The sequence below is a fragment of the Rhodopseudomonas faecalis genome, assembly GCF_003217325.1.
Lineage (GTDB): Bacteria > Pseudomonadota > Alphaproteobacteria > Rhizobiales > Xanthobacteraceae > Rhodopseudomonas > Rhodopseudomonas faecalis.
Genome location: NZ_QJTI01000029.1, coordinates 1 through 41,398 on the forward strand (window position 1 = coordinate 1; position 41,398 = coordinate 41,398).

The window sequence follows — 41,398 nt, forward strand, 5'->3', positions numbered from 1 at the left end:
CTCCGCAAGGCTCAGTTGATCTCGCTCCGCCATCGCCGTCTCCGATCCAATGCCAAACCATTGAATCACCAATCGCCAATAACGCAACGATCCCCACAAGGGGGAGGGACCAGAGGCGATGTGCTGTCCGAACTAACTGCTCGCCACGCCGCGAGCGCGATCCGCCGCCAGCAGCGCTCAGCGCCCGAGCACCACCGGCCGGAACGCCTGCACCAGTTTCTGATCGAGCTTGTCGCCCATCGCCTCAAGGGCGGCAAAGGCCTGCTCGTGGTTGCGCGCCGGCTCGCCGGGGCGCCCCTCGACAAACGAGGCAAATCGATCGACCAAGGTGATGATGCGCACCAGGTCGCAGATCTGGTCGCCATGCATGCCGTTGGGGTAGCCGCTGCCATCGAGCATTTCGTGATGATGCAGCACCACTTCCAGCACTTCGCGCGGGAACCCGCCTTGCGCGGTCAGCGCCTCATAGCCGAGCTCCGGATGACGGCGGAACAGCACCATCTGCTCGGCGCTGAGCGCGGTGGTCTGGTTCAGGATCGCGGTCGGCACAAAGGCCTTGCCGACATCGTGCAGCAGCGCGGCGCGCGTCAGCCGGCGCTGGTCTTCTTCGCGAACGCCGAGATATTGCGCGAACGCCACCACAAAGCCGGTCGCCGCCAGACAGTGCCGGTAGCTGGCATTGTGGTGCGAGCCGACAGCCGACAGCCACTCGCGCAGCGAGGTGCGCTTGATAGCCTTCAGGATAGAGCTTTCCGCGGCCATCACGTCTTCAACGGTGAGCGGAATCCCCGCCGGCAGCTTTTCGAAAATCTTCACCATGACGAGATGAGCGGCCGCGACGCCTTTCGACAGTTCCTTGCCGCGGGCGCCCGCTTCATCGACGTCGTCATCGACGCTGGGCAGCGCCGCGCGGATGCGCTGCAAGATGTCATCAGGATCGAACGGCCGGGCAATGGTGTCGGTCGCGCCGAGCGCCCAGGCCTGCATCACGCCATGGTGCATCAGATCGGCGAGCACGAACAGCCGCGGCATCGGCTGATAGGCCGCGCCCAGCAGTTTTCGCCGCACGTGCTGCACGGTTTCCGCCGAACGCAGATTGATATCGACCACCACGCCGGCCAGGTCTTTGGCCGGGGAATCGGGCAGCCCGGAGGTCGGCACGGTCTCGACCTCGGCGACATTGGCCAGGATCCGCGCCAGTTCGCGGCTCTGATCGTGGCGATCCGACGCCAGTAGCAGGCGGCGTTTGGCAGTGGATTTCATGGCAGCAGCCGTCATGGTGCCTCAAGCCGAACAGAGGTCTGTGCTGTAACTGATAGCGGAAAAAAGGTTCTCGCAGATTAATCGTGTTCCTTAATGAATCGTCACGGCGTTGCGGCAAATGGTCGGCAATGGATTGCTCAGCACCGCAGCACGGGGCTAGCTTCGGCCATCACAGAGGAGCGTGCCACAACGCCATGCCGAACAATTATCGAGCCCACCCGGCGCTGAGCGCGGTTTGCTGCATCGCATTGGCCGCCGTGATCGGCGGCGCTGCCAACCCCGCGGCCGCGCAGCAGCCGGCGGCGTCGGCCCCAGTGCCGTTTACCATGACGCTGTCCAACAATGTGCCGCTGACCTTCGGCATGGACCCGAGCAGCGTTGCGGCCGCGCTCGGCACCCCGCTCTATCACGTCAGCGGCCGGCCCGGTGATGAGGTGCTGATGGCGATCCGCGACGGCGGCGGCTCCGGGCTGCTGCCGCGGCGCGACCGGCTCTATCTGCAATTCCGCAGCGGCCGGCTGACCGGCTGGAAGGGCGACTGGGGCCATAATTGGATGTGGCGCTGAGCACCTTATCGCCGCGCTGGTGTCGCGTTATCGCGCGATGTGGACGCCGTTGCGCGTCGAGCAAACGCATCGGCACAGCAAGCTAGAACCAGCGTTCGCCGACCAGCAGCGTATCGCCCGGGCGCACCGGCGTGCCGAGCGGCACCGGAATGCGCAAAATGCCGCGCGCATCGCTGCGGGTCAGCATCACCTCGTCACGCTTGGCGCGCGGCGAAAATCCGCCGGCGATCGCCACCGCGCTTTCGACGCTGAGATTGGGCACATAGGGATACTGACCGGGTGCCGCGACCTCGCCGAGAATGAAGAACGGCCGGTAGGATTCGATTTCGACCGCCACCGAGGGATCGCGAATAAAGCCCGCGCGCAGCCGCGCCGCGATTTCCGCCGCCAGCCCGGCCGGGGTGCGGCCACGGGCCGGCACCGCGCCGATCAGCGGCATGGTCACCGCGCCGCTGGCATCGATGGCGTAAGTATTGGTCAGTCCCTCCTGGCCATAGACCAGCACCCGCAGCCGATCGCCGGAATCGAGCAGATAGCTCGGATCGTGCATCACCGGGCCCGGCAGCGGGGTCGCGGCATAGGCGCTGCGCGGACCGGCGGCACTTGAGGCAAATCCAGAGGTGAACAGGCCACGCGGCGGCAACGGCGCCGGACGCACCGGGCCGTAGGCGATGGCGTCGAGACTGTCGGGCGCAGGCCGGCGCGCCAAGGAAGTGCCGTGTTGGGTGCAACCCGCAACACTCAGCACCAGCAGCGCCGTCACAACCGATACTCGAAACACGCGCGCGAGCCGCACCTGCCATCCCTCACACCAGGAGATGGTCCAGTTAATAGGAGGTTAGGGTTAACAAATGGTTCGGCAAGCGGCGCCGCCGCGCCGCACACTTGAGATACGGCGCGCAACTGATCGGTGCGCAACAGTCGCAGCGGCCGTGGTCGCATCACAGCCGCTGGGATTGTCTGACTGTGACCGTGAGCGCGGCGCGTTACGCCGCAGTCAGCCCGGTCGGGCAGCTGACGCCGGTGCCGCCGAGCCCGCAATAGCCGCCCGGATTTTTGGCGAGATATTGCTGATGATAATCCTCGGCGAAATAGAACTCGGTCGCCAGCAAGATCTCGGTGGTGATGGCGCCAAAGCCGCGCGCGCTCAAGGCGCGCTGATACGCATCGCGCGAGGCTTTGGCGGCCTCGAGCTGCTCGGCACTGCTGGTGTAGATTGCCGAGCGATATTGCGTGCCGACATCATTGCCCTGACGCATGCCCTGGGTCGGGTCGTGGCTTTCCCAAAAAGTCTGCAGCAGCCGCTCAAAGCTGATGCGGCCGGGATCGAACACCACCAGCACCACCTCGGTATGGCCGGTTCTGCCTGAGCACACTTCTTCATAGGTCGGATTGGGGGTGTGGCCGCCGGCATAGCCGACCGCGGTGACGTGAATGCCCTCGCCGAGCTGCCAGAATTTGCGCTCGGCGCCCCAGAAGCAGCCAAGCCCGAACTCCGCGCGCTGCAAGCCCTGCGGATAAGGCGGCGCGAGCGGCCGCCGCAGCACCGCATGGCTGGGCGCGATCGGCAGCGGCGTGCGGCGCCCCGGCAGCGCTTCATCGGCCGTGGGCAGCGTGGACTTCTTGCGCGAGAAAAACATCGGCGATCTCCAGGCACGGCCGGCGCCCGCTCGCGATCGGCACCAGCCGACAACCGAGGGAACAGCGGCGTTCAACGAAGATGCGATATAATGTCAGTTGCGGCGGGCGGCAGGGGCGCCCTCGCCCGCCGCCGTCACAAAATTGGCACCGCTCAGTCGCGGGCGTAGCCGATCAGCGGCTTGCGCGGCCGAAACAGCACCATCAAGGCCAGTCCGAGCACGCCCAGCACCGCAAAGGTCGGCTGGTTCAGCACAACCTGCACCACGCCATTCCACAACCAGGGCGCGATGTCCTCGACCTCGGCGCGGAAGCTCTGCTGGCTGAACTGATGGATGTCATTCCAGAACTCGCCCAGCCGGGTGATGCGCAGGCTGCTGTCGGCGACCGAGCGGGCGCCGTCATAGACCAGGAAGATGAACCCGCCGGCCAGCATCAGCAGCCCGATCAAACGGAAAAATCCGCGAAACATGCGCCACCTCGTCAGCCATTCGCCCCATAAAGCCCGCCCGGCAATAGCGGCCCACCCGGCAAAATTCAACCTCGCCAGCGACTTATCACCGGCGACGCAACCGCGCACCGCTGTAAACGCCCCCGCAAGCCGTTGACGGTGCTGTTTGCGACCACTATAAGGGCGTGCAGTTGGCGGTGGGGGCGATCCTGCCGCCGCTGTTCTTTGAGCGGCGCTGTGGTTTGAGCTTGCCGTTTGGGGATGGCATTTCACGAACACCCGGACACACATCAGCGTCGCTTGTGACGCCCGGTCACGCGCTGGCCGCTGAAGGATTGAAACACGATGGCCAATACCTCTTCCGCCAAGAAGGCGACCCGAAAGATCGCGCGCCGCACCATCATCAACAAGTCGCGTCGCAGTCAGATGCGCGGCACGGTCCGGAACGTTGAAGAAGCGATTGCCAAGGGCGATCGTGACGCCGCGCTGCAGGCGATGGCGAATTGCGAGCCGGCACTGATGCGCGCTGCTCAGCGCAACATCATTCACAAGAACACTGCCAGCCGTAAGGTCTCGCGCCTGACGCATCAGATCGCCAAGCTGGCGAAGTAAACTACACGCCTTCCAGCTACGCGCTGCATGAAGCCCGGCATTGGCCGGGCTTTTTTGTTGCGTAGTTGCCATCATCACGCGCTGACAGCGTCGCAGCGCGTGCATTCAACAAAGATGGCAGTGCGACTTCGTGAAGATACGAAGGTGTTTTCCAGCTTCTCAGGAAACCGTCGCAAAACTGTCGGGAAACGCTCGCAGCAACAGCCTTTTTTGGCTGTGGCGGCTGCCCGAGCTTGAACAAAAAAGCAAGCTCACGCCCCCTCCTGCAGCGCGTTTTCAACGGGGGTTACCCTGGTCAGACGCTCACAAAAAATCGCGACTCGATAATCACTTACCGGCATAGCGCGGAAAAGCACTTCAAAAAGCCGGACCGCGTCGCGGCAAAAGTTACTGATTGATGAATTTATTTTCGGCTTAACGCGCAGCCACAACGATCCGCTCACGATCTGAATCCGTGCGAAGATTCAAAACCTTGTGGAAAGGTCGTTAAAACTTGCCGCTTTTCCACGGTCCGCTAGCTGAATTCTGCGCCGCTCCCCCAAAATCAATCCCATTGCGACAGCGCGATCGTCGTGTATTTCTTAATCCGCTCGCGGCGCCCACGGTTCTTCGATCAGCGCGATCTAAGACCCTTGGGCAAGCACGCAAATCGGCGGCGATTAGCGTGTTAGCGACACTTTCCAAGCGATGGATGGTTTGCAACTCATAGCGATATGAGAACGGTCGACTTTGCTTCAACTCTATTCCGCCGCTCAGCAGAACAGCTGTGTGAAGGACAGAACGGACGAAGCCGATCGCAAGCCTCTAAGCTGGAACTCGCGACGCTCGGTTCACCGGGGGCTCTGCCAACGAACCGATGCATTGCGGGGGGTTTGATTGCTGGTGGGACGACAGTCCTGTCGCGCGGTTCGCGGCAGGAAGGGGGAGGTCTGATGAATATCCAATTGACCTGTTCGATCGAACGCAGCGCAATCTCGGCTCCCGTTTTGCTGATCGATGCGCTGAGCTTCACGAGCGATCCGCTCTGCGCTGGCCCTCCGCCGCGTGCGTCGCTGGGGGCCCCTGGTCCTCGCTGAACTAGTTAACCCTCATCGCTGATCCGACCTCGGCAATCGCCGATGGGCGGAGCTATGGCCGAAGATAGGCAAAGCACCCGGCAATTCGCCGCGGCGCTGCGACGACTGACGCCTCAGCTTGGAATTCGTTTTCTGAAGAAATCTGGAAAGCCATGACAAATACCGAACAGGATCGCTGGTCTCGAGTTAAGGGCCGTCTGCGCTCCAGCGTCGGCGAAGACGTGTACTCGAGTTGGTTCGCCCGCATGGATCTCGAAAGCCTGCAGCAGGAGAGCGTGCATCTGTCGGTGCCCACCCGGTTTTTGAAGAGCTGGATCCAGACCCACTATGCCGACCGCGTGCTGAGCTGCTGGCAGGCGGAAATGCCGGAAGTTCATCGCATCGATCTGACCGTGCGCTCGGCGGCGCGTTGTGCCGCGCCGGTACGTGATGCGCAGGCCGCGCCGACCGAACCGCGTCGTGATGATCACCATCATCCGCGTCCCGCTGCACAGGAAGTACGCAGCAGCGCGGCAACGCCGGTATCGACCAGCCATGATGCGCTCGGCGGCTCGCCGCTCGATCCGCGGCTGACTTTCGCCAGCTTCGTGATCGGCCGTTCCAACACGCTGGCGCATGCCGCTGCTAAGCAAGTCGCCGAAGGCCGTCATGGCGATCCGGTGATGTTCAACCCGCTGTACATCCACTCCGGCGTCGGCCTTGGCAAAACCCATCTGCTGCAGGCGGTGACCTGGGCCGGCAATTCCAACCCGGACCGCAAGGTGCTGTATCTCACCGCCGAGAAATTCATGTACGGCTTTGTCGCGGCGCTGAAGTCGCAGACCTCGCTGGCCTTCAAGGAAGCGCTGCGCGGCATCGACGTGCTGGTGATCGACGATCTGCAGTTCCTGCAGGGCAAGACCACCCAGGCCGAGTTCTGCCACACGCTCAATGCGCTGATCGATGCCGGCCGTCAGGTGGTGATCGCCGCCGACCGTCCGCCGTCCGATCTGGAAAGCCTTGATGAGCGCGTGCGCTCGCGGCTCGCCGGTGGTCTCGTGGTCGAGATGGGCCAGCTCAGCGAAGATTTGCGGCTTGGCATTCTGAAGTCGCGCGTCACCGCGGCGCGCGCCCATCACGCCAGCTTTGATGTGCCGCAGCCGGTGCTGGAATATCTGGCGCGTAGCATCACCCATAACGGCCGCGACCTGGAAGGCGCGATCAATCGGCTGCTGGCGCATTCCAAGCTCAATTCCCAGCCGGTGACCCTGGAAATGGCGGAGCGCGAAGTGCGCGATCTGATCCGCCCGCAAGAGCCGAAGCGCATCAAGATCGAGGACATCCAGCGCGTGGTGGCCCGGCAGTACAATGTCAGCCGCGCCGATCTGTTGTCGTCGAGGCGCACCGCCAATGTGGTGCGGCCGCGCCAGGTGGCGATGTATCTCGCCAAAACGCTGACGCTGCGGTCGTTGCCGGAAATCGGCCGCCGGTTCGGTGGCCGCGATCACACCACGGTATTGCATGCCGTGCGCAAGATCGAAGGGCTGGTGTCCAAGGACACCACCTTGTCCGATGAGGTCGAACTCTTGAAGCGCCAGCTTCAGGAGTAACCAGCTCGCGCACCGGGCGCCGCTCGGCGCCCGAAGCCTCCGGAATCACGGGGACATTTGGCATCGTCCGCCAAAGCGCCACTTGCGCCGCGGCGGCTTTGCCGTCACCTTGCGGTCCCCCGCGGTTCCGGCCGCGGCGGCGATCGCCCGGGAGAGATCCCCAGGGACTTGCTCCCAAGGGACTTGCTCCCCAGGGACTTGCTCCGCGGCTGATCGGTCATTTCGAAATGTGTGTGGGTTGGACCAGGCGGGTTTGCAATGAAGGTCACGGTGGAACGCGCGCAGCTCCTCAAGTCGCTTGGCCACGTCCATCGCGTGGTTGAACGGCGCAACACGATTCCGATCCTTGGAAACGTGCTGGTCCGCGCTGAGCAAGGCCGGTTGTCGCTCAAAGCCACCGACCTCGACCTGGAAGTCACCGAGACCCTGCCGGCCGAGGCCGCGCAGCCGGGCGCCACCACGGTGCCGGCGCATATGTTCTACGACATCGTGCGCAAGCTGCCGGATGGCTCGCAGATCGTGCTGGAAAGCGACGGTGAGCGCGCCGTGCTGGCGATCCGTGCCGGCCGTTCGCGCTTCACGCTGCAGACCTTGCCGGAAAGCGATTTCCCCGATCTTGCCGCCGGCGAGATGGGCCATGCGTTCGCGTTGCCGGCCGCCGACGTCAAGCGGTTGATCGATCGCACCCAGTTCGCGATCTCGACCGAAGAAACCCGCTACTATCTGAACGGTATCTATCTGCACAGCGCTGACAGCGCCGGCACCGCGACCCTGCGCGCGGTCGCGACCGACGGTCACCGCCTGGCTCAGGTCGAGCTGCCGCTGCCGTCCGGCGCCGCCGGCATGCCGGGCGTGATCGTGCCGCGCAAGACCGTTGGCGAAGTGCAGCGGCTGATCGAGGATTCTGAGATCGGCATCGGCATCGAGCTGTCGACCAACAAGGTGCGCTTCACCATCGGCAATGTGGTGCTGACCTCAAAACTGATCGACGGCACCTTCCCCGATTACGGCCGGGTGATCCCGCAGAACAACGACAAGGAACTGGTGGTCGACAAGCACGAATTCGAAGCGGCCGTCGACCGCGTGTCCACCATTTCCAGCGAGCGCGGCCGCGCCGTCAAACTGGCGCTGTCAGCCGGCAAGCTGGTGCTGACCGTGACCAATCCCGACTCCGGCAGCGCGACAGAAGAACTCGAGGTCGAATACGCTTCCGACGCGCTCGATATCGGTTTTAACTCGCGCTACCTCTTGGACATCGCCGCACAGATCGAGGGCGAAGCCGCCGTGCTGAAACTCGCCGATCCCGGCTCGCCGACCCTGATTCACGACCGCGACGCCAAGGGCGCGCTGTACGTGCTGATGCCGATGCGCGTGTGAGCTTTCTTCCCTTCTCCCCTTTTGGGAGAAGGTGCCTTCGCGAAGCGAAGGCGGATGAGGGGGGATGTCCTCGGATGCAGCCCCCTCACCCGGCGCCTCGCTTCGTTCGGCGTCCCCCTCTCCCCCAAGGGGAGAGGGTTCAATCAGCGCTTCCCACGAGCGATATGACCGCCGCCCGCATTCATCGCCTCTTGCTCAGCCAGTTCCGCAACTACACGGCGGCCAGTCTGCGCGTCGAGGCTGACCTGGTGGCGCTGGTCGGCGCCAATGGCGCTGGCAAGACCAATTGCCTGGAAGCGATCTCGCTGTTGTCGCCGGGCCGCGGGCTGCGCCGCGCCACGCTCGACGACATCGCCAATCGCCACGGTGACGGCTCATGGGCGGTGTCGGCCGAGGTCGAGGGCGCGCTTGGGCTTGCCACGCTCGGCACCGGCATCGAGCCACGGCGCGATGACGCCGCCGCCAGCAGCCGACGCTGCCGGATCGACCGCGAGAATGTCAGCTCGGCGGCGGCCTTTGGCGATCATCTGCGCATGGTGTGGCTGACGCCGGCCATGGACGGGCTGTTCACTGGCCCGGCCGCCGAACGGCGGCGGTTTTTCGACCGGCTGGTGCTGGCGATCGACAGCGAGCATTCCAGCCGGGTGGCGGCGCTGGAGCGCAGCCTGCGCTCGCGCAACCGGGTGCTGGAGGAACGCTGCCAGGATTCCCATTGGCTCGACGCCATCGAACGCGAGACCGCGGAATTGGCGGTCGCGGTGGCGGCGATGCGCGGCGAAACCGTGATGCGGCTCGGCGCGGCGCTGGCGGCGCGCGGTGCCGGCTCGGCGTTTCCCTCGGCTGACATCGCGCTCGATGGCTGGATGGAAAACGCGCTGCGCACGGAGCCCGCAACCGCCATTGAGGATCGCTACCGCGCGGTGCTGCGCGAGGCGCGGCCGCGCGACGCCGCCGCCGGCCGCACGCTCGACGGCCCACATCTCACCGATCTGCGCGTGGTCTATGCCGCCAAGGCGATGCCGGCGCGCGACGCCTCCACCGGCGAGCAGAAAGCGCTGCTGATCGGCCTGATCCTGGCCCATGCGCAGCTGGTGGCGGAGATGACCGGCATCACCCCGCTGCTGCTGCTCGACGAGGTGGTGGCGCATCTTGATCCCTCGCGCCGCCGCGCTTTGTTTGCGGAGCTGCAGCGGCTCGGCGCCCAGGTCTGGATGACCGGCGCTGATCCAGCGGCGTTCGCCGATCTTGCCGGCGGCGAGGTGTTTGACGTCGAGGACGGCCGGATAGCGGCGCGGGCCGACTAGGACTTTGCCGATCGCCCGCGCGAGCATCGATCATCGAACGCAACTTTAACGCGATCTTCACTCCATCCGAGCAAGGTTCGTCTGACGAACCGCGCGAAAGCTCATGCCGGGATTCAAGAAGGACAGATCCGATGCACGTCGCCTCCTCGAGCCTGCCCCTGGATCATACCGTCAGATCGTTCCGCCATCAGACCGCCGAGGCATCGGCGCAGCAACAGGGCAGCGGCGACATCCACGGTTTCCCCGTGTCCGCTTCAAACACGGCGATCAGGATCGAGATCTCCGACCGAGCCAAACTACTATTGGCCCGCGCCAATGCGGAGCAGCCCGTGGTGCAGCAACTGCAAGCGCAGATCAATGCGCTCCGCCACGCCGCATCGTCGATGGGCCTCGGCAGGCCGTTCGACATCCTCGACAATGTCACCATCACCACCGGCTCCGGCGACGACGTCATCACCGCTCTGAGCCACGCCACCATCAATGCCGGCGACGGCAATAACAGGGTCAGCACTTATAACCACTCCACCGTGACCACCGGCGCGGGTGACGACGTGGTCGACACCTATGGCTGGTCCACCGTCAACGCGGGCGACGGCAACAACAGGGTCAGCACCTATAACCACTCCAACGTGACCACCGGCGCGGGTGACGACGTGGTCGACACCTATGGCTGGTCCACCGTCAACGCGGGCGACGGCAACAACAGGGTCAGCACCTATAACCACTCCACCGTAACCACCGGCGCGGGTGACGACGTAGTCAGCACTTATGGCTGGTCCACCGTCAACGCGGGCGACGGCAACAACAGGGTCAGCACCTATAACCACTCCACCGTGACCACCGGCGCCGGCAACGACGTGATCAACACCGGCAACACCTCAACGATCTTCGCGGGCGGCGGCGATGACATCATCACCACTGCCGGATGGTCCACGGTTCAGGGAGGAGCCGGCAACGACACCATCCGGGTCGGAACGCTGTCCATGGTGATGTTTGGCAGGGGTGATGGTCGTGACGAAATTCACGTCAACGGCAGAGTGACATTGCAGATCAGCGGCTATTCGGCGTCCGACGTCACGGTGACCCGCGATGGCGACAACGCCGTGCTCAGCTTCAAAGGATCGGAGGATTCCATCATCCTCAAGCTCGACGCCGGCAGTTCTGCCACCCTGAAATTCACCGACCAGGCGGCGCTCGACATCAAGGTTTAGCGCCGCGCGCCGCCGGTATCGGGCTGGTTTGAGCAAGCCCTGCCGATCGGACCGATTCGGCCCTCGCACCGGCTTTTCAGCGGACGCCAGAACGGCCCGTTCCGGGCTTGAAAAATAGCCAAAATCCCCCATTTATTCAATGCCTTGAACCGCCCGACTTTGCGCTAGGCGCAGCCCCCCTTTCGTGGCACAAGAGACAGCATCAATCCGACTTGCGTGCGTCGATTCGGCGCCACCCGCGAAGGCCCCACATGACCGAACCTGCCCGGCAGACCCCTGCTGATTCCGAGCATTCCCCTGCGATCGAATATGGCGCGGAGTCGATCCGGGTATTGAAGGGCCTGGACGCGGTCCGCAAGCGCCCGGGCATGTATATCGGCGACACCGATGACGGCTCCGGCCTGCACCACATGGTCTATGAGGTGGTAGACAACGCCATCGACGAGGCGCTGGCCGGCCACGCCACCCGGGTCGAGGTGGTCCTGAACGCCGACGGCTCGGTGACGGTGCGCGACGACGGCCGCGGCATCCCGGTCGACCTCCACAAGGGCGAAGGCATTTCGGCGGCCGAGGTCATCATGACCCAGCTCCATGCCGGCGGCAAATTCGACCAGAATTCCTACAAGGTGTCGGGCGGTCTGCACGGCGTCGGCGTGTCGGTGGTGAACGCGCTGTCGAGCCGGCTGTTGCTGCGCGTGTGGCGCGACGACAAGGAACACTTCATCGAATTCGCCCATGGCGAAGCGCTGGCGCCGTTGGCGGTGGTCGGCGCCGCCGGCGGCAAGCGCGGCACCGAGGTGACGTTCTATGCGTCGCCCGAGACCTTCACCAATATCGAATATGATTTCGCCACGCTCGAGCACCGGCTGCGCGAACTGGCGTTCCTGAATTCCGGCGTCAACATCCTGTTGTCCGACCTGCGCCACGGCGTCGAGAAGCGCGAGGAGATGCGCTACGAGGGCGGCGTGGTCGAGTTCGTGAAATATCTCGACCGCAACAAGAAGGCGATCGTGCCGGCGCCGATCACCATCTTGGCGGAGATGAACGGCATCACCGTGGAATGCGCGCTGTGGTGGAATGACAGCTATCATGAGAATGTGCTGTGCTTCACTAACAACATTCCGCAGCGTGACGGCGGCACCCATCTCGCCGGCTTCCGCGGCGCGCTGACCCGCCAGGTCAACGGCTATGCCGACGTGATCGCCAAGAAGGAAAAGATCGCGCTGACTGGCGACGACTGCCGCGAAGGCCTGACCGCGGTACTGTCGGTGAAAGTGCCGGACCCGAAGTTTTCGTCGCAGACCAAGGACAAGCTGGTGTCGTCCGAGGTGCGGCCGGTGGTCGAAAACGTCATCAACGAGGCGCTGGCGAGCTGGTTCGAGGAACACCCCGCCGAAGCCAAGACCATCGTCGGCAAGGTGGTGGAAGCCGCCGCGGCGCGGGAAGCTGCCCGCAAGGCGCGCGAACTGACCCGCCGCAAAGGCGCGCTCGACATCGCCTCGCTGCCCGGCAAGCTCGCCGATTGTCAGGAACGCGATCCGGCCAAGTCCGAACTGTTCATCGTCGAGGGTGACTCGGCAGGCGGCAGCGCCAAGCAGGGCCGCAACCGTGAATTCCAGGCCGTCTTGCCCCTTCGGGGCAAGATCCTCAACGTCGAGCGCGCGCGCTTCGACAAGATGCTGTCCTCCGACCAGGTCGGCACGCTGATCACCGCGCTCGGCACCGGCATCGGCCGCGACGATTTCGACATCAGCAAGCTGCGTTATCACAAGATCATCCTGATGACCGACGCCGACGTCGACGGCGCGCACATCCGGACGCTGCTGCTGACCTTCTTCTTCCGGCAGATGCCGGCGCTGATCGAAGGCGGCTTCCTCTACATTGCGCAGCCGCCGCTCTACAAAGTGACGCGCGGCAAGTCCGAACAATATTTGAAGGACGAGCGCGCGCTGGAAGATTATCTGATCACCACCGGCCTGGAGGACTGCGTGCTGCGGCTCGCTTCCGGCGAGGAGCGCGGCGGCCGCGATCTGCTGGCGATGGTCGATGATGCGCGTGTGATCCGTCACACGCTGAGCAATCTGCACAACCGCTACAATCGCAGCGTGGTCGAACAGGCCGCGATCGCCGGCGTGCTCAATCCGCGCATCGGCCACGACCTCGCCACCGCCAATCAGGCCGCCGATTACATCGCCAAACGGCTCGACGTGCTCGCCGATGAAGTCGAGCGCGGCTGGAGCGGCACCTTTATCGAAGGCGAAGGCTTCCACTTCGAGCGCACGGTGCGCGGCGTCAAGGACGTCGCCACCATCGACGCGGCGCTGCTCAATTCGGCCGACGCCCGCAAGCTCGAGGAATACGCCGCCCGGCTGCAGGATTGCTATCCGCGCCCGGGGGTGCTGCGCCGCCGCGACACCGAGACCATGATTCACGGCCCGGTCGGGCTGTTTGAGGCCGTCACTGAAGCCGGCCGCAAGGGCGTGTCGCTGCAGCGCTACAAAGGTCTGGGCGAGATGAACCCCGGCCAGCTGTGGGAAACCACGCTCGACAGCAACGCCCGCTCGCTGCTGCAGGTGAAAGTCCGCGAAGTCGACGAAGCGGACGACATCTTCACCAAGCTGATGGGCGACGTGGTCGAACCGCGCCGCGAATTCATCCAGGACAATTCGCTGAGCGCCAACGTCGACGTCTGATCGGCGCCGCCCCTCCCCTCCGCCCGCCGCGGCATCGGTGCAATCCCGATTGCCGCGCTTGGCGCGCCGTGATCAGATCGCGGCATGGATTCCTCATCCGCTTTACCGCTCCCGAGCCTCTTTGGCTGCGCCCTCGCTCGGCGCCGCTGGCGCGACGGCATGGTGCGGGCTGCCGCTGCGCTGGCCGTGCTTTGGTTCACCGCGATTGCCGCCGCGCTGCCCGCGGCCGCGGCCAAGGATGACGATGATGATGACGACGACACGCCGGCCAAGCCAGCGGTGCCCAACATCTATCTCGATCTCAGCACCGCGGCGGTCACCATCCCGGCCAACAGCCTGGCGCTCGGCTTTGGCGGCGGGCAGTGGCTGTCGCGGCTGCAATTATCCTCGCCTGCTGCGATCGGCGTCGGCGTCAGCGCGCCGTTGACGGTCGACCTGACCGACCGGCTGTCGGTATATGCCGGCGTGTTTGGCAGCACGGCGCTGCCCGACAACGGCTCATGGACTAACTTTGAGATCAATAGCTGGATGGCCGGTTTCACCGCCGAGCTTTATCAGCAGAACGGCGGCACATTTCCGACCGTGACGCTGCAATCGACGCTGTCAGCGCCGACCATCGACTGGCGCATCAACGCCTCCAGCATCGATAACAATCTGGAGTTCGACTACGCGCTCGACGCGGACGAAACGCGCGGCCTGCTCGCCGGTGTGCGCTACATTCAGGTGCTGGTCGACAGCGCGGCGGTGACCGTGCGTTCGCCGATCATCGGCTATCTCGGCGGCTATTATCAGTGGCCGAATAATTGGAAGGCGTCGGTGCGGGCCGGACTGCAGCATTTCGGCGGCGCGCAGCTTGGCACGCTGACGCCGATCAAGTCGTTCACCCAGCCGATCCTGCGCATCGATCTCGATCAGATCGACGACAATGACAACCGGCTGTTTGGCGTCTCGGGGCAGATCGCCTGGACCCCGACGCCGTCCTACATGCTGACGCTGCGCACCCCGATCTATGCGGTGCGCAACTAGAACACTTCGGCACCCACCGCCCACCGATCACCCATCATGCCGCGCTTGTCGCTGGCATCCACGTCTTACTCAGTGATTCAGGAGCAAAGACGTGGATAGCCGGAACGCGCCCAGCCATGACTGGGCTGCGTGACTGGTATCAATCGCGATAAGTGCCGCGATTACGCCGCTTCCAGCGCCGGCACCGGCAACGCCGTCACCGACTTGATCTTTTCCATCGCAAAGCGCGAGGTGACGTTCTTGAGCGGCACGGCGCTGATCAGCTTCTTGTAGAAGATGTCGTAGCTGCGCATGTCGGCGACCACCACGCGCAGCATGTAATCGACATCGCCCGCCATGCGATAGAACTCGATCACTTCGGGCATCGCGCTGACCGCGTTGGCAAACGTCTTCAGCCAGGCGTCGGAATGATCGCCGCTCTCGATCGAGACGAACACCGTGAGCCCCAGGCCGATCTTGTTCTGATCGACCAGCGCGACCCGCTTGGTGATGACGCCATCGGCCTCGAGCCGCTGAATGCGCTTCCAGCACGGCGTCGACGACAGCCCGACCCGATCGCCGATCTCCGCCACCGACAGCGAGGCGTCATTTTGCAGCACGGTGAGGATTTTGCGGTCGATCGCGTCGAGCCGGCGGTTCGATTCAACCTGCGGGACAGACAATTCAGCCATGAGAGAAACTTTCTTCCAAATGACCACGACATCGCGGCCTCGTTTGGGATTTTATTTCACGCGATGGCTTAGCTTGTCAAGAACCCGAACCATCGGTCCGGCATCGCGCCGCGGGCGCGGCGCGATCATCCGGCGCAGCGGCTCAGGCCGCTTTGGCCACGACCGGACGCGAGCCGGCCTTGGACTTGTCGAGCGACGCTAGATGGCGCAGCGCCGCCTTGTGCGCCTCGCCGGGCGAGCGGAATTCGCGGCCGTCGAGCAGATTGAAATCGTGGCTGGCGGCGTGGAACCGATAGGCACGGCCATCGCGGACCACGATGCCGGCAGCGTGCGACTGAACTTCAATGATGAATGCAGTGGACATGACAAACCCGTCGCCCGGCTCGCTGGCCGGCGCCTTTTCTGGTTTGAAGAAATCGAATGGGGTGGGGTTGAAGGGGTTCTGCTTCAACAACAACAGGACGGCAGATGCATTCGACTGCACACGTCCACCACACGCGATACCACGCTCGACCACCGCTGACGCAAAGACATCATCAATCCCCGTTCGGTCAGCACCGCTGGATCCGCCCCCGCCGGCTCAGCCTGCTGGCCGAGGGGGGCGTCGCTCATGGGACCAATCACGGTCGGCATGCCCGCCGCCGTTTGATCCACAAGCGCCTTTTCCACCATAGGTGGCATCAAAGTCAATGGCTCGCGCAAAAAGAGTTGTTCGTTCTCCGCGAGCACCGCAGCGGGGAATGACCTGCTGTCAATATGGGGCTGCATCTCACTCCCCTTCTGCGGCACGGGCATCCTTTGATGGGGCGGGTCGCGCCAAAACGGCGGCGCACCCCATGGCCTCAGCGTTCGTGCTGCACCGGGGCCGGGGTCGGCGGCTGCTCGTCATCGGCGATCGCCCGCCAGGCGGCGCCGTCGAGGTCCTCGTATTGGCCGCTCTTCAGCGACCACAGGAAGCCGATCAGACCCAGCAATCCGAGCGCCAGAGCCAGCGGAACCAAGATCACCATCACTTCCATGACGCAGTCTCCTAATTCACCCGACGCGCACGCAGCGCATTCAGCATCACCAGCAGCGACGAGCCGGACATCGCCACCGCGGCGATCAGCGGCGTCGCGAAGCCGAAGATCGCGATCGGCACCGCGAGCACGTTGTAGCCGATCGCCAGTCCGAGATTTTCACGCATCAGCCGCATGGCCTTGCGCGCGTAGTCGATCGCCGTCACCACCGGCGCCAGTTCCTTGCCGAGAAACACCAGGTCGGCGGTGCTCTGGCTGAGATGGGCGGCGCTGATCGGCGACATCGACACGCTCGCCGCCGCGAGCGCCGGCGCGTCGTTCATGCCGTCGCCGACCATCATCACCTTGCGGCCGCGGCGCTTCAGCGCCTCGATATGCGCGATCTTCTCGGCCGGCTTGACGCCCGCCTGCCAGATAGCGACACCAAGCGTATCAGCCGCATGGCGCACGGCCGGCTCGCGATCGCCCGACAACAGCTCGACGATCACGCCGCGGGCATGCAGCGCTGCGATCGTGTCCTTGGCGTCGGCGCGTAGTTGCTGGCGCACGGCAAATACGTAGCGCTCATCACCGCGGCGGAACGCCACCACCGACACTTCCGGATCCTCGCTCATCACCGCCAGCGCTTGCGCCTCGGCGCCGCAATAGGCCGGGCTGCCGAGCCGCAGCTCCTGGCCGTCGAGCACGGTGCGTACGCCCTGCCCCGGCTCCTCGACCACATCGGCGAGCGGCGAGCGCGCCTGCGCCGCGCGAGCCACCGCGGCGGCGACCGGGTGATGGCTGGCGAGCGCCAGCCGTCCGGCGAGCTCGAACACCGCGGGCGGCACCGCGCCGGCATTGACGACGTCGAGTTCCGGCAACGTCAGCGTGCCGGTCTTGTCGAACACCACGGTGTCGACATCGGCGACGCGCTCGATGGCATCGCCGGAATTGAGCAGCACGCCGGCGCGGAACATCGCGCCCGACGCCACGGTCTGCACCGCGGGAATCGCCAGGCCGAGCGCGCATGGACAGGTGATGATCAGCACCGCGATCGCGGTGACGATCGCGTCGTGCCAACTGGCGCCAAACGCCACCCAGCCGAGCATCGTCAGTAGCGCGGTGATATGAACCAGCGGCGCATAAAGCCGCGAGGCACGATCGGCGAGCTGCACATAGCGCGAGCGCGCTTGCAGCGCATTCTCGAGCAGCCGCGAGATTTCCGCCAGCAGCGTGCCTTCCGCCGCCGCCGACACTTTGATGCGCAGGCTGCCCGACATGTTGAGCGTGCCGGCATAGACCGCGACGCCGCGCTCGGCGGCGACATGGCGGGTTTCGCCTGTGATCAGGCTTTGATCGATCTCGGAGCGGCCTTCGATCACCACGCCATCGACCGCGCAGCGCTCGCCAGCGCGCAGCAGCACGATGTCGCCGGGCTGAACCGCTGCAATCGGCACTTCGCGGATCTCATCGGGCCCGACAAATTTGGTGGCGGTTTCCGCTTTCAGCGCCGCGAGATTGCCGGCGACCGCGCGGGTGCGCTGCCGCATCTTCTGATCAAGGAACCGGCCCGCCAGCAGGAAGGTGAGCAGCATGATCGCTGCATCGAAATAAGCGTGCTCGGCGTGATTGATGGTTTCCACTAGCGACATCGCCAGTGCCAGGATCACGCCGATCGAGATCGGAACGTCCATATTGACGCTGCGGGCGCGCAGCGCCTGCCAGGCCGATTTGAAGAACGGCTGGCCGGCATAGGCCGCACTCGGCAGCACCACCAGCGCCGACAGCCAATGGAAGAAGTCGCGGGTCTCCGGCAGCATGTCGGTGCCGACCCAGATCGGGATCGACAGCATCATCACGTTCATGCTGGCGAAGGCGGCAACGCCGAGGCAGGTCAGCAGCCATTTGGCGCGGCTCGCTTCCTCGATCTCGGCGCGCATCGGCTCGAACGGATAGGCCTTGTAGCCGAGTTCGGCGAGCCTATCGATGAACAGCGCCGGGTTGAGCGCGCCCTTCTTCCATTCGATGGCAAGCCGGCGATCGGTGAAATTGACGCGCGCCCGGGTCACGTCCGGGATCGAGGACAGCCCGCGCTCGATCTTGGCCATGCAGCCGGCGCAGCTCACGCCCTCGACCGCGAGATCGAGATGGGCGGTGTCGGCATCGACGTCTTTAACGTAGTGAGAAAAGTCCCGGGTCATCAGCATGACGGCATCCTAGTTCAGCACCATGCGATTCTTTGACAGAAACACCCGGTTGCCGGTGGCATCGCCTTCCAGCACCAGCTCCCACAGACCCGGCTGCACGCCGCTGGTCTGGCCCCGATAGATGCCCTCGCCGATCTCGGCGAGCGTCAGTTCCTTGTCGCCGCGCTTGTCGGCGGGTCGTTCCAGCCGGCCGAAGAAGGTCAGCCCGGCCAGCGGCACGCCGTTGTGATCGCGGGCCTCGACGCGCAAGGTCGCGAGCCCATCGGGCTGCCGCTCGACCTTGGCGTCGATCTTCCAATCGCGCTGCGCCTGTTCGCGCGCCGCCGCGATTTCATTGTCGTAGCGCAGGCTGGCGAGATAGGCGCTATCGACATTGGTGCCTGGCAAAGTATCGATCGCCAGTTTCATCATCAGCAAATTGACGCCGATCACCAGGCCAAAGAACCCGAGCAGCAAGCCGAGCACCATGCGGCCGGTGAGCGGACGTGGTGAAGAGATCGACTTGCTCATCGGGCACTCCTTGGCCTCACGGCGTCACGAAATTGTCGGTCGCGGCCGCGACCTCGCCGGATTTGGTATCGGTGACGCGGAACCTGACCGGGGTCGACTTGTCGAGATTTTCCTCGGAGCCGACTGTGACCAGCACGCGCAGTTCCAGCGTCTGATCGCGGCCGATCGAAATGGTCGGACGTTCAGCCGCCGCGGCCTCCACGCCGATCACCTGAAGGGTCGCGGACGGCGGGCCTTCGACCTCGACCGACACCACACGATCGATGCCCTGCTTGTTGAGCACGCGCATAGTGTAGCCGTTACGCACCGAGCCATCGCTGAGCCGCACCGCCAGCGGGTTGCGGTCGTGCAGCACGTTGACGTCGAGCAGGGTGCGATGGCTGAGCGTGTACAGCATGATCGCGCCGACCACGGCGATCAGCACCGTGTAGATCACGGTGCGCGCCCGGATGGTCCGGAACACCTCCGGCTTACCCTCCATGCGGCGATGGATGTTGATGTCGTTGTCATAGCCGATCAGCCGCGGCTCGCGGCCGATCTTCTTCATCACGGTGTCGCAGGCGTCGATGCACAGCCCGCACTGGATGCAGGCGAGCTGCGAGCCGTCGCGGATATCGATGCCGGTCGGGCACACCGCCACGCATTGATTGCAGTCGATGCAATCGCCGACCTTCTCGCCCGCCGCGCGCGCTTGCTCGGCCTTTTTCAGCGAGGTGCGGGTTTCGCCGCGGTCGTATTTATAGGTGACGTTCAGCGCCCATTCGTCGGTCAGCGCCGCCTGGATGCGCGGCCACGGGCACATATAGACGCAGACCTGCTCGCGCATGAAGCCGGCCAGCACATAGGTGGTGAAAGTCAGGATGCCGATCCAGATATAGGCGACCATCGACGCCTGGAACGTGACCAGCTCCTTCATCAAGGTCGGGGCATCGGCGAAATACAGCACCCAGGCGCCGCCGGTCCACCATGCGATCATCAGCCAGATCGAATGTTTCAGCGTCAGTTCGGCGGCGCGCTGCAGCGTCAACCCTTCCGCCTCCTTCTTCATGCGCTCGCGGCGGTCACCCTCGATCGCGCGCTCGACCGCATAGAACAGATCGGTCCACACCGTCTGCGGGCACAGATAGCCGCACCACACCCGGCCGCCGAGCGAGTTCATCAGGAACAGCACGATCGCGGCGATGATCAACAGGCCGGTGAAGTAATAAACTTCCTGCGGCCACAGCTCGATGAAGAAGAAATAGAAGCGGTTATTGGCCAGGTCGAGCAGCACCGCCTGATCCGGCAGACCGGGCCCGCGGTTCCAGCGCACAAAGGGCAGGAAGTAATAGATCCCCAGGCACACCGCCATCAGGATCCACTTGATCCGCCGGAACGTTCCGGACACGCGCTGCGGATAGATCTTCTTTTGGGCTACGTAGAGCGGCCCATCGGGATCGGGGTTGAGTTCGCTCGGCAGCACTGTCTTGTTCATGATGAGGGCTTTGCTCGCCACCAGAGAGGAAGGTTAGCTCCCCTCTGATGAACGCCTTTGATTAACCTCAAGTGTCGCACGCCATGAAACTTGTCCGCGGCGCGCGGCACTCACGACTGCTTATTTGCCCCCGCCTAGTGAATGTACGTAAACGGCCATCGCCTTGATGGTGCCGGTATCAAGCCGGCCTTCCCATGACGGCATCACGCCGGCCCGTCCATTGGTGACGGTTTCAATGATGCTGGCTTCATCCGAACCGTAGAGCCAGATTTTATCGGTGAGATTCGGCGCGCCAAGCTCGGGATTACCCTTGGCGTCCTCGCCATGACACGCCACGCAATTCTCCGTGAACAGCTTCTCGCCGGCGGCCTTGTCGAAGCCCGGCCGGGTCGGAAGCCCCGACAGCGAGCGCACGTAGTTGGCGACCGTGACGATCTCGTCGGGCTTGAGCACGCCTTCCTTGCCGAACGCCAGCATCTGGCCTTCATGCGCTTCGGCATGGCCCGAGCGCGCGCCGAACTGGATGGTTTTCATGATCTGGTCAAGCGAGCCGCCCCACAGCCAATCGTCGTCATTGAGGTTGGGGAAGCCCTTGGAGCCGGTGGCGCCGGTGCCGTGACAGGGCGCGCAATTGTCGCCGAACACCGCCTTGCCCTTGGCACGCGCCATCGCCAGCAGGGCCGGGTCCTTCTGGATATCTTCAAGCGAAGCGGTCGAGAGCGCTGCCATCTTGCCGCCGCGGATCGCGTCGAGCTTGGCGAGTTCCACCGCGACGTCGGCGCGCGAGGAGTAGTTGAACCAGCCGGTGGTGTGGTCCTTCACCAAGGGCCACGCCGGATAGACGATCCAATAAGCGATCGACCAGACGATGGTGGCGTAAAAGGTCCACACCCACCAGCGCGGCAATGGCGTATTGAGTTCCTGAATGCCATCCCATTCGTGGCCGGTCGTGGTCCTGCCGGTGACTTTGTCGAGTTCGCCATGAGGTGCGTGGTCAGCCATGTTCATCAATCCTCCCGCAGCGGCATGCGGGCCGCGGCATCGAATTTCGCCTTGTTGCGCGGCCAAAGGGCGTAAACCACGATGGCGATGAAGAGACCGACGAACAGCGGCGTCCAGAACGTCAGCACGAAGTCCGAGATGAAATTGTCGGCGGCGAGAATTGCTTTCATGTCACCGCTCCATCACCGCAGGTTGGCTTTTGCGTCGTAGAGTTTGAAATCGACGAGCGTACCGAGCATCTGCAGATAGGCGATCAGCGCATCCATCTCGGTGGGATTGCCGTCCTTGCCGTCGAAATTACGCACCACGGCCTTGGGATAGCGCTTCATCAGCTCGGCCGCGCCGGGACTGTCCGGATCGACCTGCGCCTTCATGTCCTCGGTGGCACTGGCGATCTGCTCGTCGGTGTAGGGCACGCCGACCAGCCGGTTGGTGCGCAGATGTTCGGCAATGTTGCTGCTGTTGACCTCGTTCTTGGCGAGGAAGGCGTAGTTCGGCATCACCGATTGCGGCACGATCGCCCGCGGGTTCTTCAGATGGGTGACGTGCCAGTCGTCGGAATATTTGCCGCCGACCCGGGCGAGATCAGGCCCGGTGCGCTTCGATCCCCACTGGAACGGATGATCGTACATGCTTTCCGCCGCCAGCGAGAAGTGGCCGTAGCGTTCCACTTCGTCGCGCAGCGGGCGGATCATCTGCGAATGGCACAGATAGCAGCCTTCGCGGATGTAGACGTTGCGGCCGGCAAGCTCGAGCGGCGTATAGGGCCGCACGCCGTCGACCTTCTCAATGGTGCTCTTGAGATAGAACAGCGGCCCGATTTCGACCAATCCGCCGATCGAGATCACCACGACAATGCCGATGATCAGGATGATGGAGTTCTTTTCGAAGATCTTGTGGCGATCCCAGAATGACATTGTGAGATCTCCTATTCAGCGGCCTGAAGCGCAACGCGCGGCTGCGTTTCCGACGATTCGCCGACACGCACCGTCATCCAGAGATTGTAGGCCATGATCAGCGCTCCGATCAGGAACAGTCCGCCACCCGCAGCGCGGATCACATAGAACGGGTGCATCGCTTCGACCGTCTCGATGAACGAATATTCGAGGAAGCCGAGCGAGGTGTACGCACGCCACATCAGGCCTTGCAGGATGCCGGACACCCACATTGAGGAGATGTAGAGCACGATCCCGAGCGTCGCGATCCAGAAGTGCCAGTTGACGAGTTTCAGGCTGTAGAGTTGCTTGCGGTTCCAGACCCACGGCACCAGGCAGTACAGCGCGCCGAACGACACGAAGCCAACCCAGCCGAGCGCACCGGAATGCACGTGGCCGACGGTCCAGTCGGTGTAGTGGCTGAGCGAGTTCACCACCTTGATGGCCATCATCGGGCCTTCAAAGGTGGACATGCCGTAGAACGCCACCGACACCACCAGCATGCGCAGCACGGGGTCAGTGCGCAGCTTGTCCCAGGCGCCGGACAGCGTCATCAGGCCGTTGATCATGCCGCCCCAGGACGGCATCCACAGCATGATCGAGAACGTCATGCCGAGCGTCTGCGTCCAGTCCGGCAGCGCGGTGTAGTGCAGATGGTGCGGACCGGCCCAGATGTACAGGAAGATCAGCGCCCAGAAGTGGATGATCGACAGCCGATAGGAATAGACCGGCCGCTCGGCCCGCTTCGGGATGAAGTAGTACATGATGGCCAGGAAGCCGGCAGTCAGGAAGAAGCCGACCGCGTTGTGGCCGTACCACCACTGGAACATGGCGTCCTGCACACCGCCCCAGGCGATGTAGGATTTTGAGCCGAAGAACGACACCGGCACGGTCGGGTTATTGCCGAGATGCAGCACCGCAATGGTGATGATGAAGGCAAGATAGAACCAGTTGGCGACGTAGATGTGCGGCTCTTTGCGCTTCATCAGCGTCATCACGAAGGTCAGCAGATAGACCACCCAGATCACGGTGAGCATCAGGTCCGCGTACCATTCCGGTTCCGCGTATTCCTTGCTCTGGGTGACGCCGAGCAGATAGCCGGTGCCGGCGATCACGATGAACAGGTTGTAGCCGATCACCACGAACCAGGGCGCCAGTTCGCCGGCGAGCCGCGCCCGCGAGGTTTTCTGCACCACGTAGAACGAGGTGGCGATCAGCACGTTGCCGCCGAAGGCAAAAATCACCGCGGAGGTGTGTAGCGGCCGCAGCCGTCCGAAATTGACCCATTCGCCGAGATTGAGCGCCGGGAACGCCAGCTGCGAGGCGATGATCACCCCGACCGTGAACCCGGCAATGCCCCAGAACATCGCCATGAAGGCAGTGAACTTCACCGGCCCGAGATTGTAATTGGGGACGCCGTTGATTTCCTGCGGCGGCAGCGCACCGCGCGCGGAATAGCGGGTGATGATCGCCACCACGGCCCAGACGCTGACCGCCGCCAATATCGCGGCGTGGAAAGCGAAAGCGCCATCCTGCGCCTTGAACACGCCAAGGACGCAGTAAGCAGCCAGGACGACGAAGAAGGCGATCAAGCCCCCCTCGCCGACGGTGATTCGTTTCGAAGTCAGGGCCTGGGTCATGGGGTCAGCTTCTCAAGCAGGACGGTGCCATTCAGCAAATGCGTTTTCATCGCATTCCATTTGATCGAAATCAAATTGCTCATTCGGTAGGCAGAGGTGGCCAGAGCCGCACGCAAACGCTTCGCAGAGGGCCAAGCATTTGCAGAAGTATTCTAATTCCAGATGGCAGCGTCGCCGCTTTTCTCAGATTGGCAAATACCTTGCGACGAAAGTCTGAGAACAAAACTGCATTATCGGTAAAATTGCCTTACCGGCGCAGCTGCTCGTAGGTAGCCAAGTGAGTGAGAATAATGTGCAGTCGCGGCACCGGCACTTTGCTCGTTTCACCGCGCGCGATCAGATCGCCGATCATGTGATTCGCTTCGATCGGCGCGCCGGCCTGGATGTCGCGGAACATCGAGGCGGTCAGTGACGATCCTTGAGTGGTCAAAAGTGCTCTCGTGCGCGTCAGCGACGGCGCGCGCGGCGGATAACCGGCGGCCTCGGCGACCGCGCAGCATTCGTCGAGCACGCCTAAAATGAACTCAGGGCCGCCCGGGCTGGCCATGATCGCGCCGACCGGCCCGCGCATCAGCGTGGTGACGCCGGCCAGCGTCGCCACGAACACCCACTTCTCCCACATCTCCTGCAGAATCGCGGTGCTGGCATGAACCTCAAAGCCGGCACCCTTGAGCGTTTCGGCGATCGCCTGCACGCGCAGCGACAGCGTGCCATCACGCTCGCCAAAGGTGATGGCGTTCATCGGCACGAGCTGCACCACATGGCCGTCGCCATCGAGCGTGGCCGCGATCACGCATTGCCCGCCCAGCACCCGCTCAGCATCAAAGGCGGCATCGAGCGCGTCGAGATGGGCGAGGCCATTGAGCAGCGGCAAGATCACGGTGGTTGGACCGATCGCGGCACGGATCGACGCCATCGCGGCATCGAGATCGAACGCCTTGCAGCTCAGCAGCACCAGATCGAACGGCTCGGCCAATTGTTCGGTGAGCAGCAGCTTCGGGGTCAGCGTGACATCGCCATGCGGGCTTTTGATCACCAGGCCATCGCTGCGCAATTGCTGCGCACGCCGCGGCCGCACCAGGAAGGTGACGTCGCGCCCGGCCTCGACCAGACGCCCACCAAAATAGCCGCCGACCGCGCCGGCGCCGACCACCAGAATCCGCATCTCGCTCCCCTCACGCCGTTATCACCGGCCTTGCGTCGCTGTTAGCGCATTTTGGCGGCCAAGACACGCGCTTCGCGCGGGCCAATTGGAACGGTCAGCTGCAACGGCGAGGTGGAACCGGCAGATCGCGCGCGGCTACCATTTCTCCTTGAACGGCCGGATATCCATTTCAAAAGTCCAGGCGCTATTGGGCTGCTGATAAAGCTGCCAATAGGCATCGGCCACCGCTGCTGGCGGCATCAGCACGGCGCCCGGATCGAACGACGAGCCGGCTTCGGCGCGGCGCTCGCGCACCCAGGCGGTGTCGACCCCGGCGTCGATGATCAGATGCGCGACATGGATGTTGTGCGGCCCGAGTTCCCGCGCCATCGCCTGAGCCACCGCGCGCAGCCCGAATTTGGCAGCGGCAAAGGCCGCATAGCCGGCACCGCCGCGCAGGCTGGCGGTGGCGCCGGTGAAGAAGATCGCGCCGCGGCCGCGCGGCATCATCAGCCGGGCCGCTTCGCGCCCGCTGAGAAAGCCGGCATAGCACGCCATCTCCCACACCTTGCGGAACACCCGGTTGCTGGTGTCGAGAATCGGAAAACGGACATTGGCGCCGACATTGAAGATGCAGACCTCGAGCGGCGCATGCGCGTCGGCTTCATTCAGAAAGCCCGCCACCTGCTGCTCGTCGCGGGCATCAAGCGATCGCGCCACCACCCGGCCGCCCGCGGCTTCGATCTCCTCGACCAGCGGCTGCAGCTTGTCGCCCTGGCGCCGCCCGGCAAACACCGTAAAACCTTCGGCGGCAAATTTCTTGGCGATCTCGGCGCCGATGTAATCGCCGGCGCCGATCACCGCGGCAGTCGCGTTGCGGTCGGCCATCTCGCTCTCCTGCTGCTCTGATCGTATCGCGCGCACTCAATGGCTTCCGCGCGATCAACTACGCAAACATCTCCTCGACATCGCGCAGCTGTTCCTTGCCAAAGAACATCTCGTCACCGACAAAGAAGGTCGGCGCGCCGAACGCGCCGCGCTTCACCGCGTCCTCAGTATTGGCGATCAGTTCGGCTTTGACATCGGGATGCTGCGCGCGCTCGAGAAGGCCAGCGCCGTCGAGCCCGGACGCGGTCAGCGCCGCCGCCGCGACCTGCAGGTCGCCCATCGGCTTTGGCTCCGCCCACATATGGAAGAACGCCGCCTCCACATAGGGCGCCAAGATACCCTCCCGGCGCGCGGCGACCGCGCCGCGCATCAGGTTCAAGGTATTGACCGGGAAATGCGGGTTCCAGACATAGCGCGGCACGTTGTAGCGCTTGAGGAAACGCCGGGTCTCGGTCTCCATGAATTCCAGCTTGTTCTTGATGCCGGCCAGCGCCTCGATCGGCGACTTGTTGTTGGTGGCCTTGAAGATGCCGCCGAGCAGCACCGGCACGTAGTCGAACTTGACGCCGATACGCTGTTCGATCGCCGGGATCGCGAGATGGGCAAGATAGGCATTGGGACTGCCGACGTCGAACAGGAACTGCGGCGCGGCGGGCATGGTGGCTTCCTCCTGATGACTGGCGGTCTTAAGCCGCCCGGCCCCATTGTTCATATGATGGTGATCATTTCAACAACTTTGCCGCAAGCGACCGGCGGTCCGCGCGGGGCGGACCGCCGTGCCTGGTCTGTAGTGGGTTAGGAGCGGCCGCGTTACGCCTTGGCGGCCGAGACTGACGGCAGCGGCATCACGCTGACGCCAGGCGGCGGCACGTCATCATCCGGCACGAAGAAGTCCGACATCAGCTGCGCGCTCGGATCGACCCGGTAGTGCTCGAAATCGGTGACGCCGGCGGCATAGAGCACCTTGTCGTCGATGCAGAACTGCCCGGTGAATTCCCGCGCCGGCTTGGTGAGGATCGCATGCGCGGCATCGCCCATGATCTCCGGGGTGCGGCTGCAACGGATCATGGCGTCGCCGCCGAGCAGATTGCCGACCGCGGCGGTGGCAATCGTGGTGCGCGGCCACAGCGCGTTGACCGCGATGCCGGCGCGCTTCAGCTCGCCGTACAGGCCGAGCACCACCATGCTCATGCCGAACTTCGCCATGGTATAAGCGGTGGAATGCTCGAACCATTTCACATTCATATCGAGCGGCGGCGACAGCATCAGGATATGCGGATTGTCCGACTTCTTCAGATGCGGAATGCAATATTTCGACACCATGAAGGTACCGCGGCTGTTGATGCCCATCATCAGGTCGTAGCGCTTCATATCGGTGGCCTGCGAGTTGGTCAGGCTGATCGCGCTGGCATTGTTGACACAGACGTCGATGCCGCCGAATTCGGCCACGGTCTGATCGATCGCGGCAATCACCTGGGCTTCGTCGCGAATGTCGCACACCAGCGGCAGCGCCCGGCCGCCCGCAGCGCGGATTTCCTCGGCGGCGGTGTAGATGGTGCCCTGCAGTTTGGGATGCGGCTCCGCGGTCTTGGCCGCGATCGCGACATTGGCGCCGTCGCGCGCCGCGCGCAGCGCGATCGCCAATCCAATGCCGCGGCTCGCGCCGGTGATGAACAGCGTTTTGCCTTGCAGTGATGCCATGTTCCGTCCCTTGGTTGGCGCCGTGGCGCGTGTTTCCTTGATCTGCCGTGCTAACGGAAATCGCGGCAGCCACCAAGCAGATCATTGGTCGCGCGGCTTGTGTCGACCGGCCGCGCCAAGCGTTACTCCGCTGCCGCTGCCGCGCCGCGGGTGCGCGGATCGGGTGCGCCGCGCGGGCCTTGCGCGGTCATCAGGATCGAGTTGGCCGAGGTCTGGCCGAGCGGCGTCACGATCTGGTGGCCTTTGCTCTGCAACGCGCCCAGCACCGCCGGATCGAAGCCGCGCTCGACCCGCACTTCATCGGGCTGCCATTGATGATGGACGCGCGGCGCCGCCACCGCGGCAGCGACGTCCATCTGGTAGTCGAGCACATTGACCATCACCTGCAGCACCGCGGAAATGATCCGGCTGCCGCCCGGCGAGCCGGTGACCAGCAGCACTTTGCCGTCTTTCAGCACGATGGTCGGCGCCATTGATGACAGCGGCCGTTTTCCGGGGCCCGGCAAATTGGCTTCAAAGCCAACGAGGCCAAAGGCATTGGCGGCGCCGGGCGCGGCAGTGAAGTCATCAAGCTCGTTGTTGAGCAAGACGCCGGTGCCCTCGGCGATCAGCCCGACGCCATAGGAGAAATTCAGCGTGGTGGTGTTGCTGACCGCGTTGCCCTGCGCATCGACCACCGAAAAATGGGTGGTGTTGTCGCCCTCGCGCGGCGGCGGCAACATCTCGGTCGCGGGCGTGGCGCGATCGGCGTGAATCGAGGCGCGCTGCTTGGCGGCAAAATCCTTGTCGAGCAGCCGCGACAGCGGCGCATCGACGAATGCCGGATCGCCGAGATAGCGGGCACGGTCGGCATAGCCGCGCTTCATCGCCTCGATCAGCCAATGCAGCGACTGCGCCGAGCCTTGCGGCGCATCGCGCAGCGGCAGCCCTTCCAGAATGTTGAGCGACTCGATCAGCACCGGCCCGGCCGAGGATGGCAGCGGCATCGCCACGATGTCATAGCCGCGGTAGCTGCCACGCAGCGGCGTGCGGATCAGCGCCTGATAGGAGCGCAGATCCTCGGTCGTGATCAGGCCGCCGGCATCCTGCACCGCGCGCGCCAGTCTGTCGGCGACGGGACCGTCATAAAAGCCGCGCGCGCCCTGCGCCGCGATCGCTTCGAGCGTGACGGCCAAATCGGCCTGCACCAGCCGGTCGCCCTCGCGATAGGGACCACCATCAGGCCGCGCCAGCACGCGCGCGGTCGAGGGCCAGCGCGTCAGCCGGCGATGCCAATCCGGCAACGTATCGGCAAGGTCGTCGCTGACCACAAAGCCATCGCGCGCCAGCGCGATCGCCGGTTGCAGCAGTTCAGCGAGCGAGAATTTGCCGGAGCCGTATTTCTCCAGCGCCAGCGTCAGCCCGGCGACCGTGCCGGGCACGCCGATGCCGAGTGCGCTGTCGCGCGATTTGGCGTTGTCGGGCTTGCCATCGGCGCCGAGGAACATGTCGCGAGTGGCGGCGGCCGGCGCGGTCTCGCGATAGTCGATCGCGACGTCATCGCCGCCGGCGCGGTGGATCAGCATGAAACCGCCGCCGCCGATATTGCCGGCGCGCGGATAAGTCACCGCCATCGCAAAACCGGTCGCGACCGCGGCGTCGACCGCATTGCCGCCCTTGGCCAGCACGTCGCGGCCGACCTCGGCGGCGAGCCGCTCCTGCGCGACCACCATGCCGCGCGTGCCGACCACCGCCATTGGTGCGCCGAGCGGCGCGCTGGCGCCGCGGCGGTCCTGGGCGCTGGCGATGCCGAGCAGCAGCGCCGTGATGATGCCGCAATAAAGCAGCAGCGACGCCAGCCGATGCGGCCCGCGGCGGATCCGGAAAAACGTTGTCTGCACCATGGTTCGGAAAGCTATCCTGAAAGACGCGGCTGTGGCAAAGCGGGCATCTGTCGGGAGGAACCAGCGACATGGCGGACACTTTGCCGGGGAGCACGCCGCTCGCCCCCACCAGCTATCCGCCGCGCCGCGCCGTGATCGGCTGGATTTTGTTCGATTGGGCGGCGCAGCCCTATTTCACGCTGATCACCACCTTCATCTTCGCCCCCTATTTCACCACCTTCGTGGCGCCTGATCCGGCGACCGGACAATCATGGTGGGGCTTTGCCACCGGCAGCGCCGGTTTGGTGATCGCGCTGGCATCGCCGCTGCTCGGCGCGGTCGCCGATGCCAGCGGCCGGCGCAAGCCCTGGATCTTCGCATTCGGCGCGCTGCTGGTGATCGGCTCGTCGCTGATGTGGTTCGGCAAGCCGGGCGATCCCAGTCTGATCCTGCCGCTGCTGATCGCCTATGGCATCGCCACCATCGGCGTCGAATTCGCCACCGTATTCAACAATGCGATGATGCCGACGCTGGTGCCGCCGGAAAAGATCGGCCGACTGTCCGGCACCGGCTGGGCCACCGGCTATGTCGGCGGCATCCTGTCGCTGGTGCTGGTGCTGGGCTTTCTCGCCGGCAGCCCGGAGACCGGCCGCACGCTGTTCGGCATCACGCCCTGGTTCGGGCTCGATCCAGCGACGCATCAAGGCGACCGCATCACCGGGCCGCTGACCGCGCTGTGGTTCGTGGTGTTCGTGCTGCCGATGTTTCTGTTCACGCCGGATTTCCCGGCGCGCAGCAAAGTGCGCTCGGCGCTGCGCCAGGGAGTTGCCGAGCTGCGCGACACGCTGCGGCAATTGCCAAAGCACCGCGCGATGGCGACCTTTCTGATCGCCAACATGATCTACACCGACGGGCTGGTGTCGCTGTTTGCCTTTGGCGGCATCTATGCGGCCGGCACCTTTGGTTGGCACACGCTGGAGATCGGCACGTTCGGCGTGCTGCTGGCGATCGCCGCGGCGTGCGGCGCTTATCTCGGCGGCAAGCTCGACGATGCGTTCGGGCCGAAGCGGGTGATCGCCGGCAGCCTGGTGCTGCTGCTGATCGCGGTGTTCGGCATCCTGCTGATCGACCGCGATTCCATTCTGTTCATGGCGGTGACGCCGCCGCAGCCGGGCGGCGGGCTGTTCGCCTCGCCCGCGGAACAAGCCTATCTGCTGCTCGGCAGTCTGATCGGCATTGCAGGCGGCCCGCTGCAAGCGGCCTCACGCACGCTGCTGATCAAGCTGGCGCCGCGCGATCGCGTTGCGCAGTTCTTTGGGCTGTTCGCGCTGACCGGCAAGGTCACCGCGTTCATCGGCCCGATGCTGATCGGGCTGATCACCGCGCTCACCGCCAGCCAGAAAGGCGGGCTTGCGGTGCTGGTGCTGTTCTTTGTCGCTGGTCTGGCGCTGCTGGCCACGGTGCGGGTACGGCGGTGACCAAGCGCTAAGGTGATGGTTTGACAGGTTTTCTCGGCGCAGAACGGTATTGCCGCCGCACGAAAACGCGCGCGTGGACAATCAGGCCGGTCTGGGCTATAGGACGACCATGATCCACTCGACCGCCTCGTTTTGGTACTTTTATTACGACAGCTCGCTGGCGGCGGGAGGATTGCGCTCGATCTGAAGATTGCAGCATCAAATCCGAAAAGCCGCCAGACCTGGCGGCTTTTTCGTTTAAGCCGGCGGGTCTCCTGATCAGGAGCTAACTGCCGTGTTGACCACCACCGACGACCTTCGCCTCAAGCAGATCACCGAACTCAGTACACCCGACGAGGTGATGCGCGAGATTCCGCGCACGCTTGCCGCGACGCGCACCGTTGCCGCCGCCCGCAGCGCGATTCACGACATCCTCACCGGGGCCGACGACCGACTGATTGTCATCGTCGGCCCTTGTTCGATTCACGATCCGGCTGCGGCCATGGACTATGCCAGCCGTCTGGCGGCGCTGCGCGAGGCCCTCGCCGACCGGCTCGTGATCGTGATGCGGGTGTATTTCGAAAAGCCGCGCACCACTGTGGGGTGGAAAGGGCTGATCAACGACCCCGATCTCGACGGCAGCTTCCGGATCGACAAGGGGCTGCGGCTGGCGCGGCAGGTGCTCGCGGCCGTCAACAAGCTCGGCTTGCCGGCCGCGACCGAATTCCTCGATCTGATTACGCCGCAATACATCGCCGATCTGATCGCCTGGGGCGCGATCGGCGCGCGCACCACCGAAAGCCAGATCCATCGCGAGCTGGCGTCCGGCCTGTCGTGCCCGATCGGCTTCAAGAACGGCACCGACGGCAATGTCCGGATCGCGGCCGAGGCCGTGAAATCGGCCGCGCAGCCGCATCATTTCATGGCGGTCACCAAGGGCGGCCGCAACGCGATCGCGGCGACCACGGGTAACAGCGACTGCCACATCATCCTGCGCGGCGGCGTTGCGCCGAACTTTGATGCCGCAAGTGTTGATGCCGCCGCAGTCGTGCTCGGCAAGGTCGGCGTCGCGCCGCGCGTGATGATCGATACCAGCCACGCCAACAGCGGCAAGAAGCCGGAAAATCAGCCGGCGGTGGCGGCCGACGTGGCGCGTCAGGTGGCGGCCGGTGACAACCGCATCATTGGCTTGATGATCGAGAGCAACATCGCGGCCGGCCGGCAGGATGTGGTGCCGAATAAGCCGCTGACCTACGGCCAGAGCATCACCGATGGCTGCATCGACTGGGCGACCACCGAAAGCGTGCTGCACGAACTCGCCGCCGCCGTGGAAGCCAAGCGTGCTGCCCGGCAACCCCAGCGCCAGCAGCACGGCGGTGCCGCGGCCTGAAGCACGCGCAGCGGGATCGCGATCATTCGCTGTCCCGCTATCGCTTCATCGTCGATACCACCTAACTAATCGTCATGGCCGGGCTCGTCCCGGCCATCGACGTCTTTGAACTTGGTCAGCGTGTAAGACGTGGATACCCGCGACAAGCGCGGGCATGACGGTCATTGGTGGGAGCCGTTGGTATTCAAACCCTACACGGCTCCTAAAACGCGAATGCCCGCGCAAAGCGCGGGCATTGCCAGTCCCCTTGAGGACGATTGGTCTTAGTGCCGGAAGTGGCGGGTGCCGGTGAACACCATGGCGATGCCGGCGTCGTCGGCGGCCTTGATCACTTCATCGTCGCGCACCGAACCGCCCGGCTGGATCACCGCGGTGGCGCCGGCCTCGATCGCCACCAGCAGGCCGTCGGCGAACGGGAAGAACGCATCGGAGGCCACCACCGAGCCCTTGGTCATCGGCGCCGCCAGCTTCAGCTCGGCAGCGGCGTCCTCGGCCTTGCGCGCCGCGATGCGCGCGGAATCGACCCGGCTCATCTGACCGGCGCCGATGCCGACCGTGGCGAGATCCTTGGCGTATACGATGGTGTTCGACTTGACGTGCTTGGCGACCCGGAACGCGAACTTCAGATCGCGCAGCTCGGCTTCGGTCGGCTGACGCTTGGTCACCGCCTTCAGCACCATGTCATCGACCACGGCATTGTCGCGGCTCTGCACCAACAGACCACCGGCCACGGTCTTGTAGGTCAGGCCGTTGGCGCGCGGGTCCGGCAGGCTGCCGGCGAGCAGCAGCCGCAGGTTCTTCTTGGCGGCGACGATCGCGATCGCTTCGTCGGTCGCGTCCGGCGCGATGATCACTTCGGTGAAGATCTCGGTGATGGCGCGCGCCGCTTCGGCATCGAGCGTGCGGTTGAGCGCGACGATGCCGCCGAACGCCGAGGTCGAGTCGCAGGCCAGCGCCTTGCGATAGGCGTCGAGCAGGCTGCTCCCCTCGGCGACGCCGCAGGGATTGGCGTGCTTGACGATCACGCAGGCCGCGGTGCGGCTCGCGTCGAACTCGCCGACGCATTCATAGGCGGCGTCGGTGTCGTTGATGTTGTTGTAGGACAGTTCCTTGCCCTGCACCTGGCGCGCGGTGGCGACGCCCGCACGCTTCTCCGGCGTGGCGTAGAACGCCGCGTTCTGATGCGGGTTTTCGCCATAGCGCAGGCTCTGGATCAGCCGGCCGCCGACCGCGCGGAAGTCCGGCGCGTCGGTCTTGAGCTGGGTGGCGAACCAGTTCGAGATCGCGGCGTCATAGGCGGCGGTGCGGGCATAGGCCTTGGCGGCCAGGCGCTTGCGCAGCGTCAGCGTGACGGCGCCGTCATGGGCGGCGAGTTCGTCGAGCACCGCCTGATAATCGGCGGCTTCCACCACCACCGCGACGTCGTCGTGGTTCTTGGCGGCCGCGCGGATCATCGCCGGACCACCGATATCGATATTCTCGATGCAGTCCTCGTAGCCGGCGCCCTTATCGACGGTGGCCTCGAACGGATAGAGGTTCACCACCAAGAGATCGATCGGCACGATGCCGTGGTCGCCCATCGCCTTGACGTGCTCGGCATTGCCGCGGATCGCCAGCAGGCCGCCATGGACCTTGGGATGCAGGGTCTTGACCCGGCCATCCATCATTTCCGGAAAGCCGGTCAGGTCGGACACGTCCTTGACCGCCAGCCCCGCGGCCGCGATCGCCTTGGCGGTGCCGCCGGTCGACACCAGTTCGATGCCGCGCGCCGCGAGCGCGGTGGCGAATTCGATCAGGCCGGTTTTGTCGGAAACGGACAGCAAGGCGCGGGTGATACGGCGCGGATGGTCAGTCATGTCGATTGTTCTCGGTAATATGATATGGGTTGAATGCGCCGACGAGCTTCACAGCGGGGCGCGTCAATTCGAGACGCCGCCTAGCATGGATTGCCTGGCCACGGAACCACAGCGTCGGCAATTGACGAATAATTGCTGACTTTGCCGCGCCAAACTGCTGATAGCGCGCGGTTTGGGCGGCCGCGCGACCCGCTCCGGCGCGCCTTACAGCGGCAATTGCGGCGCCCGGCTGGCGCTGCGGCGCGCGGCGGTGGCGCTCGGCGAGCCGGCAGCGGAGCGGGTAAAACTCCAGCGCACGGTGGCGTTGTGCTTGGCATCCTGGCGCACCACGATCTGCACGCTGCGGCGCGGCCCGTCATTGCCGGCCAAAAACACGCTTTCCTCGAGATCGACCTTGTCGTCATGGGCCTCGAAGGTCCAGACCTCGCGCGAGGGCAGCACCAGCACCACCGCACGGGCATCGTCGAGCCGATTGGCCTTGACCGCCGGATGCAAATGGAAACGCACGGCGAAACTGCCCTCGCCGCCCTTGATGCGGCCGCCCGACGGCGGCGACAGCGTATCCTCGCCATCGAGCCGCGAGCCATCCGGCGCCATGGTCAGCACCCGGCGATGGATGATGTTGAAGCGCGACTGATAACCGTCATGCGAGGCGGTGAGCGTGGTGCCGTTCGGTCCGACCTCGCGATAGACCTCGACATTCGAGGGGCCGGACACGATCGGCGCGCCGCGCAAGAACCGCTTCATCGCGCCGCGCTCCACGAACTGACACGACGAGCTGTCGTGATAGGTCACGGTGGAATGCGCCGCGGTGGCGCGGGCAAAGACCCGCCAATTGTCGCGCCCGGAGGTCGGCACGCCGCAATTGACCACGATCCGGCTCGGGCCCGACGACATCTCGAACGACAGGCAGCCGGCATGGGCTTCGTCGCTGACATTGGGCGGCGGCGGCGGGCCGGTATCGACGATCACGGTCAGCGCGGCGGCGTCGAGCCGCTGAAAACCGGAATGCGGCATGCTCGCCATCGGGCTGCCATGGGTGTCGTCATAGGCCAGCAGCGTCGCCAAGAGATCGGTGGGCGTGCTGCTCATGCCGTTGAACAGCGCGAAATTGCCGTCGCCATGGCGGAAGAAGCGCAGCATCGGCATCATGCGGTCGATGGCATTGAGCAGCGCCGGCGGCGGCGCGATGTTGCGCGCCGAAAAAGTCTGCCGCAGCGGCAACAGATCGATCATCAGCTCGATCAGCGCGCCGGGATTGCGCGAGAAATGGCCGCCATCGGGCAGAATCTGGCGTTGCAGCTCGTCCGACAGCCGGCGCGACGCCGAGCGGATGTAGCGCGCCTGATTGGCAAGACACAGCGAGGCGTAACACAGCGCGATCGTGACCTGCAGCCGCGGCAGGCCATCGGGAATGTTGCCGGTCGGGAAGCGCAGCACCCGGATTTCACCGGCGAGCGCGCGCAAATAGCGCCGATAGAATTTGCCGTCGGTGTCGCTCAGCACCAGCGGCGCCTGCGACAATAGCGAGATCACCCGGCGCGCCATCACTTCGGGGCGGTTGCCGGCCGGGCGGCGCCGGCCGCCGAGCGTCATCCATTCATCGACCAAGGAGCGCGCATTGGCGCGGGTGATGGCGGTGTCGGCGGCGCGCAGATGGCGCAGCCAGCCAAAGCCGAGCAACGCCACTTCCCAATCATGGGACGGCGGTTCGTGCTCGAAGATCGAACGGCCATGGCAGGTGACGATCTTGCCGGCGAACACGAAGCGGCCGGCATAGATCTCCGCGGCGCGGGTGGCGTCGGCAGTGCGCAGATCATTGGGGGCGATGGTCAGCCGGTCGGTGCGCCCCGGCCACAGCCGCGACACCGCCAGCGTGCCCTGCGTGACGCGCGCCATCACGTTCCGGGCGAACCGGCCCAGAACCAGCGTTGACAGGCGTCTGCGATAGGCTCCCGACACCGGCGCTAGCGTCCCGGTTCCCAGAGTCGCGTCACGTTGTAGCCCCCTCTTTCCCCACGCCTGTTCCTAGCAACCTTTCGTGCGCAAATGGATGGTGCAGCGGCGCCCCGCGCTGGAGATCCGGACGGCGCGCCCATGACGACATGGTGTGAATCAGAACGCACCAGATTTAACGAGACTTTTCTGCACCTGTTCTAGTCCGGAAATCTCTCGGGCACACCTTTGGGTGTGCAAGACCGCCGCGACGAGTCGGCCCGGCTCGCTATAACCGATTGAAAAACAGAGATTAAGGGGCTTTGAGCAGCCGCGCGGCATAGAAGCCGTCAAGCCCGGCAAAGCGCGGATCGGCATGCGGCAGATGGCACGGCAGGGTGCGCAGCTCGCCCTGCGCCGTGATGATCTCCGAAAGCCCCGCCACTTCGGAGGCCGTGACCGGTACCCGGCTCAGCGACGAATCCGCCGCCAGCAGCGCCGCGATCGCCTGTTCGCCCTCTTCGGGCTCGAGCGAGCAGGTGCAATAGACCAGCAGCCCGCCCGGCCGCAGCAGCGATGACGCCTTGCGCAGCAGCCGGCTTTGCAGATCGCACAGCGCGGCGATGTCGCTGTCCTGTTTCAGCCAGGCGATGTCGGGATGGCGGCGGATGGTGCCTGTGGACGAACAAGGCGCATCGAGCAGAATGCCGTCATAGAGGCTGTGGCCGTCGCCCCATTCGGTGGCGTCGGCGACCACGGTTTCGGCCTTGAGCGACAGCCGGGTCAGATTTTCCTGCAGGCGCGCGATCCGGTTCGGTGAGCGATCGATCGCGGTGACGATCGCGCCGGCATGGGCGAGCTGCGCGGTCTTGCCGCCGGGCGCGGCACAGAGATCGAGAATGCGCTGGCCGGCGACCTCGCCGAACAGCCGCGCCGGCAGCGCGGCGGCGGCATCCTGCACCCACCATTGGCCGTCATCATAGCCGGGCAGCATGCGCACCGAGCCTTGCAGCAACGTGCGCACCGTGCCGGTCGGCAGCACTTCGCCATGCAACCGCGTGGCCCAGGCCTCATGATCGGATTTCACGGTGAGATCGAGCGAGGGTTCTTCGCCGAGCGCCTGAGCGATTTTGCGCGCGGTGTCCTCGCCATAATGCGCGCTCCAGCGCGCCAAAAGCCAGGACGGCACGTCGGGCGACTGGCCCTGCAATTCGTCGATCAACTGCGCGGCTTCGCGCGCGCAGCGCCGCAGCACGGCATTGACCAGCCCGGCATAGCGCGAGGCGCGCCGGTCGGACTGCACCAGCCGCACCGACAGATCGACCGCGGCATGGTCGGGTACATCCATCCAGAGAATCTGCGCGGCGCCGATCAACAGCGCGCTATGGGCGCGCGGCGCATCGGTCGGCACGCCGCGATCGAGCAGCCGCGCCAGCACGTGATTGAGCGTGCCGAGCCGGCGCAAAATGGTCGCGACCAGCCGGCGCATCAGCGCGCGGTCGCGATCGGACAGCGTCTTCAAACCCGGATGGGCGGCAGCGCCATCAAGCTGATCGTCCAAGGTGCGGCGCTTGAGCAGCACGCCGTCGAGGATATCGGCGGCGATGCGGCGCGCAGCGAGGCCAGGGACTTCGGAGGGCGGCGCGAATCTGGTGGAGGGCATGCGAACAGGCTATCATGATTGCAGGCTGCGGATCGACGCCGAAGGCGCGATCTTTCACGGGTTGTGCGTGATGGCATGCGAATATGCCAAATGTAAGAATCCACTTCGCGGCGCAACCAGCCGATGATAGCCAACACGCCATGAGCGTCCGGTGGTTCACGCTGGGAACCGTCGCGCGGGAGAGTGCCGATGACGGAACAAAGCAAAGCAACCACCACCGACAATGAGGCGCCCGCCGAGCAGCCCGCCAAGGTGCTGTCGCCGGCGGCGCAGCGCGCGCTCGCCGAAGCGGCCGAACGCCGCGCCAAGGCTGAAGCCGAAGCCAAGGAGGCCGCCAAGGAGATCAACGGACCGAAGGGTCCGGAGCCGACCCGCTATGGCGATTGGGAACGCAAAGGCATCGCGTCGGATTTTTGAGGGCTGCGCGATTTGCAATCGCGATGTCGCCGGCGGTTCCGGGAGCAACCAGACGCCGCACGCACGCGCGTTATCAGTCCGTCAATCACAATCTGTGATTGACGTTGCGCACCGATCGCGACTCGCTGTAGCCTAGGAATATGTACCCAGCTCCACGACCAGGATCGGTGGTGCGCTTTCCGTCACCCTGGCGGCGGAGGCTGACGCCCTGGCGACGGCGATCAACGAGCCTGTGGCCCTGGGTATTCGTGCTTGGCATCGCGATTGGCAGCCTGTTGCCAGACCAGTTTGCGCTGCGATGGCCTAGTCCAGGAACTCCGCCGGACAACAGGGAAATCTGGCAGCAACCGACCGCCCCTGGCGAGCGACTTGCCGCCAAGGTGCTCTATGTCGTCGATGGCGACACCTTTTCCGCCCGGTTACGGCTGTCGAATGGCAGCGAAATCACCGAGCGGGTGCGGCTGCGCGGCATCGACGCACCGGAGATGAAGGGGCAATGCGCCGACGAGCTGCGCCGCGCGGAAGCAGCCGCCACAGCGCTGCGCGCAATGCTGGCCGAAGGCGGGGTGACGATCACCAATATCGGTCCTGACAAATATGGACGGGTGCTGGCCGATGTCGCGACCAAACGCACCGACAATGTGGCGGCGGCGCTGATCGCCGCCGGTCATGGCCGCCCTTACAATGGCGGCCACCGCGGCGGCTGGTGTCCGGTGCGCTAACGACGCTTAGCGGCCGCTGCCATTGCCCCGTCATCCCCGCGCTGGTCGCGGGGATCCACGTCTTAGCAGCCGTGCAGGTTCAAAGACGTGGATGGCCGGGACAAGCCCGGCCACGACGTGCGGAGAGTTTGGTCTCAACCCATCATTCCTTTTTCGCTGCCGCCAACCCCAGCGCTTCGGCCATCACCCGAAACACCTCGGTATTGTCCATCGAACCGCGCACCCGCTCGCTGCCCGGGCCGGTGGCGGTGAGGATCACATCCTCGCCGGAATGAACGCTGGCATTCATCATCGCCGGCAGATTGCCGATCCGCAGCACCGCGCCCGGCACATCCTTGTATTTGTCATTGGCCTTGAACGTGCCTGGCGTGTCGCCGGGCGTGGTCGGCTCATTGGGGCCATCGAGCTTCGGGCGCAAAGTCTCGTAGTGATCGGGCAGGCTGGCCGACAGGATCGCCAGCCGGCGGCTGACGTCGATCCGCGCCGGATAGCCGTCGGCATCGGGCGATGGGTAGTTCGGGAAACCGGCCTTGTCATAGACGCCGATCCGCTCGCGCGCCGTGCCGCTCGGCGGCGCGCTCATATCGTCGTTGATGGTGCCAACCAGCGCATTGGGATGATTGTGATCGGCAAGCACCAGGATCAGCGTGTCGTCGCCGCGTGCTTTCGCCCAGTCGCGGGTCTGGCGCACCGCATTGTCGAGCATGATGGTGTCGTAGACCGCGCGCTCCATGTCGAGCGCATGGGCGTATTTGTCGATCAGTCCCGACTCGACCATCAGAAAAAATCCGGCATCGTGCTTCGACAGCACATCGAGCGCGACCGCGACCTGCTGGGTGAGATCGGGCTGATCGGGATTTTTGGCAACGCCGCCGCCTTTCAGGAAACGGCGATCGAGCACGCCGTCCATATTGCCGGGCGCAAACAGACCGAGCAATTTTGGCGGAGTGTCCTTGCTGACGGCATCGAGTTCCGTGGCGGTGGTCGCGATGCGATAGCCGGCATCGCGGAACTTGGCAAAATAGTCGGCGCCATCTTTGCGCTTGCCACCGGCTTCTTTCGGCAGGAAATGCGCACCGCCGCCGCCCATCAGCACCTGCGGCTGAGCGGCAAACAACTGCTCGACAATCTGATCATAGGCCGCGCGCCGCCTGGTATGCGTCAGCATCGCGGCCGGGGTGGCGTCCTCGATCTCGGTATTGGTGACGATGCCGACCGCAAGGCCGAGCCGGCGCTTGGCGAGTTCAGCGATCGTTTCCACCTTGGGATCATCGAACGGGCTGGCGCTGCGATCGGCATAGACGCCCATGGCGTTGACCGCGGTCTTGTGGCCGGTGGCATAGGCGCTGGCGGCATTGGCCGAGTCGGTGATGATAGAATCGGAGCCGGCGGTCGCGACCAGCGCCATTTGCGGCATGTCGTCGATCGCGAGCTTGCCAAAACTCTTGCCCTCGCGGATGCCCTTGGACAGCAGCCGTGCCGCGATGCGATGCGCCGGCGACAGCCCGTCGCCAATGAACAGGATGACGTTTTTCGCGCGGCGCGGCGCGGTGTCATAGACCGTCCAACGAACGCTCTGTTGGCTGCTGCCATCGGAGGCCTGCACCTGATAGTGGCCAGCCGGCAGCGTCAGCTCGCGCAGCAGCAGCGCCGATTGCGGCTTGCCGTCCTCGCGCGCGATCAGCTCCGGCGCCTTGCCGAACAGAGTCGCGGCATCGGTGCCATTGATGGTCAGTGAGGCGTTGCCCGCGGTCACTTCGCCGGCGAACTCGACCTTGAGGTCGAACTTGGCGCCAGCCACCATCTCGGCGCGGTCGATCGGATAGATGGTCTGCGCCGCGGCTGCCGAGCTGATCAGCATGGCGGCGGCAATGGTGGTGACGAAGTGCCTGGTCATAACAACGGGTCCGTTTGGGAGCGCGGGACCGTATGAGTGGCACATGACGGGTCGATGACGAAGACCGCCTGACCTTGTCGAACAGGCAGGCCGAGAACCCGCCCCAAAAGCGCGCGAGCGTCAGAACTGTAGCAACCATTAGAGCGCGGTGTGGTTTTCGACCCATGGCGAGCCGCGCTGGACGACGGTGTTTGCGTAGATGAGGAGTTTGCGAGCGCAGGCG

General features: G+C 64.7%; 36 protein-coding genes. 12 read left to right on the top strand and 24 right to left on the bottom strand.

Going from position 1 to position 41,398, the window contains the following annotated elements:
• Nucleotides 1-177: 177 nt before the first annotated feature.
• Entirely contained in the window at nt 178-1,278 is a 1,101-nt protein-coding gene (locus BJ122_RS17185; protein ID WP_110782413.1) for an HD-GYP domain-containing protein, read from the bottom strand.
• Nucleotides 1,279-1,457: 179 nt separating this feature from the next.
• Here BJ122_RS17185 and BJ122_RS17190 point away from each other — a divergent pair, with 179 nt between their 5' ends.
• On the top strand, nt 1,458-1,829 hold the full coding sequence (locus BJ122_RS17190; RefSeq protein ID WP_110782414.1) for a hypothetical protein: 372 nt from the start codon (nt 1,458-1,460) through the stop codon (nt 1,827-1,829).
• 82 nt (nt 1,830-1,911) lie between these two features.
• Here BJ122_RS17190 and BJ122_RS17195 read toward each other — a convergent pair whose 3' ends face one another.
• The 3 genes from BJ122_RS17195 to BJ122_RS17205 all read right to left on the bottom strand — a co-directional run bounded on the left by BJ122_RS17195 (nt 1,912) and on the right by BJ122_RS17205 (nt 3,939).
• Entirely contained in the window at nt 1,912-2,625 is a 714-nt protein-coding gene (locus BJ122_RS17195) for a polysaccharide biosynthesis/export family protein (protein ID WP_110782415.1), read from the bottom strand.
• Between the two features lie 190 nt (nt 2,626-2,815).
• Complete coding sequence (msrA, locus tag BJ122_RS17200) at nt 2,816-3,469, bottom strand: peptide-methionine (S)-S-oxide reductase MsrA (RefSeq protein WP_110782416.1); 654 nt, start codon at nt 3,467-3,469, stop codon at nt 2,816-2,818.
• Between the two features lie 152 nt (nt 3,470-3,621).
• The gene (locus BJ122_RS17205) at nt 3,622-3,939 is read right to left on the bottom strand and encodes a hypothetical protein (protein ID WP_110782417.1); all 318 of its coding nucleotides are present in this window, start codon (nt 3,937-3,939) and stop codon (nt 3,622-3,624) included.
• 324 nt (nt 3,940-4,263) lie between these two features.
• Between BJ122_RS17205 and rpsT the strand changes: the two genes are divergently transcribed.
• The 7 genes from rpsT (at nt 4,264) to BJ122_RS17240 (ending at nt 14,806) form a co-directional block, all read left to right on the top strand.
• Nucleotides 4,264-4,530, top strand: a complete 267-nt coding sequence (rpsT, locus tag BJ122_RS17210; protein WP_110782418.1) for a 30S ribosomal protein S20 — start codon at nt 4,264-4,266, stop codon at nt 4,528-4,530.
• Nucleotides 4,531-5,758: 1,228 nt separating this feature from the next.
• A complete protein-coding gene (gene dnaA, locus BJ122_RS17215; RefSeq protein ID WP_110782419.1) occupies nt 5,759-7,195 on the top strand; it encodes a chromosomal replication initiator protein DnaA in 1,437 nt (478 codons plus the stop codon).
• Nucleotides 7,196-7,453: 258 nt separating this feature from the next.
• Complete coding sequence (gene dnaN, locus BJ122_RS17220) at nt 7,454-8,572, top strand: DNA polymerase III subunit beta (RefSeq protein WP_110782420.1); 1,119 nt, start codon at nt 7,454-7,456, stop codon at nt 8,570-8,572.
• A 164-nt stretch (nt 8,573-8,736) separates the two neighbouring features.
• Nucleotides 8,737-9,876 carry a DNA replication/repair protein RecF gene (gene recF, locus BJ122_RS17225; protein ID WP_110782421.1) on the top strand — a complete coding sequence of 380 codons (1,140 nt, stop codon included), beginning with the start codon at nt 8,737-8,739 and terminating at the stop codon, nt 9,874-9,876.
• Nucleotides 9,877-10,007: 131 nt separating this feature from the next.
• Complete coding sequence (locus BJ122_RS17230; RefSeq protein ID WP_110782422.1) at nt 10,008-11,087, top strand: autotransporter outer membrane beta-barrel domain-containing protein; 1,080 nt, start codon at nt 10,008-10,010, stop codon at nt 11,085-11,087.
• A 251-nt stretch (nt 11,088-11,338) separates the two neighbouring features.
• Entirely contained in the window at nt 11,339-13,780 is a 2,442-nt protein-coding gene (gene gyrB, locus BJ122_RS17235) for a DNA topoisomerase (ATP-hydrolyzing) subunit B (RefSeq protein WP_110782423.1), read from the top strand.
• Nucleotides 13,781-13,939: 159 nt separating this feature from the next.
• The gene (locus tag BJ122_RS17240) at nt 13,940-14,806 is read left to right on the top strand and encodes a hypothetical protein (RefSeq protein ID WP_110782443.1); all 867 of its coding nucleotides are present in this window, start codon (nt 13,940-13,942) and stop codon (nt 14,804-14,806) included.
• A 161-nt stretch (nt 14,807-14,967) separates the two neighbouring features.
• On the opposite strand, the gene BJ122_RS17245 is transcribed toward BJ122_RS17240, so the two are convergent.
• From BJ122_RS17245 to ggt, 16 genes are all read right to left on the bottom strand, one after another.
• Entirely contained in the window at nt 14,968-15,477 is a 510-nt protein-coding gene (locus BJ122_RS17245) for an Lrp/AsnC family transcriptional regulator (RefSeq protein WP_110782424.1), read from the bottom strand.
• A 142-nt stretch (nt 15,478-15,619) separates the two neighbouring features.
• The gene (locus BJ122_RS17250; RefSeq protein WP_110782444.1) at nt 15,620-15,841 is read right to left on the bottom strand and encodes a hypothetical protein; all 222 of its coding nucleotides are present in this window, start codon (nt 15,839-15,841) and stop codon (nt 15,620-15,622) included.
• An 83-nt stretch (nt 15,842-15,924) separates the two neighbouring features.
• On the bottom strand, nt 15,925-16,245 hold the full coding sequence (locus BJ122_RS17255; protein WP_146227218.1) for a hypothetical protein: 321 nt from the start codon (nt 16,243-16,245) through the stop codon (nt 15,925-15,927).
• Nucleotides 16,246-16,319: 74 nt separating this feature from the next.
• Nucleotides 16,320-16,496 (bottom strand): cbb3-type cytochrome oxidase assembly protein CcoS, encoded by a 177-nt coding sequence (gene ccoS, locus BJ122_RS17260; protein ID WP_110782426.1) that lies wholly within the window; start codon nt 16,494-16,496, stop codon nt 16,320-16,322.
• A gap of 11 nt (nt 16,497-16,507) precedes the next feature.
• Nucleotides 16,508-18,682 carry a heavy metal translocating P-type ATPase gene (locus BJ122_RS17265; RefSeq protein WP_110782427.1) on the bottom strand — a complete coding sequence of 725 codons (2,175 nt, stop codon included), beginning with the start codon at nt 18,680-18,682 and terminating at the stop codon, nt 16,508-16,510.
• A gap of 9 nt (nt 18,683-18,691) precedes the next feature.
• Complete coding sequence (locus BJ122_RS17270) at nt 18,692-19,192, bottom strand: FixH family protein (protein WP_110782428.1); 501 nt, start codon at nt 19,190-19,192, stop codon at nt 18,692-18,694.
• Nucleotides 19,193-19,208: 16 nt separating this feature from the next.
• Nucleotides 19,209-20,666 carry a cytochrome c oxidase accessory protein CcoG gene (ccoG, locus tag BJ122_RS17275; RefSeq protein WP_110782429.1) on the bottom strand — a complete coding sequence of 486 codons (1,458 nt, stop codon included), beginning with the start codon at nt 20,664-20,666 and terminating at the stop codon, nt 19,209-19,211.
• Nucleotides 20,667-20,786: 120 nt separating this feature from the next.
• Nucleotides 20,787-21,668: a cytochrome-c oxidase, cbb3-type subunit III gene (gene ccoP / locus BJ122_RS17280; protein ID WP_110782445.1), complete on the bottom strand. Its 882-nt coding sequence runs from the start codon at nt 21,666-21,668 to the stop codon at nt 20,787-20,789.
• Between the two features lie 5 nt (nt 21,669-21,673).
• Complete coding sequence (locus tag BJ122_RS17285; RefSeq protein ID WP_027279186.1) at nt 21,674-21,838, bottom strand: cbb3-type cytochrome c oxidase subunit 3; 165 nt, start codon at nt 21,836-21,838, stop codon at nt 21,674-21,676.
• A gap of 12 nt (nt 21,839-21,850) precedes the next feature.
• Complete coding sequence (ccoO, locus tag BJ122_RS17290; protein ID WP_110782430.1) at nt 21,851-22,585, bottom strand: cytochrome-c oxidase, cbb3-type subunit II; 735 nt, start codon at nt 22,583-22,585, stop codon at nt 21,851-21,853.
• Nucleotides 22,586-22,596: 11 nt separating this feature from the next.
• Entirely contained in the window at nt 22,597-24,243 is a 1,647-nt protein-coding gene (gene ccoN, locus BJ122_RS17295; RefSeq protein ID WP_110782431.1) for a cytochrome-c oxidase, cbb3-type subunit I, read from the bottom strand.
• A 247-nt stretch (nt 24,244-24,490) separates the two neighbouring features.
• Nucleotides 24,491-25,408, bottom strand: a complete 918-nt coding sequence (gene panE / locus BJ122_RS17300; protein WP_110782432.1) for a 2-dehydropantoate 2-reductase — start codon at nt 25,406-25,408, stop codon at nt 24,491-24,493.
• Nucleotides 25,409-25,543: 135 nt separating this feature from the next.
• Complete coding sequence (locus BJ122_RS17305) at nt 25,544-26,275, bottom strand: SDR family NAD(P)-dependent oxidoreductase (RefSeq protein ID WP_110782433.1); 732 nt, start codon at nt 26,273-26,275, stop codon at nt 25,544-25,546.
• A gap of 58 nt (nt 26,276-26,333) precedes the next feature.
• The gene (locus BJ122_RS17310) at nt 26,334-26,933 is read right to left on the bottom strand and encodes a 2-hydroxychromene-2-carboxylate isomerase (RefSeq protein WP_110782446.1); all 600 of its coding nucleotides are present in this window, start codon (nt 26,931-26,933) and stop codon (nt 26,334-26,336) included.
• Between the two features lie 152 nt (nt 26,934-27,085).
• Nucleotides 27,086-27,976: an SDR family oxidoreductase gene (locus BJ122_RS17315; RefSeq protein ID WP_110782434.1), complete on the bottom strand. Its 891-nt coding sequence runs from the start codon at nt 27,974-27,976 to the stop codon at nt 27,086-27,088.
• A 122-nt stretch (nt 27,977-28,098) separates the two neighbouring features.
• Nucleotides 28,099-29,859: a gamma-glutamyltransferase gene (gene ggt / locus BJ122_RS17320; protein ID WP_181418981.1), complete on the bottom strand. Its 1,761-nt coding sequence runs from the start codon at nt 29,857-29,859 to the stop codon at nt 28,099-28,101.
• Between the two features lie 68 nt (nt 29,860-29,927).
• Here ggt and BJ122_RS17325 point away from each other — a divergent pair, with 68 nt between their 5' ends.
• Together BJ122_RS17325 and BJ122_RS17330 are read left to right on the top strand one after the other, a co-directional pair.
• On the top strand, nt 29,928-31,316 hold the full coding sequence (locus BJ122_RS17325; RefSeq protein WP_110782435.1) for an MFS transporter: 1,389 nt from the start codon (nt 29,928-29,930) through the stop codon (nt 31,314-31,316).
• A gap of 274 nt (nt 31,317-31,590) precedes the next feature.
• Nucleotides 31,591-32,685, top strand: coding sequence for a 3-deoxy-7-phosphoheptulonate synthase (locus tag BJ122_RS17330; RefSeq protein WP_110782436.1), 1,095 nt, complete (start codon nt 31,591-31,593; stop codon nt 32,683-32,685).
• A gap of 263 nt (nt 32,686-32,948) precedes the next feature.
• Here the strand turns inward: BJ122_RS17330 and purH are convergent, their stop codons facing one another.
• From purH to BJ122_RS17345, 3 genes are all read right to left on the bottom strand, one after another.
• Nucleotides 32,949-34,541: a bifunctional phosphoribosylaminoimidazolecarboxamide formyltransferase/IMP cyclohydrolase gene (gene purH, locus BJ122_RS17335; protein ID WP_110782437.1), complete on the bottom strand. Its 1,593-nt coding sequence runs from the start codon at nt 34,539-34,541 to the stop codon at nt 32,949-32,951.
• A gap of 204 nt (nt 34,542-34,745) precedes the next feature.
• Entirely contained in the window at nt 34,746-36,503 is a 1,758-nt protein-coding gene (locus BJ122_RS17340) for a heparinase II/III family protein (protein ID WP_110782438.1), read from the bottom strand.
• 286 nt (nt 36,504-36,789) lie between these two features.
• Nucleotides 36,790-38,139: an RsmB/NOP family class I SAM-dependent RNA methyltransferase gene (locus BJ122_RS17345; protein WP_110782439.1), complete on the bottom strand. Its 1,350-nt coding sequence runs from the start codon at nt 38,137-38,139 to the stop codon at nt 36,790-36,792.
• 189 nt (nt 38,140-38,328) lie between these two features.
• Between BJ122_RS17345 and BJ122_RS17350 the strand changes: the two genes are divergently transcribed.
• Entirely contained in the window at nt 38,329-38,556 is a 228-nt protein-coding gene (locus BJ122_RS17350) for a DUF1674 domain-containing protein (RefSeq protein WP_110782440.1), read from the top strand.
• Nucleotides 38,557-38,804: 248 nt separating this feature from the next.
• Nucleotides 38,805-39,278 carry a thermonuclease family protein gene (locus tag BJ122_RS17355; RefSeq protein WP_245407779.1) on the top strand — a complete coding sequence of 158 codons (474 nt, stop codon included), beginning with the start codon at nt 38,805-38,807 and terminating at the stop codon, nt 39,276-39,278.
• Between the two features lie 142 nt (nt 39,279-39,420).
• On the opposite strand, the gene BJ122_RS17360 is transcribed toward BJ122_RS17355, so the two are convergent.
• The gene (locus BJ122_RS17360; RefSeq protein ID WP_181418982.1) at nt 39,421-41,175 is read right to left on the bottom strand and encodes an alkaline phosphatase; all 1,755 of its coding nucleotides are present in this window, start codon (nt 41,173-41,175) and stop codon (nt 39,421-39,423) included.
• Nucleotides 41,176-41,398 lie beyond the last annotated feature (223 nt).

What these genes read in the sequence shown, in the direction of transcription:
- BJ122_RS17185 (WP_110782413.1), bottom strand. Translation starts at nt 1,278, where the DNA reads ATGACGGCTGCTGCCATGAAATCCACTGCCAAACGCCGCCTGCTACTG.
- BJ122_RS17190 (WP_110782414.1), top strand. Translation starts at nt 1,458, where the DNA reads ATGCCGAACAATTATCGAGCCCACCCGGCGCTGAGCGCGGTTTGCTGC.
- msrA (WP_110782416.1), bottom strand. Translation starts at nt 3,469, where the DNA reads ATGTTTTTCTCGCGCAAGAAGTCCACGCTGCCCACGGCCGATGAAGCG.
- BJ122_RS17205 (WP_110782417.1), bottom strand. Translation starts at nt 3,939, where the DNA reads ATGTTTCGCGGATTTTTCCGTTTGATCGGGCTGCTGATGCTGGCCGGC.
- rpsT (WP_110782418.1), top strand. Translation starts at nt 4,264, where the DNA reads ATGGCCAATACCTCTTCCGCCAAGAAGGCGACCCGAAAGATCGCGCGC.
- dnaA (WP_110782419.1), top strand. Translation starts at nt 5,759, where the DNA reads ATGACAAATACCGAACAGGATCGCTGGTCTCGAGTTAAGGGCCGTCTG.
- dnaN (WP_110782420.1), top strand. Translation starts at nt 7,454, where the DNA reads ATGAAGGTCACGGTGGAACGCGCGCAGCTCCTCAAGTCGCTTGGCCAC.
- recF (WP_110782421.1), top strand. Translation starts at nt 8,737, where the DNA reads ATGACCGCCGCCCGCATTCATCGCCTCTTGCTCAGCCAGTTCCGCAAC.
- BJ122_RS17230 (WP_110782422.1), top strand. Translation starts at nt 10,008, where the DNA reads ATGCACGTCGCCTCCTCGAGCCTGCCCCTGGATCATACCGTCAGATCG.
- gyrB (WP_110782423.1), top strand. Translation starts at nt 11,339, where the DNA reads ATGACCGAACCTGCCCGGCAGACCCCTGCTGATTCCGAGCATTCCCCT.
- BJ122_RS17240 (WP_110782443.1), top strand. Translation starts at nt 13,940, where the DNA reads ATGGTGCGGGCTGCCGCTGCGCTGGCCGTGCTTTGGTTCACCGCGATT.
- BJ122_RS17245 (WP_110782424.1), bottom strand. Translation starts at nt 15,477, where the DNA reads ATGGCTGAATTGTCTGTCCCGCAGGTTGAATCGAACCGCCGGCTCGAC.
- BJ122_RS17250 (WP_110782444.1), bottom strand. Translation starts at nt 15,841, where the DNA reads ATGTCCACTGCATTCATCATTGAAGTTCAGTCGCACGCTGCCGGCATC.
- BJ122_RS17255 (WP_146227218.1), bottom strand. Translation starts at nt 16,245, where the DNA reads ATGCAGCCCCATATTGACAGCAGGTCATTCCCCGCTGCGGTGCTCGCG.
- ccoS (WP_110782426.1), bottom strand. Translation starts at nt 16,496, where the DNA reads ATGGAAGTGATGGTGATCTTGGTTCCGCTGGCTCTGGCGCTCGGATTG.
- BJ122_RS17265 (WP_110782427.1), bottom strand. Translation starts at nt 18,682, where the DNA reads ATGCTGATGACCCGGGACTTTTCTCACTACGTTAAAGACGTCGATGCC.
- BJ122_RS17270 (WP_110782428.1), bottom strand. Translation starts at nt 19,192, where the DNA reads ATGAGCAAGTCGATCTCTTCACCACGTCCGCTCACCGGCCGCATGGTG.
- ccoG (WP_110782429.1), bottom strand. Translation starts at nt 20,666, where the DNA reads ATGAACAAGACAGTGCTGCCGAGCGAACTCAACCCCGATCCCGATGGG.
- ccoP (WP_110782445.1), bottom strand. Translation starts at nt 21,668, where the DNA reads ATGGCTGACCACGCACCTCATGGCGAACTCGACAAAGTCACCGGCAGG.
- BJ122_RS17285 (WP_027279186.1), bottom strand. Translation starts at nt 21,838, where the DNA reads ATGAAAGCAATTCTCGCCGCCGACAATTTCATCTCGGACTTCGTGCTG.
- ccoO (WP_110782430.1), bottom strand. Translation starts at nt 22,585, where the DNA reads ATGTCATTCTGGGATCGCCACAAGATCTTCGAAAAGAACTCCATCATC.
- ccoN (WP_110782431.1), bottom strand. Translation starts at nt 24,243, where the DNA reads ATGACCCAGGCCCTGACTTCGAAACGAATCACCGTCGGCGAGGGGGGC.
- panE (WP_110782432.1), bottom strand. Translation starts at nt 25,408, where the DNA reads ATGCGGATTCTGGTGGTCGGCGCCGGCGCGGTCGGCGGCTATTTTGGT.
- BJ122_RS17305 (WP_110782433.1), bottom strand. Translation starts at nt 26,275, where the DNA reads ATGGCCGACCGCAACGCGACTGCCGCGGTGATCGGCGCCGGCGATTAC.
- BJ122_RS17310 (WP_110782446.1), bottom strand. Translation starts at nt 26,933, where the DNA reads ATGCCCGCCGCGCCGCAGTTCCTGTTCGACGTCGGCAGTCCCAATGCC.
- BJ122_RS17315 (WP_110782434.1), bottom strand. Translation starts at nt 27,976, where the DNA reads ATGGCATCACTGCAAGGCAAAACGCTGTTCATCACCGGCGCGAGCCGC.
- ggt (WP_181418981.1), bottom strand. Translation starts at nt 29,859, where the DNA reads ATGGTGCAGACAACGTTTTTCCGGATCCGCCGCGGGCCGCATCGGCTG.
- BJ122_RS17325 (WP_110782435.1), top strand. Translation starts at nt 29,928, where the DNA reads ATGGCGGACACTTTGCCGGGGAGCACGCCGCTCGCCCCCACCAGCTAT.
- purH (WP_110782437.1), bottom strand. Translation starts at nt 34,541, where the DNA reads ATGACTGACCATCCGCGCCGTATCACCCGCGCCTTGCTGTCCGTTTCC.
- BJ122_RS17345 (WP_110782439.1), bottom strand. Translation starts at nt 38,139, where the DNA reads ATGCCCTCCACCAGATTCGCGCCGCCCTCCGAAGTCCCTGGCCTCGCT.
- BJ122_RS17350 (WP_110782440.1), top strand. Translation starts at nt 38,329, where the DNA reads ATGACGGAACAAAGCAAAGCAACCACCACCGACAATGAGGCGCCCGCC.
- BJ122_RS17360 (WP_181418982.1), bottom strand. Translation starts at nt 41,175, where the DNA reads ATGACCAGGCACTTCGTCACCACCATTGCCGCCGCCATGCTGATCAGC.